56 protein-coding genes and 1 tRNA gene (2 of these 57 cut by a window edge) are annotated in these 56204 nt (G+C 72.1%); 22 read left to right on the top strand and 35 right to left on the bottom strand.

Annotation, left to right across the window (positions count from 1 at the left end):
• Nucleotides 1-761, bottom strand: the 5' portion of a protein-coding gene (locus tag QPJ90_RS08985) for a carbohydrate ABC transporter permease (protein ID WP_290134096.1). The gene continues 196 nt to the left of window position 1, outside the view; the window shows 761 of its 957 coding nt (coding positions 1-761); its start codon is at nt 759-761; its stop codon lies beyond the left edge, outside the window.
• A 39-nt stretch (nt 762-800) separates the two neighbouring features.
• The gene (locus QPJ90_RS08980) at nt 801-1775 is read right to left on the bottom strand and encodes a sugar ABC transporter permease (RefSeq protein ID WP_290134095.1); all 975 of its coding nucleotides are present in this window, start codon (nt 1773-1775) and stop codon (nt 801-803) included.
• Nucleotides 1776-1979: 204 nt separating this feature from the next.
• Here QPJ90_RS08980 and QPJ90_RS08975 point away from each other — a divergent pair, with 204 nt between their 5' ends.
• A complete protein-coding gene (locus QPJ90_RS08975) occupies nt 1980-3236 on the top strand; it encodes a Gfo/Idh/MocA family oxidoreductase (protein ID WP_290134094.1) in 1257 nt (418 codons plus the stop codon).
• A gap of 115 nt (nt 3237-3351) precedes the next feature.
• Nucleotides 3352-4362 carry a LacI family DNA-binding transcriptional regulator gene (locus tag QPJ90_RS08970; RefSeq protein ID WP_290134093.1) on the top strand — a complete coding sequence of 337 codons (1011 nt, stop codon included), beginning with the start codon at nt 3352-3354 and terminating at the stop codon, nt 4360-4362.
• A gap of 228 nt (nt 4363-4590) precedes the next feature.
• Here the strand turns inward: QPJ90_RS08970 and QPJ90_RS08965 are convergent, their stop codons facing one another.
• Nucleotides 4591-5151, bottom strand: a complete 561-nt coding sequence (locus tag QPJ90_RS08965; protein WP_290134092.1) for a GrpB family protein — start codon at nt 5149-5151, stop codon at nt 4591-4593.
• Nucleotides 5152-5265: 114 nt separating this feature from the next.
• Between QPJ90_RS08965 and QPJ90_RS08960 the strand changes: the two genes are divergently transcribed.
• Together QPJ90_RS08960 and mtnN are read left to right on the top strand one after the other, a co-directional pair.
• The gene (locus QPJ90_RS08960; RefSeq protein ID WP_290134091.1) at nt 5266-6684 is read left to right on the top strand and encodes a PepSY domain-containing protein; all 1419 of its coding nucleotides are present in this window, start codon (nt 5266-5268) and stop codon (nt 6682-6684) included.
• An 18-nt stretch (nt 6685-6702) separates the two neighbouring features.
• A complete protein-coding gene (mtnN, locus tag QPJ90_RS08955) occupies nt 6703-7410 on the top strand; it encodes a 5'-methylthioadenosine/S-adenosylhomocysteine nucleosidase (protein WP_290134090.1) in 708 nt (235 codons plus the stop codon).
• An 85-nt stretch (nt 7411-7495) separates the two neighbouring features.
• On the opposite strand, the gene hxlA is transcribed toward mtnN, so the two are convergent.
• Both hxlA and hxlB read right to left on the bottom strand, forming a co-directional pair.
• Nucleotides 7496-8134 (bottom strand): 3-hexulose-6-phosphate synthase, encoded by a 639-nt coding sequence (hxlA, locus tag QPJ90_RS08950; RefSeq protein WP_290134089.1) that lies wholly within the window; start codon nt 8132-8134, stop codon nt 7496-7498.
• A 23-nt stretch (nt 8135-8157) separates the two neighbouring features.
• Complete coding sequence (gene hxlB, locus QPJ90_RS08945) at nt 8158-8730, bottom strand: 6-phospho-3-hexuloisomerase (RefSeq protein WP_290134088.1); 573 nt, start codon at nt 8728-8730, stop codon at nt 8158-8160.
• A 121-nt stretch (nt 8731-8851) separates the two neighbouring features.
• Here hxlB and QPJ90_RS08940 point away from each other — a divergent pair, with 121 nt between their 5' ends.
• The gene (locus tag QPJ90_RS08940) at nt 8852-9667 is read left to right on the top strand and encodes a LuxR C-terminal-related transcriptional regulator (RefSeq protein WP_290134086.1); all 816 of its coding nucleotides are present in this window, start codon (nt 8852-8854) and stop codon (nt 9665-9667) included.
• A 177-nt stretch (nt 9668-9844) separates the two neighbouring features.
• The gene (locus QPJ90_RS08935; RefSeq protein ID WP_290134085.1) at nt 9845-10018 is read left to right on the top strand and encodes a hypothetical protein; all 174 of its coding nucleotides are present in this window, start codon (nt 9845-9847) and stop codon (nt 10016-10018) included.
• A 26-nt stretch (nt 10019-10044) separates the two neighbouring features.
• Here QPJ90_RS08935 and QPJ90_RS08930 read toward each other — a convergent pair.
• The 3 genes from QPJ90_RS08930 to serS all read right to left on the bottom strand — a co-directional run bounded on the left by QPJ90_RS08930 (nt 10045) and on the right by serS (nt 12373).
• Nucleotides 10045-10132: transfer RNA gene (locus QPJ90_RS08930), tRNA-Ser, on the bottom strand.
• Nucleotides 10133-10217: 85 nt separating this feature from the next.
• A complete protein-coding gene (locus tag QPJ90_RS08925; protein ID WP_290134084.1) occupies nt 10218-11111 on the bottom strand; it encodes an HAD-IIB family hydrolase in 894 nt (297 codons plus the stop codon).
• Nucleotides 11108-12373 carry a serine--tRNA ligase gene (gene serS, locus QPJ90_RS08920; RefSeq protein WP_290134082.1) on the bottom strand — a complete coding sequence of 422 codons (1266 nt, stop codon included), beginning with the start codon at nt 12371-12373 and terminating at the stop codon, nt 11108-11110. Before serS ends, QPJ90_RS08925 begins: the two co-directional genes overlap by 4 nt.
• A gap of 128 nt (nt 12374-12501) precedes the next feature.
• Between serS and QPJ90_RS08915 the strand changes: the two genes are divergently transcribed.
• Nucleotides 12502-13566, top strand: a complete 1065-nt coding sequence (locus tag QPJ90_RS08915) for a diacylglycerol kinase family protein (RefSeq protein ID WP_290134081.1) — start codon at nt 12502-12504, stop codon at nt 13564-13566.
• A gap of 144 nt (nt 13567-13710) precedes the next feature.
• Here QPJ90_RS08915 and pheA read toward each other — a convergent pair whose 3' ends face one another.
• From pheA to QPJ90_RS08895, 4 genes are read right to left on the bottom strand one after another with little or no spacing between them, the layout of a single operon-like run.
• Complete coding sequence (gene pheA, locus QPJ90_RS08910) at nt 13711-14667, bottom strand: prephenate dehydratase (protein ID WP_290134080.1); 957 nt, start codon at nt 14665-14667, stop codon at nt 13711-13713.
• A 31-nt stretch (nt 14668-14698) separates the two neighbouring features.
• Nucleotides 14699-15259 carry a MarR family transcriptional regulator gene (locus tag QPJ90_RS08905; RefSeq protein WP_290134079.1) on the bottom strand — a complete coding sequence of 187 codons (561 nt, stop codon included), beginning with the start codon at nt 15257-15259 and terminating at the stop codon, nt 14699-14701.
• Between the two features lie 9 nt (nt 15260-15268).
• Entirely contained in the window at nt 15269-15724 is a 456-nt protein-coding gene (locus tag QPJ90_RS08900; RefSeq protein WP_290134077.1) for a hypothetical protein, read from the bottom strand.
• Complete coding sequence (locus QPJ90_RS08895; protein WP_290134076.1) at nt 15721-17169, bottom strand: molybdopterin-dependent oxidoreductase; 1449 nt, start codon at nt 17167-17169, stop codon at nt 15721-15723. Before QPJ90_RS08895 ends, QPJ90_RS08900 begins: the two co-directional genes overlap by 4 nt.
• 54 nt (nt 17170-17223) lie before the next feature.
• Here QPJ90_RS08895 and QPJ90_RS08890 point away from each other — a divergent pair, with 54 nt between their 5' ends.
• From QPJ90_RS08890 to QPJ90_RS08880, 3 genes are read left to right on the top strand one after another with little or no spacing between them, the layout of a single operon-like run.
• Nucleotides 17224-18696, top strand: a complete 1473-nt coding sequence (locus QPJ90_RS08890; RefSeq protein ID WP_290134075.1) for a glycosyltransferase family 87 protein — start codon at nt 17224-17226, stop codon at nt 18694-18696.
• A gap of 4 nt (nt 18697-18700) precedes the next feature.
• The gene (gene moaA, locus QPJ90_RS08885) at nt 18701-19759 is read left to right on the top strand and encodes a GTP 3',8-cyclase MoaA (RefSeq protein WP_290134073.1); all 1059 of its coding nucleotides are present in this window, start codon (nt 18701-18703) and stop codon (nt 19757-19759) included.
• A gap of 2 nt (nt 19760-19761) precedes the next feature.
• A complete protein-coding gene (locus QPJ90_RS08880; RefSeq protein WP_290134072.1) occupies nt 19762-20016 on the top strand; it encodes a MoaD/ThiS family protein in 255 nt (84 codons plus the stop codon).
• Between the two features lie 177 nt (nt 20017-20193).
• Here the strand turns inward: QPJ90_RS08880 and QPJ90_RS08875 are convergent, their stop codons facing one another.
• The 6 genes from QPJ90_RS08875 to QPJ90_RS08850 form a co-directional block, all read right to left on the bottom strand.
• Nucleotides 20194-21294: an ionic transporter y4hA gene (locus QPJ90_RS08875; RefSeq protein WP_290134071.1), complete on the bottom strand. Its 1101-nt coding sequence runs from the start codon at nt 21292-21294 to the stop codon at nt 20194-20196.
• Nucleotides 21291-22331, bottom strand: coding sequence for an ABC transporter ATP-binding protein (locus QPJ90_RS08870; RefSeq protein WP_290134069.1), 1041 nt, complete (start codon nt 22329-22331; stop codon nt 21291-21293). Before QPJ90_RS08870 ends, QPJ90_RS08875 begins: the two co-directional genes overlap by 4 nt.
• Nucleotides 22328-23059: an ABC transporter permease gene (locus QPJ90_RS08865; RefSeq protein WP_290134196.1), complete on the bottom strand. Its 732-nt coding sequence runs from the start codon at nt 23057-23059 to the stop codon at nt 22328-22330. Before QPJ90_RS08865 ends, QPJ90_RS08870 begins: the two co-directional genes overlap by 4 nt.
• Nucleotides 23060-23165: 106 nt before the next feature.
• Nucleotides 23166-23966, bottom strand: coding sequence for a molybdate ABC transporter substrate-binding protein (gene modA / locus QPJ90_RS08860; RefSeq protein ID WP_290134068.1), 801 nt, complete (start codon nt 23964-23966; stop codon nt 23166-23168).
• Nucleotides 23963-25105 (bottom strand): HesA/MoeB/ThiF family protein, encoded by a 1143-nt coding sequence (locus QPJ90_RS08855; protein WP_290134067.1) that lies wholly within the window; start codon nt 25103-25105, stop codon nt 23963-23965. The genes modA and QPJ90_RS08855 overlap by 4 nt, the downstream gene beginning before the upstream one ends.
• Nucleotides 25102-25521: a TOBE domain-containing protein gene (locus QPJ90_RS08850; protein WP_290134066.1), complete on the bottom strand. Its 420-nt coding sequence runs from the start codon at nt 25519-25521 to the stop codon at nt 25102-25104. Before QPJ90_RS08850 ends, QPJ90_RS08855 begins: the two co-directional genes overlap by 4 nt.
• Nucleotides 25522-25630: 109 nt before the next feature.
• Between QPJ90_RS08850 and QPJ90_RS08845 the strand changes: the two genes are divergently transcribed.
• The gene (locus QPJ90_RS08845; protein WP_290134065.1) at nt 25631-27268 is read left to right on the top strand and encodes a glycosyltransferase family 39 protein; all 1638 of its coding nucleotides are present in this window, start codon (nt 25631-25633) and stop codon (nt 27266-27268) included.
• Nucleotides 27269-27335: 67 nt separating this feature from the next.
• Here QPJ90_RS08845 and QPJ90_RS08840 read toward each other — a convergent pair whose 3' ends face one another.
• The 5 genes from QPJ90_RS08840 to QPJ90_RS08820 all read right to left on the bottom strand — a co-directional run bounded on the left by QPJ90_RS08840 (nt 27336) and on the right by QPJ90_RS08820 (nt 32701).
• Nucleotides 27336-28268: a 4-(cytidine 5'-diphospho)-2-C-methyl-D-erythritol kinase gene (locus QPJ90_RS08840; protein ID WP_290134064.1), complete on the bottom strand. Its 933-nt coding sequence runs from the start codon at nt 28266-28268 to the stop codon at nt 27336-27338.
• Nucleotides 28269-28349: 81 nt separating this feature from the next.
• On the bottom strand, nt 28350-29654 hold the full coding sequence (locus QPJ90_RS08835; RefSeq protein ID WP_290134063.1) for a PLP-dependent transferase: 1305 nt from the start codon (nt 29652-29654) through the stop codon (nt 28350-28352).
• Complete coding sequence (locus tag QPJ90_RS08830) at nt 29654-30706, bottom strand: LLM class flavin-dependent oxidoreductase (RefSeq protein WP_290134062.1); 1053 nt, start codon at nt 30704-30706, stop codon at nt 29654-29656. The genes QPJ90_RS08835 and QPJ90_RS08830 overlap by 1 nt, the downstream gene beginning before the upstream one ends.
• Before the next feature lie 86 nt (nt 30707-30792).
• A complete protein-coding gene (locus QPJ90_RS08825) occupies nt 30793-31791 on the bottom strand; it encodes an alpha-L-glutamate ligase (protein WP_290134061.1) in 999 nt (332 codons plus the stop codon).
• A 52-nt stretch (nt 31792-31843) separates the two neighbouring features.
• The gene (locus tag QPJ90_RS08820) at nt 31844-32701 is read right to left on the bottom strand and encodes a helix-turn-helix transcriptional regulator (protein WP_290134060.1); all 858 of its coding nucleotides are present in this window, start codon (nt 32699-32701) and stop codon (nt 31844-31846) included.
• A 101-nt stretch (nt 32702-32802) separates the two neighbouring features.
• On the opposite strand from QPJ90_RS08820, the gene QPJ90_RS08815 reads away from it, so the two are divergent.
• Nucleotides 32803-33543 carry an SDR family NAD(P)-dependent oxidoreductase gene (locus tag QPJ90_RS08815; protein ID WP_290134058.1) on the top strand — a complete coding sequence of 247 codons (741 nt, stop codon included), beginning with the start codon at nt 32803-32805 and terminating at the stop codon, nt 33541-33543.
• A gap of 117 nt (nt 33544-33660) precedes the next feature.
• Here QPJ90_RS08815 and QPJ90_RS08810 read toward each other — a convergent pair whose 3' ends face one another.
• The 8 genes from QPJ90_RS08810 to rsmI all read right to left on the bottom strand — a co-directional run bounded on the left by QPJ90_RS08810 (nt 33661) and on the right by rsmI (nt 39873).
• On the bottom strand, nt 33661-34092 hold the full coding sequence (locus QPJ90_RS08810; protein ID WP_290134057.1) for a hypothetical protein: 432 nt from the start codon (nt 34090-34092) through the stop codon (nt 33661-33663).
• A 94-nt stretch (nt 34093-34186) separates the two neighbouring features.
• Entirely contained in the window at nt 34187-34726 is a 540-nt protein-coding gene (locus QPJ90_RS08805; protein WP_290134056.1) for a hypothetical protein, read from the bottom strand.
• Between the two features lie 46 nt (nt 34727-34772).
• Complete coding sequence (locus QPJ90_RS08800) at nt 34773-35198, bottom strand: hypothetical protein (RefSeq protein WP_290134055.1); 426 nt, start codon at nt 35196-35198, stop codon at nt 34773-34775.
• A gap of 80 nt (nt 35199-35278) precedes the next feature.
• Nucleotides 35279-35503, bottom strand: coding sequence for a hypothetical protein (locus tag QPJ90_RS08795; RefSeq protein WP_290134053.1), 225 nt, complete (start codon nt 35501-35503; stop codon nt 35279-35281).
• A gap of 82 nt (nt 35504-35585) precedes the next feature.
• The gene (rsmA, locus tag QPJ90_RS08790; protein ID WP_290134051.1) at nt 35586-36434 is read right to left on the bottom strand and encodes a 16S rRNA (adenine(1518)-N(6)/adenine(1519)-N(6))-dimethyltransferase RsmA; all 849 of its coding nucleotides are present in this window, start codon (nt 36432-36434) and stop codon (nt 35586-35588) included.
• 2 nt (nt 36435-36436) lie between these two features.
• Complete coding sequence (locus tag QPJ90_RS08785; RefSeq protein ID WP_290134049.1) at nt 36437-37366, bottom strand: TatD family hydrolase; 930 nt, start codon at nt 37364-37366, stop codon at nt 36437-36439.
• Entirely contained in the window at nt 37363-38943 is a 1581-nt protein-coding gene (gene metG, locus QPJ90_RS08780) for a methionine--tRNA ligase (protein WP_290134047.1), read from the bottom strand. The genes QPJ90_RS08785 and metG overlap by 4 nt, the downstream gene beginning before the upstream one ends.
• Nucleotides 38944-39051: 108 nt before the next feature.
• Nucleotides 39052-39873, bottom strand: a complete 822-nt coding sequence (gene rsmI, locus QPJ90_RS08775; RefSeq protein ID WP_290134046.1) for a 16S rRNA (cytidine(1402)-2'-O)-methyltransferase — start codon at nt 39871-39873, stop codon at nt 39052-39054.
• 85 nt (nt 39874-39958) lie between these two features.
• On the opposite strand from rsmI, the gene QPJ90_RS08770 reads away from it, so the two are divergent.
• A complete protein-coding gene (locus QPJ90_RS08770) occupies nt 39959-41590 on the top strand; it encodes a phospholipid carrier-dependent glycosyltransferase (RefSeq protein WP_290134045.1) in 1632 nt (543 codons plus the stop codon).
• Nucleotides 41591-41605: 15 nt separating this feature from the next.
• Here QPJ90_RS08770 and QPJ90_RS08765 read toward each other — a convergent pair whose 3' ends face one another.
• Nucleotides 41606-42253, bottom strand: a complete 648-nt coding sequence (locus tag QPJ90_RS08765) for a TetR/AcrR family transcriptional regulator (protein ID WP_290134044.1) — start codon at nt 42251-42253, stop codon at nt 41606-41608.
• A gap of 149 nt (nt 42254-42402) precedes the next feature.
• Here QPJ90_RS08765 and QPJ90_RS08760 point away from each other — a divergent pair, with 149 nt between their 5' ends.
• The 7 genes from QPJ90_RS08760 to QPJ90_RS08730 all read left to right on the top strand — a co-directional run bounded on the left by QPJ90_RS08760 (nt 42403) and on the right by QPJ90_RS08730 (nt 53230).
• Nucleotides 42403-43953 carry an MFS transporter gene (locus QPJ90_RS08760; protein WP_290134043.1) on the top strand — a complete coding sequence of 517 codons (1551 nt, stop codon included), beginning with the start codon at nt 42403-42405 and terminating at the stop codon, nt 43951-43953.
• Nucleotides 43954-44363: 410 nt separating this feature from the next.
• A complete protein-coding gene (locus tag QPJ90_RS08755) occupies nt 44364-45224 on the top strand; it encodes a rhodanese-like domain-containing protein (RefSeq protein ID WP_290134042.1) in 861 nt (286 codons plus the stop codon).
• Nucleotides 45225-45425: 201 nt separating this feature from the next.
• A complete protein-coding gene (locus tag QPJ90_RS08750; protein WP_290134041.1) occupies nt 45426-46481 on the top strand; it encodes an NAD-dependent epimerase/dehydratase family protein in 1056 nt (351 codons plus the stop codon).
• A 3-nt stretch (nt 46482-46484) separates the two neighbouring features.
• Nucleotides 46485-47030, top strand: a complete 546-nt coding sequence (locus QPJ90_RS08745) for an ATPase (RefSeq protein WP_290134040.1) — start codon at nt 46485-46487, stop codon at nt 47028-47030.
• A gap of 65 nt (nt 47031-47095) precedes the next feature.
• Nucleotides 47096-48940: a DUF255 domain-containing protein gene (locus QPJ90_RS08740; RefSeq protein ID WP_290134039.1), complete on the top strand. Its 1845-nt coding sequence runs from the start codon at nt 47096-47098 to the stop codon at nt 48938-48940.
• Nucleotides 48941-48987: 47 nt separating this feature from the next.
• Nucleotides 48988-52842, top strand: a complete 3855-nt coding sequence (hrpA, locus tag QPJ90_RS08735) for an ATP-dependent RNA helicase HrpA (RefSeq protein ID WP_290134038.1) — start codon at nt 48988-48990, stop codon at nt 52840-52842.
• 19 nt (nt 52843-52861) lie between these two features.
• Nucleotides 52862-53230 (top strand): VOC family protein, encoded by a 369-nt coding sequence (locus QPJ90_RS08730; RefSeq protein ID WP_290134037.1) that lies wholly within the window; start codon nt 52862-52864, stop codon nt 53228-53230.
• Nucleotides 53231-53260: 30 nt separating this feature from the next.
• On the opposite strand, the gene QPJ90_RS08725 is transcribed toward QPJ90_RS08730, so the two are convergent.
• The gene (locus tag QPJ90_RS08725; protein ID WP_290134036.1) at nt 53261-53806 is read right to left on the bottom strand and encodes a GNAT family protein; all 546 of its coding nucleotides are present in this window, start codon (nt 53804-53806) and stop codon (nt 53261-53263) included.
• Entirely contained in the window at nt 53803-54351 is a 549-nt protein-coding gene (locus QPJ90_RS08720) for a YbaK/EbsC family protein (protein ID WP_290134034.1), read from the bottom strand. The genes QPJ90_RS08725 and QPJ90_RS08720 overlap by 4 nt, the downstream gene beginning before the upstream one ends.
• Before the next feature lie 36 nt (nt 54352-54387).
• Here QPJ90_RS08720 and QPJ90_RS08715 point away from each other — a divergent pair, with 36 nt between their 5' ends.
• A complete protein-coding gene (locus tag QPJ90_RS08715) occupies nt 54388-55044 on the top strand; it encodes a CatA-like O-acetyltransferase (protein WP_290134032.1) in 657 nt (218 codons plus the stop codon).
• A 52-nt stretch (nt 55045-55096) separates the two neighbouring features.
• Here the strand turns inward: QPJ90_RS08715 and QPJ90_RS08710 are convergent, their stop codons facing one another.
• Entirely contained in the window at nt 55097-55768 is a 672-nt protein-coding gene (locus tag QPJ90_RS08710) for a DUF2461 domain-containing protein (RefSeq protein ID WP_290134031.1), read from the bottom strand.
• A gap of 96 nt (nt 55769-55864) precedes the next feature.
• Here QPJ90_RS08710 and QPJ90_RS08705 point away from each other — a divergent pair, with 96 nt between their 5' ends.
• Nucleotides 55865-56204 carry the 5' portion of a nucleoside deaminase gene (locus QPJ90_RS08705; RefSeq protein ID WP_290134030.1) on the top strand. Its footprint extends 152 nt past the window's final position, so the window shows 340 of its 492 coding nt (coding positions 1-340); it begins with the start codon at nt 55865-55867; its stop codon lies beyond the right edge, outside the window.

The following is a 56204-nucleotide window of genomic DNA, read 5'->3' as shown; positions in this document are numbered from 1 at the left end:
AGCGGCCAGAAGTAGTCGTTCCAGGCGGTGATGTACGTCAGCACGGCGAGCGTCGCGATCGGTGCGGAGGCCATCGGCAGGATGAGCCGGAAGAACACCCGGACCTTGCCGGCGCCGTCGATGAGCGCCGCTTCCTCGACCTCGCGCGAGATGCCGAGGAAGAACTGCCGCAGGAAGAACACCGCGAACGGGGTCATCAGCATGGACGGGAGCGCGATGCCGATCAGGGTGTCCACGAGTCCGAGCGACTTGATGAGGGCGAAGTTCGGCAGGAGGGTGAAGATCGTCGGCACCATGAGCCCGGCGAGGAACACCGCGAACACCTTGTCGCGTCCGGGCCACCGCAGGCGGGCGAAGGCGTAGGCGGCTCCGGCCGAGAAGAACACCTGGCCGACGGTGATGAGTGTCGCCGTGATCACCGAGTTGAGCAGGTACTGCCAGAAGTTGATCGCCGCACCCGAGCCGCCCTGGGCGAGCGCCTCCTTGGTGGACTGCAGGCCGAAGACCCGCTCGAACCCGCCGAGGCTGAACCCGGTCGGCAGCACCGAGGTGGGGTCGGCGGAGATCGCGCCGTTCGACGACAGGGCGGTGCGCAGGATCCAGTAGAACGGGAACAGGGTCACGACGATCACGGCGATCATCGCGATCCAGGCGATCACCCGTCCGACGGAGGGCTTGCGACGCGGCGGACGTGGGCCGCCGCGGGTGGTGATCGCGCGGGTGGCCTGGGGCTCGACCACGGGGGGCAGGGTGCTGGTCATCTCGGACTCGCTTTCCGGGAGGTCTGGTGGGCGGCCGCGTCAGTCCAGGTCGCTCTCGCCGGAGCGCGAGAGGCGGTACTGGATGAACGTGATGACGCTGAGGACGATGAGGAGGGCCACCGAGACGGCGGACGCGTAGCCGAACTGGAACCGGCCGAAGGCGAGGTTGTAGATGTAGTTCTGCACCACGTTCGTGGCGTTCGCCGGCCCGCCCTGGGTCGTGACCGCGACGGTGTCGAACACCTGGAACGAGCCGATGATCGTGATGATGAGGACGAGCGAGAGGATCGGCCGCAGGAGCGGGACGGTGATCCGCCAGAACATCTTCCACTCGCTCGCACCGTCGATGCGGCCCGCTTCGTAGACCTGCTCGGGCAGCGCCTGGAGCCCCGCGAAGATGAGCAGAGCGGTGTACCCGACGTTCCGCCAGACGTTGATGAACGCGATCGTCGGGATGCCCCAGAAGTCGCTCTGCAGGAACGGGATGCGTCCGACGCCGATCGCCGACAGGATCTCGTTGCCGATGCCGAGCTGCGTGTCGAGGATCCACAGCCAGATGAGCGCGGCGACGACGTTCGACACGAGGTACGGCGCGAGGACGATGCCGCGGAGGAACGTGGACTTCGTGAGCCGGTGCATCATCACGGCGATGAACAGCGCGAGGATCGTCTGGAAGCCGATGTTGAGGAGCACGTACTCGACGGTCACCGCCATCGAGTTCCAGAAGATCGAGTCCTGCACGAGACGGACGTAGTTCTGCAGGCCGGTGAACACCGGCGGGGTCAGCAGGTTGTAGGTCGTGAAGCTCAGGTAGATGCCCCGGACGGTCGGCCACGCCAGGAACAGCAGGAAGCCGACCGTGGCGGGCGCGATGAAGACCAGCGCGAGCCAGAGGTCGTTCCGTGGACGGCGGCGTGGGGAGGTGGTGCCGGCACGGGCACGGTCGGCGACGCGACCCTGCCGTCTCGTGCTGGCGGTCGTCAGGGTTGACGACACGGGGCTCTCGGTGACCATCGCGACTCCTTCGTCTGCGGTGGACTGGCTCGAAGCAGCAGTCCGTGGCCGGGAATCTACACGTGGAGACTGTCGTCGACAAGAGGCACTTTCAGCAGTCGTAACAGGGGGTTGTCACGAGTAGACGATCGTGGAATGCTGACGGGGATCGCACCGGCGCGACCTGCCCGGCGATGCATGCACACCACTTCGGAAAGGTCCCCGATGATCTCCATCGCCATGGTCGGAGCCGGCCAGTTCGCGCCCCAGTTCGCCAAGCTGTTCAAGCTCCACCCCGACGTCGACCGGGTGTTCGTGACGGACCTCGTCGAGGACCGCGCGTCCGACCTCGTCGCGGAGCAGCACCTCGACGGCACCTTCGCGGACTTCGACGCCGCGCTCGCGTCCGACGTCGACGCGGTCGCGATCTTCACGCAGCGCTGGACCCACGGACCGCTGGTCGTGCAGGCCCTCCGCGCCGGCAAGCACGTGTACTCCGCCGTCCCGATGGCGATCTCGGTCGACGAGATCCGCGCGATCATCGACACGGTCCGCGAGACCGGTCTCACCTACGTGATGGGCGAGACGAGCTACTACAACCCGGCGACGGTGTTCGCCCGGAAGAAGGTCGCCGAGGGGGCGTTCGGCCGGGTGTTCTACGCCGAGGGCGACTACGTCCACGACATGGACCTCGGGTTCTACGCCGCGTACCAGTTCAGCGGCGGCGAGGACTGGAAGCGCACGGCCAGCTACCCGCCCATGCTCTACCCGACGCACTCCGTCGGCGGCGTCCTCGGCGCGATCCCCGGCCATGCGGTCAGCGTGAGCTGCATCGGCGTCAAGGACGACCGCGGCGACGGCGTCTTCGACAAGGACGTCAGCCAGTTCGACAACGACTTCTCGAACGCGACCGCGCTGTTCGAGCTCGACAACGGCGGCGTCGTCCGCATCAACGAGATGCGCCGCGTCGGCTACCCGTCGCACATCCGGGAGTCCCGCTTCCGGTACTTCGGCACCGAGGGCAGCTTCGAGCAGCTCGCGAAGGTCAGCGTCTGGCAGGACAAGCAGGACTCGGTCGACATCAGCGACCAGATCGACACGCAGGCGACGATGTCCCTCGACGACCCCCGCCTCGCCGGCGTCGACCCGTCCCTCCGCGACGCGTTCGTCTCCGGGTACGCCCCGGTGCACGACACCTCGCGTCTGCCGTCCGAGTACGACGGGGTGCCGACCGGCCACGAGGGCAGCCACCAGTTCCTCGCCGACGACTTCGTCCGCGCCGTCGTCGACCGGACCCTGCCCCCGGTGAACGCCTGGACCGCCGCCCGGTTCACGCTGCCCGGCATCATCGCCCACCAGTCCGCGCTGCAGGGTGGCGTCCGCCTCGAGGTGCCCGACTTCGGTGACGCCCCGGAACCGGCCGAAGCAGCAGCGGGGTCGGACAACGCGGCCACGGCCGGCGGCCCGTCGACCGCCGTCTAGGATCGCAGCGACGACAGCGGTCCGGCTGCCGACCCCTCCGGGTCGGCGGCCGGACCCCACCGTTCGGGTGCCGGGCCGCACGGTCCGGCACCCGAACGCCATCCAGGAGGCCCCCGTGAGCACCCCGACCACCCCGCGGGCGGTCACGCGCGCGGACGTCGCCCGGTACGCCGGGGTGAGCACCTCCGTCGTGAGCTACGTCGTGCACGACGGCCCCCGCCCCGTCGCCGCGGAGACCGCCGCCCGGGTCCGCGAGGCCATCCGCGTCCTCGGCTACCGCCCGAACGCGAGCGCCCAGGCCCTCCGCACCGGCTCCTCGAAGATGCTCGGACTGATCGTCCCCGAGCTCGACAACCCGTTCTGGTCGGAGCTCGCCGTCGAGGTGACGCACGCCGCCGCCGCGCGCGGGTACGACGTCCTCCTCGCCAACAGCGACGGCGACAGCACCCAGGAGCGCGAACGCCTCCGCACCCTGTCCGCCCGCCAGGTCGACGGCATCATCGTGACGAGCATCCAGACGCACCCGGACCTCTCCACCGTGACCGACCCCGGCATCCCGATGGTGCTGCTCAACACCTTCTTCGAGGTCCCCCACTACGTCAGCATCGGGGTCGACGCCCTCCGCGGTGCCCTCGACGGCACCCGGCACCTCATCGAGCACGGCTACGGGTCGATCGGCCTCGTGATGGGCCACGCCGGCACGATGGAGCTCCGCGAGCAGGGCTGGATGCGGGCCCTCCGCGGCGCCGGGCACCCGGACGGTCCGATCGTCCGCTGCGACTTCACGCGCCGGGGCGGGTACGAAGCCGGACTCCGCATGTTCGGCGACGGCACCGGCCCCCGCGCCGTCTTCGTCAGCTCGGACATGCAGGCGATCGGCGTGATGCGTGCGCTGTTCGAGCTCGGGCTGCGCGTCCCCGAGGACGTCGCGATCGTCTCGTTCGACGGTGCCGCCGAGGCGGACTACACGAACCCCCAGCTCACCACCGTGCGGCAGCCGATCGAGGTGATGGCACGGGAGGCGGTCGACCGCGTCCTCGGCGACGGTGCCGACGAGGGGCACCGTCGACTCGTCCCGCCGCAGCTGGTCCTCGGTGCGAGTTGCGGGTGCGACGTGCGTCGCTGACGCACCCACCCACCGGCCGGGAGGCCCGTGGCGGGCCCACCACGGGCCTCCCGTCGGGCGCCGGGTCACCTCGGGCCACGCCCCTCTCGCACGGCGACTCCGACGATGCACCTGTCGATCACGCGGTGCTTCGTCGCTCGGTGCACGTGCATCGGATGCACGTGCATGTTCCGACGAAACACCCGTCGATCACGCGGTGTCTCGTCGCAGCCATGACGCAGGGTGAGGTCAGCCCGCGGCGCCCCGTCCGGTGATGCCCCGCGTGCTCGCGGCGATCAACGCCCGCTCCTGGTCGGTGAGACCGGCTGCGCGGAGGACCCGGTCGAGGACGTCGCTCTTCCGGGCGATGTACGCGTCGATGTCCACTGCCTCCTGCCCCGCTCGCCGCTTCACCGCCGCGTACTCGTCCCGGAGCGCGCCGTCGGCACGCAGGACGTCCCGCACGCCGAGGTGGTTGCGGAGCGCGAGCGATCCCTCGGCGACGACGTAGGTGTTGCTCGGTGCGAACCGGTCCGGGGTCCGGAAGGCTTCGCGGCCCGCGATGCCGAGGTCGCCGCGGGGCACGAAGCCGATCGTCGCGAGTGCGCCGACGGCGGCGGGCACGTCGTTCTCCGCAACCACGACGTCCACGTCGACGACGGGCTTCGCTGCGAGCCCCGGGACCGATGTGCTGCCGACGTGCTCAATGCGGTGCCGGACACCTGCGCGGTCGAGAGCAGCCGAGTAGGCAGCACGCAGCAGCCCGAACCGGTTGCGCCACTCGTCCCGGTACTCGACCACCTCGATCACCCGTGCCTCCTCGTCGGGGAGACGGTACGCGCACTGCGGCGATCCGGATTCTCTACATCTTGTAGAGTCACATGCCGTGCGGCACGAGGTCGCGCCCGACACCGGAGAGTCCCGATGCCGCACGCCCCCGCACCCACGTCCAGCGCGGGCTGGTTCCCCCAGCTCCTGCTCCGCCTGCACTTCCTCGCCGGGCTGTTCGTCGGCCCGTTCATCCTCGTCGCCGCACTGTCCGGGGCCGTGTACGCCGTGGCGCCCTCGATCGAGCGTGTCGTGTACGCCCACGAGCTCACCGCCCCGGCGAGCGCGACGACGATGCCCCTCGCCGACCAGGTGTCCGCTGCCGAGCGGTACGTCGACCGTCACCACCCGGGCGACAGCGTGACGGAGGTCCGCCCGGCCCCGAGCGCCGGCACGACCACGCGCGTGATGTTCACCGAGGAGGGTCTCGCTGCGTCCACCACCCGCGCGGTCTTCGTCGACCCGGGCACCGCCGAGGTCCGCGGCGACCTCCCCGTGTACGGCACGTCCGGCTCCCTCCCCTTCCGCACGTGGGTGAGCACCGTGCACCGCAGCCTGCTGCTCGGCGACGTCGGGCGGCTCTACAGCGAGACCGCCGCGTCGTGGCTCGGCATCGTGTCGCTCGCCGGCGTCGCCCTCTGGGTGGTGCGCATCCGACGGGCCCGACGCAAGCGCGAACTCGTCATCCCCGACAACCGGGCGCGCGGGTACCGGCGGACGTTCTCCTGGCATGCAGCGACGGGCGTGTGGGTCCTGCTCGGCGCGCTCTTCCTCTCGGCGACGGGGATCACGTGGTCGCACTTCGCGGGCGACAACGTCACGGCGATCCGGTCGGCGCTGAGCTGGCAGGCCCCCGCGGTCGACACGACCCTCGGCGCTCCGGCGACGACCGGAGCCGGCACGACCGACGGCCACGGAGAGCACGCCGGCCACCACGGCAGCGATGCCCCGACGGCTGCGGCCCCCGTGGTCACGCCGGACCAGTTCGACACCGTCCTGTCCGCAGCCCGCGCAGCCGACATCGACGCCGCGGAGGTCCGCATCCACGTGCCGACCGCGTCCGACCAGGCGTGGACGGTCGAGGAGAGCAAGCAGACCTGGCCCGTCGCGATGGACGCCGTCGCGGTCGACCCCGCCGACGCGCAGGTCGTGTCCGAGGTGCACTGGTCGGACTACCCGCTCATGGCGAAGGCCGCGAAGCTCGGCGTCAACACCCACATGGGCGTCCTGTTCGGGCTGCCGAACCAGATCGTGCTCGTCCTCGCCGCCCTCGGCATCGCCGCCATGGTCGTCTTCGGGTACGTGATGTGGTGGCAGCGCCGCCCCGCCGGCGCCCGCACCGGCCGGGCTCCCGCAGCCGGGGCCCTCGCCCGCGCGCCGGGCTGGGGCGTCGCGCTCGTCGCACTCGTCGCCGCGCTCCTCGGTGCGCTGCTCCCGACGGTCGGCGTCACGCTGCTCCTCTTCCTGCTCGTCGACGCCGTGGTCGTCACCGTGGGGGCTTCTCGCACCCGCTGAGCGTGCGAGACTCGATCAGTGCACCACCCACCGATCGCGGTCGTCATCGCCGCCATGAGCGAGGAGGTCGGCGCCTTCGCCGGTCTCCTCGGCGGCACCCCCATCCTCGACGGCCCCGTCGGCGGTCACGACGAGCACCACCTGCTCGACGTCGGCGGTGCGACCGTCGCGGTCCGCCGGAGCGGCATCGGGTTCACCAACGCCACGGCCGCGGCAGCACACGCCTTCCACGACTTCGGCCCCGGCATCCCCGTGATCAGCGTCGGTACCGCCGGCGGCCTCATGCACGGTGTCGCGATCGGCGACGTCGTCGTGGGCGACCACTACGTGAACCTCAACGCCGACGCGACCGCCTTCGGCTACGCCCTGGGCCAGGTGCCGGGCATGCCCGCCGGGTACGAGCCCGACCAGCGGCTGGTCGACCTCGCGCTCGCCTCGGACGCCGGGTACCCGATGCGCGCCGCGACCATCGGCTCGAGCGAGATCTTCGTGACCGAGGGGCGAGCACGCCTGCTCCGCGAGGCCTTCCCGACGGTCGCGGCGGTCGACATGGAGACGGCGGCGATCGCGCAGTTCGCGCACGTGCACGACATGCCGTTCGTGTCGGTCCGCTGCATCAGCGACCTCTGTGCTCCCGACGGGGACGAGTTCAAGGAGCACCTTGACGACGCGGCTGCGCGCGCCGCGCGCGTGGTGCACGACGTGGTGACCGGTCTCGTCGGCTGACGTCGGGCCCTGGTCTCGACCCCGGAACGGACGGGAGGCCCGACACCAGCTGGTGTCGGGCCTCCAGTCCGTGGGGTGGTGAGGATCAGGCCGCTACCGGCTCCGTGATCGCGTCGCGCAGGGCGGAGGCCGCCGCGGCGACGTCGTCGGCGCTGTAGATCGCGCTGCCGGCGACCGCCACGCGGGCGCCCGAGGCCTGCACTGCGGCGATCGTGTCCGTGGTGATGCCACCGGCGACCGAGAAGTCGACGCCGGAGGCCTCGCCGTCGCGCAGGAGCGTCTCGAAGGTGAAGCCCTCCTCGGCCTGCTCGTCGAGCCCGGCGTGCATCTCGACGAACTCGACGCCGAGCGCGGTGACCTCCTTCGCACGGGCCGCCTTGTCCGGCACGCCGATGAGGTCGACGACGATGCCCTTGCCGTGCTGCTTCGCGGCCTTGACGGCACCCGCGATCGTGCTGTCACCGGCGACGCCGAGGACGGTCACGAGGTCGGCACCGGCCTGGAAGGCGATGTCGGCCTCGAGCTCACCGGCGTCCATCGTCTTGAGGTCCGCGAAGACGATCTTGTCCGGGTGCGCCTCCTTCACCGCGGTGATCGCGGAGAGGCCGGCGCTCTTGATGAGCGGGGTGCCGAGCTCGATGACGTCGACGTACGGTGCCGCCTTGCCGGCGAGTTCGAGGGCGTGCTCGGTGGTCAGGGTGTCCATGGCGAACTGGAGCTGCATGGTGGTGTCCTTCCGGTGGTGGGTCATTCGAGGTTGGCGTGGCGGGGCCACAGGTCGTCGGCGGAGTGTCCGCTGCGCTGCCAGAGCGCGTGGAACAGGGCGTCCCCGAGGAGGGCGACGGCCTGCTCGAAGAGGCTTCCGGCGTACTGCGCCGAGGCGGTCCCGGAGCGGTCGGTCTTCGTCGCCGCCGGGACCACGAGCGTGGTGTCGGCGACCTCGGACAGCGGGGAGTCGTCCGTCGTGCTGACGGCGAGCACCCGGGCGCCGACGCCGGCTGCCGTGCGCGCCGCCTGGGCGATGCCGCTCGTGGCGCCGGAGCCGCTCGCGACGAGGAGCACGTCGTCCTCGCGGATCGCCGGGGACGTGACCTCGCCGACGACGTGCACGTCGAGTCCGAGGTGCATGAGGCGCATCGCGGTCATCCGGAGCGCGAGGCCCGAGCGGCCTGCGCCGTGGACGAAGACCCGGTCGGCCTCGGCGAGCAGCGTGAGGGCACGCTCGAACGGGGCGGGATCGGCCGAGCGGAGCGCGGCGAGGGTGTCCTGCAGCTCGCTCCCGATCGCACCGAGGGCGTCCGCGACGGTGGTGGTGGGCATGGGTCCGATGGTGGCCTGGTGGCACGGCGTACGGAGCCGCTCGGGCGCACGGTGCCCCCGTCCGATCGGGTGGGGCAGTCCGTTCGGGTGGGACGGGTAGGTTCAGATCGTGGGATCGGACGTGCACGCTCCAGCCAGCAGGACGGCCGCCGCCGAGCACGCCCGGACCGTCGCCGAGACGGCGGACCGGCACGCGCTGACGCTCGAGTCCGTGCTCGCCGCCCTCCGCTCGAACAGGCTCTCCGACGCTGCTGCCCGCGCCGAGGCCGTCGAGATCGCCTCGGCCGCGCTCGTCGAACTGCGGACCTCGAGCGACCGACAGCGCAGCAGCCTCCTCGAACCCGTGACCGGCGCGTTCTCACGCCTCCGCGCCGACCTCCGCCCGCTCGTTCGCTTCGGCGACCTCGACGTGCAGTTCGTCGAGCCACCCGCCACCGGCCGCGCCCTGCCCGGGGACGTCGCCCACAGCGCCCGCGCGATCGTCCGGACCGCGGTCCTCGCGCTCGTCGACGACGGGGCGGCTCGGCGGGTGCGCATCCAGTGGGACTGCGACGGCCGGAACCTCCTCATGCAGCTCCGCGACGACGGTGCCGGCACGCTCGACGCCCACGACGACGCCGTGCGCCCCATCGCCGAGCGGGTCGTCGCCCTCGACGGCACCCTCGCGGTGGACTCGACGCCTGGTTGGGGTTCGACGCTCGACATCGCGCTGCCCCTCGACCCCTCCCCCACCGCGCTCGACGTGCCGGACGACACCGACCTCACCGCACGGGAGCGCGACGTGCTGCGGCTCGTGGCGACCGGCGTCGGGAACCGTGAGATCGCCGAGGGGCTCGGCATCAGCGTGAACACGGTGAAGTACCACGTGGCGAACCTGCTCCGGAAGCACGGGGCCCGCACCCGCGCGGAACTCGCGGCGTTCAGCGTCCGGGGCTGACCGGGCGAGACGTCGACCCGACGGAGGGTCTTCCCTCGTGCACTTTCCGCATCGGCCCCGTCGTCGGCGACGTTCCGGCGGGCATCGTGGTTCGATCACTTCGGGCACGAGCTGCGTGCGTCCGACCGCGCACCACGACCGAGAGGCCACGACATGCCGTCGAGATCGAGCAGGTCGTTGCGGAGGCGACTCGGCGGGTGGACCTACGTCTTCGTGGGGTGCGCGGTGATCGTCCTGGCCGAGGTGCTCGGTCACGCACTGTCCCTGACCGAGCTCGTGGTCACCGAGGACGACCTGGACGCGTCACCCGCCCACGCCGACCACCCGTCGGCCCCGGTCCGGTCGCGCTGAGGAGCCGACCGGTCTCGGAGAGCTCGTGGCGGAGGGTGTGGGATTCGAACCCACGAGACATCACTGCCCACCTGTTTTCAAGACAGGCTCCATCGGCCGCTCGGACAACCCTCCAGTGACGCGACCACGTGGCGAGACGTGACCGCGTCCCGGGAAGTCTAGCGGGCCTCCAGCGTGGCCAGCGAGACGAGCGAGAGCGCTACCGCGGCAGCGTGTCGAGCGCCGCCGCGAGCCCGTCGTCCGTGACACCGCCGGTGAGCTCGTTGCCTGCGTCGACCACGTCGTCCGGAGCCTGACCCATCGCGACCCCGCGGCCGGAGGTGGACGCCCACCGCAGCATGTCGATGTCGTTCCGCCCGTCACCCGCGGCGAACACCCGGGAGCGCGGGATGTCGAGCCACTCGCGGACGCGTTCCATGGCCGTGGCCTTCGTCACACCCTCGGGAGCGATGTCGAGCCACGAGGTCCAGCCGACCGAGTACGAGACCTTGTGCAGCCCCATGCGCTCGACGACCTGCAGGAAGTCCTCGGTGTCGTGCCCGGGTGAGATCACGACGACACGGGTCGCCTCGACGCCGAGCAGCTTCTCGAACGGGACGTGCTCACCCTGGACGGTCATGGTGTCGTCGGGGAAGTTGCCGGACAGCAGGAAGTGGCCGTCTTCGTCCTCGACGCCGAACGCGGCGTCGGCGAGGGCACCGTGGATGGTCTGCAGCACCTCGGTCGGGTCGAAGCGCTCGACGTGGGCGTGCTCGTAGGAACCGTCCTCACGCCGACGGAGCGTGAGGGCGCCGTTCGCGACGACGAGGTACTTCGGACGGATGCCGAGGGTGTCGAGCAGCGGGACGGTCATGCTCTCGCTGCGACCCGTGGACAGCATGACCTCGTGCCCTGCGGCCTCGGCATCGCGGACGGCGGCGATCACGGTGTCGGTGATGACGCCGTCCTCGCGCATGGTCGTGCCGTCGATGTCCAGCGCGACGAGCCAGCGCTTCGTCCGCGCCGGGGCAGCGCCACCAGCGGCAGCGGCAGTACCGGCAGCCGCGGCTCCGCCGTCGCCGGACCCGTCGACGAACCGCTCGTGGGAGGTCATCGGGGCTCGATCACCTCGACGCCGCCGAGGTACGGCCGGAGCACCTCGGGGACGACGACCGACCCGTCGGCCTGCTGGTGCGTCTCGAGGATCGCGACGATCCACCGCGTGGTGGCGAGCGTGCCGTTCAGGGTCGCGACGGGAGCGGTCTTCCCGGACTCCGTGCGGTACCGGATGTCGAGACGACGGGCCTGGAACGTCGTGCAGTTCGAGGTCGACGTGAGTTCGCGGAACGTGCCCTGCGTCGGGACCCACGCCTCGATGTCGAACTTGCGCGCGGCACTCGTGCCGAGGTCTCCGCCGGCGACGTCGATCACGCGGTAGTGCAGGCCGAGGTCCTGGAGCATCGACTCCTGGTACCCGACGAGCTTCTCGTGTTCGGCCTCGGCCTGGTCCGGGTGGACGTACGAGAACATCTCGAGCTTGTTGAACTGGTGCACGCGGAGGATGCCGCGGTTGTCCTTGCCCGCGGACCCGGCCTCGCGGCGGTAGCAGGTCGACCAGCCGGCGTAGCGGTGTGCCTCGCCGTCGGCGAGCGGGAGGATCTCGTCGGCGTGGAACCCGGCGAGGGCGACCTCGCTCGTGCCGGTGAGGTAGAGGTCGTCGGCCTCGAGGCGGTACACCTCGGCCGCGTGCTCCCCGAGGAACCCGGTGCCGGCCATCGTCTCCGGGCGGACGAGCGTCGGGGTGATGAGCGGCTCGAACCCGGCGGCGACGGCACGGTCGAGGCCGAGCGACATGAGCGCGATCTCGAGCCGTGCGCCGAGGCCACGCAGGAAGTAGAACCGCGAGCCGGACACCTTCACGCCTCGCGGGATGTCGATGATGCCGAGGTGCTCGCCGAGGTCGGCGTGGTCCTTCGGCTCGAAGTCGAACTCGGGCTTCGTGCCGACGGTGCGGAGCGTGACGAAGTCGTCCTCCCCACCCTTGGGCACGTCCGGCAGCACGACGTTCGGGATCGCGCGGACGACGGTGTTGAAGGTCTCCTCGGCCTCGATGACGGTGGCCTGCGCCTCCTTCACCTGCGCGGCGAGCGCCTGGGCCTGCTGCACGAGGGCGGCCTTCTCGTCCCTCGGGGCCTTCGCGACGGTCTTGCCGAAGGCGTTCTGCTCGGCGCGGAGGGACTCGAACGAGGTGATCGCGCTCCGCCTCGCCGCGTCCGCGGCGACGGCGTCGTCGACGACGTCGACGGACGCGCCGCGCGCCTCCTGCGAGGCCTTGATGACGTCCGGGTTGTCGCGCAACAGCTGGGGGTCGATCACCGCACCATCCTAAGGGGGCCGCACCAGGAGCCGGCCTGGAGGCCCGTGGCGGGCCCGCCCCGCGCCTCCCGGCGGGTTCATGGCCGGTCCGGCATCCCCTCGCAGCATCCGGTCGGTAGCGTGGCAGCATGTCGACCCCTTCGGAGACCGCGCCTGCGGACGCCCTCCAGACCGAGCAGCAGACGGCCGCCGTCGTCTACAACCCGGTCAAGGTGCACCTGCCGACCCTCAAGCACACGATCGAGCAGCTCCAGCGGGACGCGGGCTGGGCCGAGACCCTGTGGTTCGAGACCACGGAGGAGGACCCGGGCGGCGGGATGACCCGCGCCGCGATCGAGGCGGGTGCCGACGTCGTCGCGGCCGCCGGGGGTGACGGCACCGTCCGCGCCGTCGCCGAGGTCGTGCACGGCTCCGACGCGGCCCTCGCCCTCCTGCCGAGCGGGACGGGCAACCTGCTCGCCCGCAACATGAAGCTGCCGCTCGACGACCTGCAGGCGAGCGCGCGGACGATCTTCCACGGGGACGACCGCCCCATCGACTTCGGCACCCTCACGGTGGAGCGTGAGGGCGGCGATCGCGAGAAGTTCGGCTTCCTCGTGATGGCCGGCCTCGGGCTCGACGCACGGATGCTCGCGAACACTCGGCCCGAGCTGAAGAAGCGCGTCGGGTGGCTCGCGTACGTCGACTCCCTCTTCCGCTCGGTGCGGGACGCCGACGCGTTCGAGTTCCGCTACCAGCTCGACGACGAGGGCAACCACTCGGCGCGGGCGCACTCGCTCATCGTCGGGAACTGCGGGCAGCTCCAGGCCGGGGCCATCCTGCTGCCGGACGCCGAGATCGACGACGGCGTGTTCGACATCGCGGTGATGCGACCGCGCGGGTTCTTCGGGTGGGTCCGGATCGGTGCCCGGGTGTTCTGGGAGAACGGGATCCTGCGGACGTTCCGACGGTCGTCGTTGGCGAACACGGTCGTCGGGCAGAAGCTCGTGACGGCCTCGCGCGAGGAACGCCCCCTGCGGTACCTCCGCGGGCAGGAGTTCACGGCACGGCTCGAGCGTCCGGACGAGTTCGAGGTGGACGGCGACCCGGTCGGGAAGATCGTGGCGTTCCGCTCACGCATCGACCCGCTGGGCCTCCGGGTCCGCGTGCCGGCGCCGGGCGACGACCGCCACGGCTCGCGCCAGGTCCCGTAGCCGCGCGCGGCCGGGCGGGCCGGGCGGCCCCAGCGCGCTGCTTCACACCTCGAAAGCGACGTCGAACCACCCGCAGGGCCCGGTTCGATGTCGCTTGCGTGGTTCGACGCGTGACAACGAGTCGGCTGCGGCCGGGGCCGGGCGCTACCGCGCGTCGGGCTCGCCGGAGACGATCGCCCGCAGCCAGTCGCGCGCCTCGACGAACGCCTCGTCCGAGTACCGCGCCGGCACCTCGGGTCGCTGTCCGTCGGCCCGCGGGTAGGACCCGAGGAACGTCACGCGCGGGCTGAACCGCCGGAGACCGAGCAGCGCGTCCGCCACCCGTTCGTCGCGCACGTGCCCGTCGAGGTCGATGACGAACCGGTAGCGGCCGAGCTCGTCGCCGATCGGCCGCGAGGACAGCAACCCCATGTTGATCCCCCGCGTCGCGAACTGCTCGAGCATGTCGACGAGGGCGCCGGGGTGCTCGCTCGGCAGCTCGACGATGACGCTCGTCTTGTCGGCTCCGGTCGGCTCGGGCAGGGCGAGCGTCCGCGACACGAGCACGAACCGTGTCACGGCCGAGGCGTTGTCACCGATCGAGGACGCCAGCACCGCGAGGTCGTGGTGGTCGGTGATCCCGGGAGGCGCGACGGCGGCGTCCGCGGTGGGGTGCTCGTCGAGCAGGGACACGGCGGCGGCGACGTTCGAGGACGCCGGGATGTGCCCGTGTCCGGGGAGGTGCTGCTCGAGCCACTGGTGCGTCTGGGCGTAGGCGACGGGGTGGGCGTTCACGGTGCGCACGTCGGCGAGGGTCGTGCCGTGCCGTGCGACGAGGACGAAGTCGACCGGGACGAGGTACTCCCCCACGATCCGCACGCCGGGGATCCGGGCGAGGGCGTCTTGCGTGGCGCTGACTCCGCCGTCGACGCTGTTCTCGATCGCGATCACGGCACCGACCGACCGGCCGCTCATGACGTCGTCGAGCGCTTCGCCGACGTTGTTCACGCTCCGCCAGGGCTTGCCGGCGGCGGCCTCGACGAGCTTGAGCGCCGCCTCGGTGAAGGTGCCGGCCGGTCCGAGGTAGGAGTACGTGTCGGAGGGCTCGGCGGGCGCGTTCATGCGGTGAGCCTATTGCAGCCCGAGCGCGCGCCTACTGCGGTGGCTGCCCCTGCCCGGTGAGCCGCTCCTCGCAGATCGTCGGGGCGTCGTCGTCGCGCGGGTAGGTCAGCGCGGCGAAGCGACCCTCGGGGTCGAGGCGCCCGAGCAGCGCCATCGTGATCGCGTCGAGTTGCCCCACCTGCTCGTCGGTCAGCGCGTCGATGACGAACGTCCGCGCGGTCCGCACGTGCTGCGGCGCCGCCTCGACGATGGCCGCGTAGCCGTCGTCGGTGAGCCGCACGTCGGTTGCCCGGCGGTCGTCGGTGGAGGGGCAGCGTGCGACGAGCCCGCGCTTCTCGAGCCGTGACACCACGTGGGACAGCCGGGGCAGGGACGCGTTCGTCGCCGAGGCCAGCGCGGACATCCTCAGCGTGCGCGACTCCGTCTCGGAGAGCATCGCGATGACCATGTAGTCGAAGTGCGTCAGGTCGGCGTCACGCTGGAGCTGTTGGTCGAGCGCCGCCGGCAGGAGCTCCATGACCGCGACGAGCTTCATCCACGCACGGAGCTGCGCGCGGTCGAGCCACGGGGTGTCGTCGGTCGGCTCGGGCATGGGCCGAGTCTACCGATTGGTTGTCGGTTCAACCAGTGCTCGTGGACGATTCCTCGACATCAGGCCGCCGACGACGAGCACCGCGATCACCACGACGAGCAGCACCCCCTCGACGATCGCCAACCGGACGCCGTAGTCGAACGGCAGGATCGTCGGGTTCTTCTGCCCGTGTGCCTTCGCCGCGATCTCGGGCAGCACCACGAGGGCCAGCACGCTCCCGAGCACCACGGCCGACTGGACGACCACGAGCACCCACGCCCGGATCGAGCGCCCGGTCCGGCGGAGCAGGAGGCCGGCACCCACGACGAAGGGTGAGAGCACGGCGTCGTGCAGGACGACAGCGCCGAGCAACCAGGTCGCGAGCCCCCAGATCCGGTTCGGTCGCACGGTCGTCACGAGGACGTACGCACCGAACGCCATCACCAGGACACCGAGCACGACGAGCACGATCCGCGCGGCCTTCATGCGATCACCTCGATCTTCTCGATCCACTTCGTCTGCAGCACCCCGGGCCGGCCCGGAGCGATGATGCGCGCCGGGAACCCGTGGTCGAGGTCGAGCGTCGCACCGTTCAGCTCGAGGGCCACGAGGGTCGTCGGGTCCTCCGCGTACTCGGGCCCCATGTCCATGATCCGGTAGCCGCCGTGCCGCTCGAGGCTCGTCACGCGGACCTTCGACCCCGGCTCCGCCTGGACGGCGAGCAGCAGGTCGCGCATCCGCACCCCGCGCCAGGTCGCCATCTGGCTCCAGCCCTCGACGCAGGAGATCGGCAGTTCCGCCTGCGCCGTCCCGAGCGCGACGAGCTCGGCGCGCGAGAACGTCCGGCTGACGGCCGGTCCGACGACGGTGAGCGCCCAGTCCGCGGCGGTCGCGGTCGCGAGGACCCCCGCCGCCCGCGCCGTCCGGTTGACGGGCAGGTCGTTCGGACCGCGGTGCCGCTGGCGCGCACCGAACACGTTGAACGGCTCGGCGAGCGTGCTCGACTGGCCGGCGGTCAGGGCGACGACGCCGACGGTCGCGGCGGTCACCCCGGCGAAGAACCCGCGTCGGGCGATCCGCTCACGTCGTCCGCTGGTCGCCGCGGTCGACGGCCTGGAGGCACGGCTCGGCTCCGCCCCGGGACTCGCGTCGGGGGCCCCGAGAGCCGCGTCGGGCGCCCGGAGACCCGCGCTCGGCGACGCTTCTCGCGACTCAGGCCCCGAGTCCGGTCGCTCAGCGCGAGGCTCGGCCCCGCCCGGGGTCGCGGCGGGAGCGCCGTCGACCCAGCGGAGCAGGCGGCCGGTGAGGCCGCGGGGGTAGGAGGCGGCCGCCTGCGGGGCCGGGGCGTCCGAGGCGGGGTCGACCCGCGCCTCCCGGTCGGCCGCCGGCGGCAGCAGCTCGCTGCCCACCGACGCGTCCGGCACGAACCGGCCGTGCTCGTCGTACGAGTCGCGCGACCGCCAGTACCGCGCGATGACCCGCAGCTTCACCGCGACGTGCACGATGAGCGAGCCGATGATGACGTACGCCAGCGCGTTGTGCACCTGCTTGAACGGGAACGGCCACGGGTACCACTGGTACGTGTTCAGCAGCCCGGTCCCCACCTGCACGATGGCCGCCGCCACGAGCACCGCGATGGAGAGCCGCTCGAGGAGGTGCAGGAACCCCCGCACCGGGGGGACCTGGACCAGGGCGGGCATCACGGTGTTGAGCTTCGCGAGGAGCAGCGGGATGATCGCGATCCCCGCGGTGATGTGCAGGCCCTGCGTGAACTGGTAGAGCTGCACGGGACGGGTGGGGAAGCGCATCCACGGGAACGGCTGCTGGAGGAGGTGGCTGTAGACGCCGGTGCCGAAGCAGACCAGGAACGCGATGCCGAGCAGACGCCCCAGGACCACGGCCGAGCGGGCGTTCCGGTTCGGCGACGCCATCGCGGATCGTGCATCCAGGAGCAGCCGCCGGACCGTCGCTAGCCTCGACGCACCATGAGTGAACGTCTCCGCCCCGGCCGACCCACGCCGACCGTCCTGGTGCCGACCGTCCTGGCCGTCGTCGGGGTGCTCGCCCTGGCGGGCGTCGTCGCCTACGGCGTCACGCATCTGGGGTTCCTCCGAGCTGGTCATCGTTCCCCATTCGTCGCGTGGACCCTGATCGCTTGGACGGTGTTCGCGGCGTCGGTGCTCGCGCTGCGGTTCGTCCCCTCGCGGTGGACGACCTGGCTCGTCGTCGGCGGCGGCCTGGTGGTCGGGCTCGCCGCGCTCGCAGGTCCGCCGAACACCAGCACCGACTCTGCCCGGTACGCCTGGGACGGCATCGTGCAGCACGCCGGGATCTCACCGTACGCGCACACCCCGCAATCCGAGGCGCTCGCCGGGCTCCGGCCCGACTGGCTGTTCCCCGACAAGGTCGACGGCACGTGCAAGCCGATCGAACCGCGGTTCCGCGGGCTCGGGGACGGCGCGGACGGGCACTGCGTGGCGATCAACCGTCCGGACGTCGTCACGATCTACCCGCCGATGGCCCAGCTGTGGTTCGCGCTCGTGCGGGCCTTCGTGCCCGCGACCGCGCAGTACATGCCGTTCCAGGTGGCGGGGCTGCTGCTGTCGCTCGGCGTGACCGTCGGGCTCGTCGCGGTGCTCCGGCGCACCGGTCGTCCGGTCTGGTGGGCGGCGCTCTGGGCGTGGTCGCCGCTCGTGGCGTCCGAGGCGGTCACGAACTCGCACGTCGACGCACTCGGCGCCGCCCTGGCGACCGCGGGCGCGGTGCTGGTCGCGTTCGGTCGGCCGATCTGGGGCGGGATCGCGCTCGGGGCGGCGACCGCGTCGAAGCTCATCCCCGCACTCGTCTACCCGCCGCTCCTCGGCAGACGACGGCACTGGTGGGCGATCCCCGTCGGCGTGGCCGTCTTCGCACTGCTGTACGTGCCGTACGTCGTCTCGACCGGGCCGAAGGTGCTCGGGTACCTGCCCGGCTACCTGTCGGAGGAGGGCTACGAGGACGGCTCCCGGTTCGCCCTCGTGTCGCTCGTGTTCCCCGGGGACGCGGGCACGGTCGTCGTCGGGCTGCTCGTGCTGCTCGCCGCGTACGTCGCCTGGCGCCTGGCCGACCCGGCGGCCCCCTGGTCCGGGGAGGTCCTGCTCATCGGCGTGACGTTCCTCGCCGTGACCCCCCGCTACCCCTGGTACGCACTGCTGCTCATCCCGTTCGTGGTGCTGTCCGGCCGGTGGGAGTGGCTGTCGATCGGGCTCGCGATCGCGCTGCGCGGGGTGTGGCCGTCGACCCCCGCCTACCGGTGGTGGCTCGCCGCGGCGGTCCTCGTCGTGGTGGTCGGCACGCTCGCCCGCACCAGCCGCTCCGACTGGGCCCGGTGGCGAGACCGACTGCTGTTCCGGGACGGCCGGGCAGCGCACGCACCCGCGATGTCGTCAGGTACGCGGTCGGCCGAGGACGTACGCTGACGCCATGGCTCCCGCGACGCTGCTCGGAACGACCGGCGCTCCCTCGGCGGACGCGCTGCTCGACCGCTTCGGCCGCCGCGCCGTCGACCTGCGGGTCTCGCTGACCGAGCGCTGCAACCTCCGCTGCACCTACTGCATGCCGGCGGCCGGGCTGCCGTTCGCCCCGGACGACGCACTGATGACCGCGGCGGAGATCGAGCGGCTCGTCCGGCTCGGCACCGCGCGGTTCGGCGTGCGCAAGGTCCGGTTCACGGGCGGCGAGCCGATGCTCCGCCACGACCTCGTGGACGTGATCGCGCGCTGCGCGGCCCTGCCGGACGCACCGGAGCTGTCGCTGACGACGAACGCGATCGGCCTGGCGCACCGTGCGTCGGCGCTGTACGCCGCAGGCCTCCGGCGGGTGAACGTGTCGCTCGACACCGTCGACCCCGACGTCTTCACCGAGGTCACCCGGCGGCCCTTCCTCGACAAGGTCATCGCCGGGCTGTCGGCCGCCCACGACGCCGGACTCGCGATCAAGGTCAACGCGGTGCTGCTCCGCGGCGTCAACGACCACCTCGCGCCGGACCTCATGCGTTGGTGCCTCGAGCGCGGGTACGAGCTCCGCTTCATCGAGCAGATGCCGCTCGACAGCGACCACGCCTGGGAGCGCTCGACCATGATCACCGCGGCCGAGACCCGTGCGACGCTCTCCGCCGCGTTCGGGCTGGTCCCCGACGAGGCCCCGCGCGACGGCGCACCGGCCGAGCGGTTCCGGGTGCTCGCACGCGGAGCGGACGGCGCCCTCGGCGCGGAGCTCGGCACGATCGGCATCATCGCGAGCATCACCGAGTCCTTCTGCGCCGACTGCACCCGCACCCGACTCACCGCCGACGGCCACGTCCGCAGCTGTCTGTTCTCCGACGACGAGACCGACGTGCTCGGTCCGATGCGCTCGGGCGCGACGGACGACGAGGTCGCCGAGCTCTGGCAGCGGGCGATGTGGGCGAAGCCCCGCGACCACGGCGACGACAGCGACGACCTCGTGCACCCGACGCGGGGCATGAGCGCGATCGGGGGCTGACGATGACGACGGTGCGGTTCTTCGCGGCGGCCCGGGCCGCGGTCGGTGCGGACGAGGTCGCGGTCGACGTCGCGTCGATGCCGGTCGCCTCGCTCGACGTGGCGCTGGCAGCGGTCACGGCGGCGGACCCGCAGCGGTGGTCGGCGCTGGTGGAGCGGTGCTCGTTCCTCGTCGACGGGGTGAGCACGCGGGACCGCTCGACCTCGCTCGTCGGGGTGGGGACCGTCGACGTGATGCCGCCGTTCGCCGGCGGCTGACACCCGCGCGACCCGGCGACCCGGCGACCCGGCGGCCCGCGCGACCCGGCGGCCCGTGCGACCGGGGGCGGCCGCCCGCTCGACTCGGCGGCCGACAACGCGACCCAGCGCCGGTCGCCCGTGGCCGCCCACACGACCCGGCGGCGGTCGCCCACACGACCCGGCGGCGGTCCCGCGCTACGGCGCGATCGACAACACGATGAACGCCGCGAAGATCACCAGGTGCACCCCGCCCTGCAGCCGCGTCGCACGCCCGGGCAGCACGGTGAGCACCGCGGCGACGATCGTCAGCGCGAGCAGCACGATCTGCGCCGACCCGAGCCCGAGCAGCAGCGTCCCGGGCATGAAGAGCGACGCCACCGCGATCGACGGGATCGTCAGACCGATCGACGCCATGGCCGACCCCATCGCGAGGTTCAGGCTCGTCTGGATCCGGTTGCGCGCCGCGGCCTTCGACGCCGCGATCCCCTCCGGCAGCAGGATGAGCAGGGCGATCACGACACCGACGAACGACGGCGGGAAGCCCACCGCCGCGACGCCCGCCTCGATCGCCGGGGACTCCACCTTCGCCAGGCCCACGACGGCGACGAGCGCGAGGAGCAGCAGCCCGAGCGACACCAGCGTCTGCCGACCGGTCGGGGTCGCTGCGTGCACGGTCTCGTCGTCGGCGGCAGCCCGCGGCCCGGGGCCGACCGGCAGGAAGAAGTCCCGGTGCGCGATCGTCTGCGTGAACACGAACAGCCCGTAGAGCGCGAGGGACGCGATCGCCACGAACACGAGCTGCACACCGGTGAACGAGGCGTTGTCCGTCCCGGTGGTGAACGTCGGCAGGACGAGCGTCAGCACCGCCAGCGCCGCGACCGTCATCGTCGCCGCGGAAGCGCCCTCCTGGTTGAACCGGACGGTGTGGTGCCGGGTCGTGCCGATGAGGATCGCCAACCCGACGAGTCCGTTCATGGTGATCATCACCGCGGAGAACACCGTGTCGCGCGCGAGCGTCTCGGCCTTCGCCCCGCCCGAGCTCGACAGCGCGATGATGAGCGCGACCTCGATGATCGTGACCGCGACAGCGAGCACGAGCGACCCGAACGGCTCCCCCACCCGGTGCGCGACCACCTCGGCGTGGTGCACGGCCGCGAGGACCGTCGCGGCGAGGACGACGGCGACGAGGACGACGACCACCGTGCCGAGGTCGTACCGGCCGTACGTCAGGGCCAGCACGACCGCCGCGACGACGGGTACCGCGACGGGCCAGGCCTTGCCGATCCAGGAGGTCATCCGTCGATCCTCCCACCGTCCGGCTCGTAGACCACCACCTCGTCGGCCGGGACGCTGATCCGACAGGTGTCGCCGACCGCGAGCCCGAGCGCCGCGAACCGTGTCAGGGTGACGTCCGCCACGAGCTCGCCCGCCACGACCCGGACGAGGCCGTCCCGTGGTTCGACGGCGTCCACGCGACGCCCCACCCCGTCGTCGTCCCGCGTCAGGAGCGCGGCCGTCGGGTGGTAGGCGGCCAGGGCCGACCGGCCGGGAGGCACGGTGTGCGGCGCCGACGCCAGCTCACCGCCGTCGGTGGTCACGACCCCGCCGCTGGTCGCCCTCCCGGGCACCGTCACCAGGCCCGAGAACCGGGCGGCGAAGGCGCTCCGCGGACGGCCGAGGACCGCACCCGGGGTGCCGCGGTCGACGACCCGCCCGGCCTCGACCACGACGACCCGGTCGGCGAGCGCCATCACCTCGACGGGGTCGTGCGTCACGAGCAGCGTCGGACGTCCGGCGGCCGCGGTGACGAGGGCGGCGCGGACCTCCTGCCGGGCAGTGACGTCGAGCGCCGAGGTCGGCTCGTCGAGGAGCAGCACCGCCGGGTCGGCGGCGAGGGCGCGGGCGATCGCGACGCGCTGGGCCTGGCCGCCCGAAAGCGTCCCCGGCGCTCGGTCGGCCAACGGGAGCGCCCCGACGGCGGCCAACGCGTCGCGGGCGCGGCCACGGGCCTCCCGGCTGGTGGCGCCGACCGCTCGCGGTCCGAAGGCGACGTTCGCGACGACGGAGCGGTGGGGGAAGAGGTCGGGGCGCTGCGCGACCAGGCCGATGCGTCGGCGGTGGGTGGGCACCGAGCGGACGTCGTCGGAGAGCGTGCGTCCGTCGAGGACGACCGCACCGCCGTCCGGACGGACGAGCCCGGCGAGGACGTCGACGACCGTCGACTTGCCGGCGCCGTTCGGGCCGACGAGGGCGACGCACTCGTCGGGACCGACCTCGAGCGCGACGTCCACGTCACGGGCGCGGACGACGACGTGCGCCTCCAGGCCGCTCACGCGAGCACGCTCCGGTTGCGCAGCGACGAGACGCCGATGACGACCACGGCGACGACGACCAGCACGAGCGAGAGCGCGACCGCGGTGTCGGGGTCGATCTCGCGCTGGAGGTAGATCTCGAGCGGGAGGGTCCGCGTCACGCCCTGCAGGCTGCCGGCGAAGGTCAGGGTGGCGCCGAACTCACCGAGGGCCCGGGCGAAGCAGAGGACGAGCCCTGCCGTGATGCCCGGGAGGATCCGCGGCGTGGTGACGGTCAGGAAGGTGCGGGTGGGGCTCGCGCCGAGGGTCGCCGCGACCCGTTCGTACCGGTCGCCGCCGACGCGGAGCGCACCCTCGATCGACGACACCAGGAACGGCATCGACACGAAGGTCTGTGCGATGACGACCGCGGCCGTGGTGAACGCGATCCGCACCCCGTGGTCGTCGAGGAACGCGCCGATCGGGCCGAGCCTGCCGAACGCCGCGAGGAGCGCCAGGCCGCCGACGACGGGCGGCAGGACGAGCGGCAGCAGCACGACGGCGCGGGCCACCCCGGTCCACCGCGACATCGACCGGGCGAACACCACGGCGAGCGGGTAGCCGAGGACGAAGGCGATGCCGGTGGTCGCGGCCGCGGTGCCGAGGCTCAGTCCGAGGGCGGTGCGGGACGCCGGCGAGGTGACGAGCGCGACGAACGACCCCCAGTCGACACGGCCGACCATCGCGAGGACGGGCACGACGACGAACAGACCGCCGAGTGCCGCCGGGACCGGGAGCCACCACGGGACGGACTGACCGCGCCGGCGGGACCGGCGCGGCGGGCTGGGCTGTCGGGTCTGCCGGGCGGGCACCGGGTCAGGGCTTCCCGAAGCCGGCGTCGGCGAGCACCTTCTGGCCCGCCTCGGACAGGACGTAGGCGGTGAACGCCTTCGCGAGCTCGGGGTCCGTCGATTCCTTGAGCACCCCGATCGGGTAGGTGTTGACCGCCTCCGAGGCCTCGTCGAACCGGACGCCGTCGACCTTGCCGTCCGAACCCTCGACGTCGGTGACGTAGACCAGACCCGCGTCCGCCTGCCCCGACTCCACCTTGCCGAGGACGTCCGTCACGGACTGCTCCTCGCTCACCGGGCGGAGCTCGATGCCGGTGGCCCGTTCGACCTTCGCCGAGGCCGCGCCGCACGGCACCGGCGCGGCGCACGTGACGACCTGCAGCCCGTCGCGGGTGAGGTCGTCGAGGCCGGTGACGTGCTCCGGGTTGCCGGGGGCGACGGCGATCTCGAGGGTGTTCGTCGCGAAGACCCGCGGTGACCCGGCCGCCACGTCGGTCTTCACGATCTTGTCCATGTTGGCCTCGTCCGCGGAGGCGAACACGTCCGCGGGTGCGCCGTTGCGGATCTGGGTGACGAGGTCGCTCGACCCGGCGAACGAGAACCGGATCGTCGTGCCGGGGTGCGCCTGCTCGAAGCGGTCGCCGAGCGTGGTGAACGTCTGCTGGAGCGACGCGGCGGCGAAGACCGTGATCGAACCGGAGAGCGCGCCGGACGACGAGGACGCGGAGTCCGTCGCCGTGGGTGCGCCCTGCGCGGAGCACCCCGCGAGCGCGAGCGCCGCGATGACGCCGGTGGTCAGGGCTGTCGTCCGCAGGAGCGTCTTCACTCCGTCAGGGTAGCCGCATCTGCGTCTGATTTTGCGTTCACGTCTGCGTCCGCGTCTGTGTCTGCGTCTGCGTCTGCGTCTGCGTCTGCGTGCACCGTCGGTCGTCCCTCGGCTCGCCAGGCGGCGATCCCGCCGTCGAGGACGACGACCGGGCGGTCGAGCGTGCGCGCGTAGGCGGTGGCCCGTCGCCCGCTCGCACAGACGGCGACCACGGTGCGGCCGTCGGGTCGCAGCACCTCGGGCGTGATGCTGCCGGAGATGATCCCGGTCGCGCGTTCCTCGGGCGTGCGGACGTCCACGAGGACGAGCGTCGCGGCCCCGGCACCGGTCCGGGGCGCCTCGGCGCCGAGGGCGTCGGCGAGCGCCGACGGTGCGATGGTCTCGGGCTCCGCGTCCACCACCGGCGTCGGCCGTCGCGAGCCGGGCCCGCGCCGCAGGGGGCTCTCGGTCCACCGCCACCGTCGGGCGTCGACCGTGAGCACCCGGCCGAGGAGCGGCTCGCCCAGGCCGGCGATGAGTGCGGTGACCTGGGCCGCCATCACCGAGCCGACCGCACCGCAGAGGGCGGGCAGGACGCCGTCGAGGGCGCACGAACCCTCGTCGGGCAGCACGTCGGGGTGCAGGTCGTGGAAGTCGACCGGGTCCGCTCCGGCGTCGTGGAACACCGAGACCTGGCCGTCGTAGCCGAGGACGGTGCCCCAGACGAACGGGATCCCGTGGGCCGCGCACGCGTCGGACACGGACCGGGTGACGACGACGCTGTCGGCGGCGTCCACCACGACGTCGTGCCCGGCGACCTGCTCCGGTGCGAACGTCGTCGTGAGCGCGACGACCTCGAGCGACGGGTCGACCGCACGCAGGCGCTCCGCAGCGACCTCGGCCTTCGGGCGTCGGACGTCCGCGAGGCCGAACAGGACCTGGCGGGCGAGGTTCGACGGGTCGACGACGTCGTGGTCCACCACGGTCAGTCGACGGAGACCCGCGCCAGCGAGGTACTGCAGCACGGGGGCTCCGAGGCCGCCCGCCCCGACGACGAGGACGCTGGCGTCGGCGAGTGCGGCGAGGGCGCGGTCCCCGGCGCCCTGCAGCGCGGCGGTGCGGGAGGTCAGCGCCCGGCGGACGTCCACGGGCGGGGTCACTCGCGGCCCGCCGTGGGGTCGGGCTCCGGGACCTCGACGGACACCATCGTGGCCTTCACCGACGCGACCGCGACCGAACCGACCTCGAGCCCGAGGTCGCGTGCTGCCTCGGCACTCATCAGCGACACGACCCGGTGCGGGCCGCTCTGCAGCTCGACCTGGGCCATCACCCCGTCGACCACCAGGTCGGTCACGATCCCCACGAAGCGGTTGCGCGCCGAGCTCCGGACACCCGACGGGTCGCCGAGTTGCGCGCCCCGACGTCGGGCGTGCTCGGCGAGCTCCCGCCCGTCGACCACCGCACGGCCCGCACCGTCGTCGTGGCGGGTGAAGGTCCCGCCGTCGACGAGTCGTCGGACGGTGTCGTCGCTCACCCCGAGGTACGTCGCCGCGTCGCGGATCCGGAGCATCGTCATGGTGCCTGACGATAGTCCGTGCTCCGGCACGGAACCGGCATGTGAACTCTCAGTGGACGGCACGGTGCACCCCGGCACTCGCCCAGGCCGCCCGGATACGGTGCAGGGCGTGAGTTCCCCCCGTACCGACACCATCAGGGTGCAGCCAGGCCTGTCCACGGCCTCGGTGCGGGAGCGTCTGCGGGCGGTCCCGAGCGGCGTGCGCGTCGCCGTCGTCCGGACGCCCGAGCTCACGGTCGGCGCCCTCGGGGTCCTCGTGGCCGCCGCCTTCGCCTGGGTCCCGTCGCTCTGGTACGACGAGGCCGCCACCGTCACGAGCGCCCAGCGCACGTGGCCGCAGCTCTGGGCGGAGCTGCACAACGTCGACGCCGTGCACGGGCTGTACTACGCGCTCATGCACGGGTGGTTCTGGCTCGTGGGGTACACGCCGTTCACGCTCCGCTTCCCGAGCGCCCTGGCGATCGGCGTCGCCGCCGGACTCGTGGTCGCACTCGGGCGTCGCCTCGGCGGGCGGCGGTTCGGCATCGCCGCGGGGCTCGTGTTCCTCGCACTCCCCCGTGTGCAGTGGGCCGGCAGCGAAGGACGCTCGTACGCGACCATCACGACGTTCGCGGTGTGCCTGACGCTCGTCGGGCTGACCGCCGTCCGTCGGTCCCGGTCCGGCCGGAGTCTCCACTGGTGGGTGGCGTACGCCCTCCTCGCCGTCGTCGCGATCACCTTCAACGTCTACCTCGCCCTCGCGGTCGTGGCGCACGGCGTGACCTTCCTGTGGACGATGCTCGCCGACCGCCGTGCCCGGAGCGCCGACCACGGAGTCCGCCCCCTCGCACCGGGCGGCTCCCTGTTGCGCTGGGCGATCGTCTCGGTCGTCGTCCTCGTCGCGGTCACACCGTTCGTGGCCGCCGTCGCCAGCCAGTCCAAGCAGGTCGCCTGGCTCGCCCCGATCAACGACCGCACGTTCGCGCAGGTGTTCGCGACGGCCTGGTTCGGTGGCGTCGACGTGTACGCCGCCGTCGCGTGGGCGCTCATGGTCCTCGGCGTCGTCACCGCCCTGGTCGCGGCGCACCGCTCGTCGGCCACGGTCCGGTCGCTGTTCCGCGCCCAGGCCGTCCGCGTCGCGCTGCCGCTCGTCGTGGTTCCGACGCTCGCACTCCTCGTCGCCACCGCGATGGGCCGACACCTCTACACGCCGAAGTACGCCACGTTGAGCCTGCCGTTCGTGGCGCTGCTCATCGCGCTCGGCATCACGGTCATCCGGAAGCGTGCACTGCTCGCCGGGGCGCTCGTCGCCGTGCTCGTCCTGTCGGTCCCGACGTCCGTGCTGGTCAAGCTCCCCCGGTCGAAGCAGGACTCCACGTGGTCCGTGGCCGCCTCGATCATCGCCTCCGAGCGGTCGCAGCAGCGCGACAGCGACGAGGGAGTCGTCTTCGGCAGCGTCTACGGCCACCCCGGAACGACCGCCGACATCATCCGGCAGTCCTACCCGAACGCGTTCGCCGGCATGACCGACCTCGCCGTGCGGAAGGACGGACCCGCCGCCGGCGTCCTCTGGGACCAGAACGGCGACCTCTCCTCGACCATCCCGAGCCGACTCGGCGACATCGACACCGTGTGGTTCGTGGGCGGGACCGTCAAGGCGCGGAACATCGAGCCCGAGACCACGCAGGTCCTCGCGGAGCACGGCTTCACCGCCGTGCAGCACTGGAAGACCGGCACCGTGGTGCTCACGGAGTACAAGCGCTCCTGAGCAGCAGGGCCGGCCGGCCGCCGTACGGCGCGTCCGCTGTCAGTGCACGAGCGTCAGTGCACGACTGTCAGTGCACGACGCGGGCGCCGTGCACCGGGCCCGCGGCACGGACCGCCACCAGCCCGGCGGCGCTGAGCTCCACCTGCACCTCGAGCGCGGCGTCCCGGTCCGCCACGAGGAACGCCACCGTCGGTCCGCTCCCGGACACGAGTCCTGCGAGCGCCCCGGCCTTCTCGCCGATCTCGAGCGTCTCCGCGAGCGAGGGCTGGAGCCGCATCGCCGGGGCCTGCAGGTCGTTGTGCAGGCAGTCGGCGAGCAGGTCCGGGTCACCCGCGCGGAGCGCCTGGAGCACGTTCGCCTCGACCACCGGGGTCGTGGGCGCCGGGGCGATGTCGGCCCGGTACCGCTCCCGGTGCTCGTCGAGCGCACGGTAGACGGCGGGTGTCGAGAGTCCGGAGTCGCTGAGCGCCAGCACCCACCGGAACTCCCCCTTGGCCAGAGCCGGGCTGAGCTCGTCGCCCCGTCCGGTGCCGACCGCGGTGCCGCCGGCGAACGCGAACGGGACGTCGGCGCCGAGCTGTGCGGCGAGCCGCAGGAGTTCATCGCGGCCGAGGGCGGTCCCCCAGAGCGTGTCGACCGCCAGCAGGGTGGCCGCGGCGTCCGCTGATCCCCCGCCCATCCCGCCGGCGACGGGGACGTGCTTCTCGATCGTCAGACGGACCCCACCGCGGTGTCCCGACGCGTCCGCGACGAGCCGGGCTGCCCGGATCGCGAGGTTCGACTCGTCCGTGGGCACCGCCGTGGTGTCGATCGGCCCCGTGAAGGAGACCGAGAAGTCATCGGCCGGCTCGGCGATCACGTCCTCGTAGAGCGACACCGCCTGGTACGCCGTCGCGACGTCGTGGTAGCCGTCGTCCTGCAGCGCACCGACGGACAGGAACACGTTGATCTTGCCGGGGGCGCGCGTCCGCACGCGGGTCGGTGCGGCCAACGAGGTCATGGCTCCAACCTATCCCGCGGCCGGAGCACGTTCCTGCGCGTGACGGCCGAGCCGCCGGCACCCGCTCCAGCGGGCAGCCGGCTACGGCCGTGCGGCCGCGAACCCCCGCCCGAGGTCCGCGAGGACGTCGTCGATGTGCTCGAGCCCGATCGACAGACGGATGAGGCCCTCGCCGACTCCCGCTGCCGCACGCTCGGACGGCGTCATCTGCACGTGCGTGGTCGACGCCGGGTGCACGACGAGCGATCGGACGTCACCGATGTTCGAGACGTGGTCGAACAGCTCGAGGGCCCCGACGAACCGACGACCGGCCTCGAGCCCGCCGTCGAGGTCGAACGCCAGCACGGCGGACGGCCCGGCCGGCACGTAGCGCTGCGCCAACGCGTGCCACGGCGACGAGGGCAGCCCGGCGTAGTGCACGCCGAGGACCTGGTCGTGCGCATCGAGCCAGGACGCCACGGCGGCGGCGTTCGACACGTGCCGCTCCATCCGCAGCGACAGCGTCTGGATGCCCTGCAGCACGAGGAACGCCGTGAACGGGGCGATCGCCGGGCCGAGGTCGGCGGAGAGCTTCGAGCGGGTGCGCTGTATGAACGCTCGCGGACCGAACTTCGCCGCGAAGTCCGTCCCGGCGAACCCGGAGTGCTCGACGCTGGTCAGCTGCGGGTACTTGTCCGGGTGCGCCGCCCAGTCGAACTTCCCCGAGTCGACGATCAGCCCGGCGATCGCGCTGCCGTGGCCGGCGAGGTACTTCGTCGCCGAGTGCACGACGATGTCCGCACCGTGCTCGATCGGACGCACGAGCCAGGGCGTCGCGATGGTGTTGTCGACGATGAGCGGCACGCCGGCCTCGTGCGCGACACCGGCGACGCCCGCGAAGTCGAGCACGTCGCCGCGCGGGTTCGGGATGGACTCACCGAAGAACGCCCGGGTCTCCGGACGGACGGCAGCCGCCCACTCGGCGAGGTCGGTGGGGTCCTGCACGAAGGTGAACGTGATGCCGAGGTCTCGGAGGGTCGACGCGAAGAGCGTGTACGTCGCGCCGTACAGGGAAGCGCTCGACACCACGTGGTCCCCGGCACGAGCGACACCGAGCACCGCGAGGGACGTGGCGGCCTGTCCCGAGGCCAGCGCGAGCGCACTCACCCCGCCCTCGAGGTCCGCGATGCGCCGTTCCAGCGCGGCGGCCGACGGGTTGTTCACGCGCGAGTACGTGTGGCCCGGTGCGTCGAGCAGGAACCGCGCTGCGGCGTCCTCCCCCGAGGGGTACACGAACGCGGCGCTCTGCGCGATCGGCGGCACGTTCGCGCCCCAACCCGGGTCAGCCTTGAACCCTGCTCGGATCTGCCGGGTCTCGAAGGCCCAGTCGTCCTCGACCGCAGCCATCAGATGCCCGCCCCGGACGGCACTGGCACCGACGGGCGGACGAGCGGGATGACCTGCTCGCCGAAGCGCTCCATCTCCTCGAGCTGCGGCGAGAACTGCAGCAGCAGGGTGTCGACCCCGGCGTCCTCGAACTCCTTGATCCGGTCGGCCACCTGCGAGGGGGTCCCGACGAAACCGGGGCGCAGCCCGCGGTTCGACACGGAGTAGTCCTCGAGCGACGGCACGTGCTCGAGCTGCGACTTCGAGATGAAGTCCTGGTAGGACTCGTAGGCCTTGCCGTGCTGCACGTCGGTGATGCGCGCGAGCTCGGCCTGTGCCTCCGCCTCGGTCTCGCGGACGATGACGTACGCCGCCATCCCGAACGCCTCGAACGGCTCGAGCCCCGCGTCCTCACGCCGGCGGCGCATCTCGGCGATCTTCGTCCGGAGCTCCTCGACGGTGCCGCCGTGGGTCACGTACGCGTCGGCGTAGCCCGTGATCGCGGCCTTGCCCGCCTCGCTCTCACCGCCGGCGTAGATGCGCGGCGTCACGCGCGGCTTCGGTTCGAGGTGGGCGTTCTCGACGTCGTAGTACTCGCCGTGGAACGAGTACGGCGTCTCGCGCCAGAGGCCCTTCATCACCTCGACGAACTCCGCGGTGCGCTTGTAGCGGTCGTCGTGCTCCGAGAAGATCCCGCCGTACTGCTTGGCCTCCTCGGCCCACCAGGCGCTCACCACGTTGAAGGTGAAGCGGCCGCACGAGATGTCGTCGATCGTCGCCGCCTGCTTCGCGGTGACGGCCGGCAGGTGGTAGCCGGGCCGCATCGCCGCCATGATCTCGAGCCGTTCGGTCGTCGCCGCGATGGCGGCCGCGAGCGACCACGCCTCGAGCGACGGCGCGGCCGTCCCCTTGATGTCGTTGAGGTTCAGCTCCGGCACGAGCGTGAGGTCGAAGCCGATGCGCTCGGCTCGCTGCGCGAGCCGCTTGACGTAGTCGAAGGTGACGGGCATGTCCTCGTCCTCGACGTTGCGCAGCCAGCCGCCGAAGAGCGGGGTCCAGTATCCGAATCGCACGGGGTGGGTTCCTTGGGTGGTGAGTACCGGCCTGGAGGCACGGGGCGGGCCCGCACCGTGCCTCCAGGCCGTGGGTGGCTTGGTCCTCAGACCGCGGCGGTCTGGTACTGCGCGGCCAGCAGGCCGCCGGTGAAGCGCGCGATCGCGCGCGGTCCCGAGACCGGTGCGACGGCCTCGACCGCGGGGTTGTAGTTCGTGTTCGTGTTGATGTCGTAGACGACGTGACGGCCGTCGGTGGTCTCCATGAACTCGACCCCCGCGATCGGGATGCGCTGCTCGGCCAGGAACGTGCGGAGCTGCTGCACGAGCGGGTGCGACGCGGTGACGTCCTCGCGGACGCTGAACGCGGCCGGCGCGTCGGCCGGGGCCTCGGTGCCCGGCACGTCGCACACGGCACCGGCGATGGCCTGCGGGACCTCGCACGCGTCGGCGGGGCAGAGCTCGAAGCTCCCGGCGCTCGTGTCGACACGGACGGCGTAGACGAACTCGCCGCCGACGAACTCGAGGCGCGTGATGAACGGCTCGCGGGCCGTGAGGTACTCCTGCAGGAGGGTGATGCCGTCGACCGGGGCCTCGAACTCTGGGCTGTCGACGTACGCGTCGAACTCGGCGAGCGAGTCGAACCGGCGCACCCCGAGGCCCTTGCCGCCCTGGTTGTGCTTCGTGATGAAGGGGACGTCCTGCCCGCCCGTGAAGGTCCGGGCGGCGTCCTTGAGCCCCGCTGCCCCGAACACCGCGGTGGTGCGCGGCACGTCGAACCCGGCGTCGCGCAGCAGGCCGTGCTGGGCGACCTTGGACACCTCGAGCTCGAGGACGTGGCTGCCGTTCACGACCGTCCGGCCGGAGCGCTCGAGCCAGCCGAGGAGCGCCCGGGTGTACTCCTTGCTGTGCTCGTGGCCGCGGGTGTGGCTCGACGCCGACATCCGGCTCCAGTAGACGCCTGGCGCCGGCTCCGCGGCGAGGTCGATCTGCCCGTCGGTGAGGAGGATCTCCTCGACCGGGACGCCCTCGGCTGCGAAGGCGGCGGCGAGCGGCGGGAACCACTCGGGGTTCTCGTGGATGACGTACACGCGCGGAGAGCTCACGTGCCCACCCTAGGCACGGCGTGTGACAGCGAGCCAGGTGTGTGACGCGGTGCTACCTCGCCGCACCGGATGCGTCGAACTGCTGCGAGCCGACGACGCCGAGGAGCTCGAGCTTCTGCGCGTCCTCGGTGCCGGGCGGCGCCGTGAAGAGCAGGAGGGCCTGCGCCCGGTTGTCGGTGTGCAGCACCTGGCAGTCGACGGTGATGCGGCCCAGCTCCGGGTGGACGAAGGTCTTGTGGTCCTCCCAGCGCGTGCGGACCTCGTGGAGTGCCCAGAGCTCCCGGAACGCGGGACTCTCCCGCTCCAGGTCGGCGATCAGCTGCTGTGCCCGACGGTCCCCGGGGCCGGCAGCGCCCACCGCCGCGCGGAGGCTCGCGACCTGTGCCCGCGCGAGGCGGTCGTGCTGCTCCGGCGCGTACTTCGCCCGCTCGGCCTCGGTCGTGAACCACCGCCACGGCTGGTAGCGCTCGTTGCCCGGCAGGTCCACCGTCGAGCCGAGGAGTGCCGCCGCGAGCCGGTTCTCGACGAGGGTCTCACCGAGGTCGTTCACCACGATCGCCGGGGTGTCCTCGAGCCGGTCGAGCACCCGGAGCACCGCCGGGTCGACGTGGTCCGAACGGTGCACCCGGACCGGCGCGTTGTGGCCGGCCAGGTGGAACAGGTGGTCGCGCTCGTCGAGGGAGCAGCGGAGCGCGCGAGCGACGGCGGCGACCATCTGCTCGGACGGCTGCGGCCCGCGCTGCTGCTCCAGTCGGGTGTAGTAGTCGGCGGACATCCCCGCGAGGGCCGCGACCTCCTCGCGCCGCAGACCCGGCGTCCGCCGGCGGGCGCCCGACCCGAGGCCGACGTCCTCGGGTCGCAGGGACTCGCGGCGGCGGCGGAGGAAGTCGGCGAGGGCAGCACGGTCCATGCAGACATCGTGCACCGCTTACCCGGTCCGAGCCAGGGATCGGCGGTCCCCCGATGAGCGCGCTCTGGTTCCACGGGCGACCGGCGAGGATCGTCGAGGACATGGACATCACGAACGCCACCGTCTTCATCCCCGGCGCGACCTCCGGCATCGGCCTCGGACTCGCGCTCCGCCTGCAGGCCGCCGGCAGCACCGTCGTCATCGGCGGGCGTCGGGCGGCCCTGCTCGACACCCTCCACGATGAGCACGGCTTCGACACCGTGGTCGTGGACGTCGCCGACCCGGCGTCGGTCGCCGCGGCCGCCGACACCGTGCTCGCTGCCCACCCGACGCTCGACTCCGTCGTCACGATGTCCGGGATCATGCGGACCGAGGACCTCCGGGAACCCGGCCACGTCGAGACCGCGGTCGCCACGATCGAGACGAACCTGCTCGGCACCATCCGGCTCGTCGACGCGTTCCTGCCGCACCTGCTCACCCGTCCGGCCGCGACCCTCGTCACGGTGTCATCGGGCCTCGCGTTCACCCCGCTCGCTGCGACGCCGACCTACAGCGCGACGAAGGCCGCCGTGCACTCGTACACGCAGTCCCTCCGACAGCAGCTCGTCGGCTCGTCGGTCACCGTCCTCGAACTCGTCCCGCCGGCGGTCGCCACGGACCTGCTCGGTGGTGCGGACTTCGGGGGCATGCCGCTCGACGACTTCCTCGACGAGGTCGTGGGGCTGCTCACGTCCGGGGCCGCGCCGGAGATCCTCGTCGAGAACGTGCTGCCGCTCCGGTGGTCCGAGCGGGACGGGACGCAGCAGCAGCTCATCGAGGTGCTCGCCGGTCGCGGGCACTGACGGCGAGGCGCTCGTCCCGCCGTTCGTTCGCACAACCGAAGTCGAACGGAACCGCGCGGATCCCCGGCGCCGACGGACGTTGGTTGTGCGACCGCGATCAGCACCGGCGCGCGACGCTCAGTCGGTCGCCGGCCCCGGATCGCCGTTGCGCGCCTCGCGACGCCGGACGATCCGGTCGACCGTGAGCTGCACGAGTCGGAGCGCCAGCACTCCTCCGACGCCGACCAGCGCCGAGTCGAGCGGTCGGTGGAGCATCCGCATCACCACGTAGACCCCGAGGAGCGCGATCGCCTCGCTCGCCCGTGTGAGCGGTCCGGTGCTCGGCGCCGTGTTCTCGGTCTGGTCGTCGTCGGGGCTGTCGTCAGCGCTCATCCGAGCGAACGCGACACCCCAGACGACGAGCAGGACGCCGAGCAGGATCGCGACCCACGCGGGGTCGCTCGTCGGGTCCTGCACGACCGCGACGAACGCGAGGGCGGCGACCACGACGCCGCCGACCACGAACGACGCGGTGACGGCACGGGCGAGCTTCGAGGGTCGTTGCGGCACCCGGTGAGCGTAGCGGTGCTCCGGGGCGTCCGAGGACTCCCCCGTTCGGCCGTGACGCCCGTTCGGGCGCCGCGCCCGTCCGGCCGTCCGGTGGTCAGAGGCCGGCGAGCAGCTGCTGCAGCTCGGCCTTCGCGTCGGGCATCCGCGCCGGACCGGTCAGCCGCTCGCGTTGCACGCTGACCCGGACCGTCCCGGGCTTGGGGCCGTCCTCGGTGTTGAGGAGGACCGACTCACGATCCGGGAAGGTCCAGCGGGCCGACGGCCGCTTGCCGCCGCGGCTCTGCGACGTCGGGTCGAACCCGAACGCGGCGGTGACGACGGGGAGGATGCGGTCGAGCACGGCCTCCCGCTCGCCGAGGAGCTGCCGTGACGCAGAGACCGCGAAGGTCCCGTCGGAGCGCTGCCCCGGGATCCGCAGCCCGCGCGCCTGCTCGTAGCCGATCGCGACCCCCTGCGCCCACCATCCGTCGACGCCGTGCTCCACGAGCCAGGCGGCGATCGCGGTGTGACCGAGGTGCTGGCCACCGGCCGCGTCGAGCTCGGCGTGCCAGTCGTCGGGGTACTTCCCCGTGGCCGCGAAGATGCGCTCCGACCCCGCGCCCTGCGTGTGCGATCGCACCGTCCCGTCGCTCATGCGGTCAGCGTAGGGCCGGCGCGATCGCATCGCACCGTTCGGCGCGTCAGCTGCGGAGAGCTCGCGCTGCATCGAGCGTGTCATTGCTCACGCACAACGAGAACCCGTCGACGCATGCGAAGGCGGCGCGGGTGGTGACGATCGCCGGCACGTCGGAAGCCCACGCGGTCACGACCTGCACCGCCACGGAGGCAGGCGCGCCGAGCTCGGCGACGAGGTCCGTTGCACCGGGTAGGACTCCGTCGAGCGGCACCGTGTGCACGCTCGACGACCGCAAGTGCTCCAGCCATGCGTCCACCAGCTCGGGTCTCGCCAGGCCCTCGGCGACCTCGAGCAGCTCGACTTCGAACAGCGACGACACGATCATGGCGGTCTGCTGGAGATCCAGGTGCGCCAGGAACGCGGCGGCGTTCTCGTGCCCCGGTTCCGACGCAACGAGTGCGCGGAACAGGAAGGGCGGGTCGAGCAGCACCAGGTCGAGTGATCCGACGCATTCCTCGAAGGCGAGGACGCGGTCCCACCCGAAGTCGACTGGCTCCCCGGACGCGGCGCTCACGTGTCGTACCGGGAGCCGAGGTACTCGCTGATGGGTCTGTCGAGCCACACGCTGTTCAATGCGCGGTGCAACTGCTCCTGTCGCTCCTCCGCAGTGCCTTCCAGCGCCGGCCGTCGCGCGAGGAACGCGGCCATCTCGTCTGCGGTGTACTTCCGGACGCGGCCCCGGATCGCGGCGACGCGCGCCGGCTGCGTGACGCGATCGCGGTTCGGTGCGAACATCGTTCCTCCTCGGTAGGTGAGGAAGAACGTACGGACATCGGAAGCCGGTCACGAAACATCCCGGATGTGCGGTGGGCGACGGTCAGCCTGCTGCAAGCACCGTCCGCCCGAGCCGCACGAAGTCGTCCACGCCGATGACCTCGCCGCGCGCCGTGGGGTCGATCCCGGCGGCGGTCAACACCTCGGCGGCCCGTGCGCTGCCACCGAGCACCCCGGACAGACTCTGCCGGAGCATCTTCCGCCGCTGCTGGAACGCGGCATCCACGAGCACGAACACCCGCGACCGCAGGGCATCGTCGCCGGGCTGCTCACCGCGGTCGAATCCCACGAGGACGCTGTCGACGTTCGGCACCGGCCAGAACACCTGACGGCTGACCTGACCGGCGATCGACCACGAGCCGTACCAGGCAGCCTTGACGCTCGGGGATCCGTAGACCTTGCTGCCCGGGTCGGCTGCGAGCCGGTACCCGACCTCGGCCTGCACCATGACGAGCGCGCGCTCGATGCTCGGGAAGGTCGCGAGGAGGTGCAGGAGCACCGGGACGGAGACGTTGTACGGCAGGTTCGCCACGACGTGCGTCGGTGCTTCCGGGAGGTCCGACGCCGCCACGGTCAGGGCGTCCTGGTGCACGACCCGGAGCCGCGCGTCCGGCTGCATGGCCGACACCGTGGCCGGGAGCTGAGCAGCGAGGCGTCCGTCGATCTCGACCGCGGTGACGGATGCGCCGGTCTCGGTCAGACCGAGGGTGAGCGAGCCGAGGCCCGGGCCGATCTCGAGGACGCGGGACTCCGGCGTCACCCGCCCCGAGGCCACGATGCGACGCACGGTGTTCGCGTCGTGCACGAAGTTCTGCCCGAGCTTCTTGGTCGGCGTGACGTCGAGCTTCGCGGCGAGGTCACGGATCTCCGCCGGTCCGAGGAGCGCGCCCACGACTACTCCGCCACCGTGACGGGTTCGGCGTCCCACGCGCCGTACACCGTCTCGGTGTTCGACGCGATCTGCGCGGCGAGCATCGACACGTCGGTGCGCAGGGTCTCCGCCATCGAACGCAGCGTGAGCGGGATGAGGTACGGCGCGTTCGGCCGTCCGCGGTAGGGCGTCGGGGTGAGGAACGGCGCGTCCGTCTCGACCATGATGAGGTGACGCGGTGCGACCTCGAGCGCATCACGGAGGTCCTGCGCGTTCTTGAACGTCACGGTGCCGGCGAAGGACATGTACCAGCCCCGCTCGGCGCAGAGACGGGCGAGGTCGGGCCCACCCGAGAAGCAGTGGAACACCGTGCGCTCCGGTGCGCCGACGCGGTCGAGGACCTCGACCACGGCGTCGTGCGCGTCGCGGTCGTGGATCGTCAGCGCGAGGTCGTGCTCCTTCGCGATGCGGATGTGCTCCTCGAACGAGCGGACCTGGGCGGCGCGGCCGTCCTCACCCGTTCGGAAGAAGTCGAGGCCGGTCTCCCCGATCGCGCGGACACGGGGCAGGGCGGCGAGCTCGGCGATCCCCTCGAGGTGCTCGTCGAGGCTGCCGGCCGCATCGAGCACGGGTGCTTCGTTCGGGTGCAGCGCGACGGCCGCGAGCACGCGCGGCTCGCGGGCGGCGATGGAGGCGGACCACTGCGAGGTCACGAGGTCGGTACCGACCTGTACGACGCCCCGGACACCGACGCTCGACGCACGGTCGAGGTGCTCGCGGTACTCGAGCGGCCCGTCGCCACCTTCCCCGACGCCGTCGGCGATCTCCATGTGGGTGTGGTTGTCGTACACGGGGACGACGAGCGCCTGCGGCAGGGGCGGGTACGTCAGGTCGCGCTTCGACCCGCCGCCCGATCCCTCGCCGCGGGCACGGACGTGCGCCGCGTCGGTCACGCTGCGCCCTGCTCCGGCTGCTGCTCGATGCGCGGGAAGAGCCCGGACTCGAGCGGCACGACCTGCGCCGCCGCCTGCCACTCCCATGCCCGGTCGATGCGCTGCTCGGCGATGGACCCGCCGGCTCCGATCGACGCCCAGAGCTTCTCGGTCGCCTTCGGCATCACGGGCGAGACCAGGACCGCGACGGTACCGAGGCCGCGCAGCGCGGTGACGAGCACGGTCGCGAGCCGTTCGCGCCTCGTGTCGTCCTTCGCGAGGGCCCACGGCTCCTGCTCGGTGATGTACCCGTTCAGGGCGTCGACGAGCTCCCAGACGGTGGCGATCGCGTCGTGCGGCGCGAAGGAGCCCACCGCGGCGTCGGCGCGCTCGGTCACCGAGCGGGCGAGGTCCTCGACGGCACGATCCGCGTCGGTCGACGCACCGGCCGTCGGGACGACGCCGTCGAAGTACTTGCCGAGCATCGCGACGATGCGCGACGCCAGGTTGCCGAACCCGTTGGCGAGCTCGGCCTGGTACCGGGCGGAGATGTCCTCCCAGCTGAAGTTGCCGTCCTGCCCGAAGGTGATCGCGCGGAGGAAGTAGTAGCGGAAGGCGTCCGACCCGAAGGTGTCGGTGATCTCCGACGGCGCGATGCCGGTCAGCTTCGACTTGGACATCTTCTCGCCGCCGACGAGGAGCCAGCCGTGCCCGTAGACGCGCTCCGGCACCGGGAGTCCGGCGGCCATGAGCATCGCCGGCCAGATGACGGCGTGGAACCGGGCGATGTCCTTGCCGACGATGTGCACGCTCGGCCAGAGGCGCTGGAAGGCTTCGTCGTCCTCGGAGCCGTAGCCGAGCGCGGTGACGTAGTTCAGCAGTGCGTCGAACCACACGTAGAGGACGTGGTCGTGGTCCCAGGGGATCTGGATGCCCCAGTCGAAGCTGGACCGCGAGATCGACAGGTCACGCAGCCCCTGCTTCACGAACGAGATGATCTCGTTCCGGACGCTCTCGGGCTGGATGAACTCGGGGTTCGACTCGTAGAGGTCGAGCAGCCGCTGCTCGAAGTCGGACATGCGGAAGAAGTAGTTGCGCTCGGACAGCACCTCGACCGGGATCGAGTGGATGGCGCAGACCTGCTGCCCCTCGTACGCTCCGGTGCCGGCCACGAGGTCGCTCGGCTGCTTGTACTCCTCACACCCGACGCAGTAGAACCCCTCGAACTCGCCGGCGTAGATGAAGCCGTCGTCGTACAGCTTCTGCAGGAAGGCCGTGACGCCACGCTCGTGACGCTCGTCCGTGGTGCGGATGAAGTCGTCGTTGGCGACGTCGACCGTCTCGAGCAGGGGCTTCCACGCATCGGTGACGAGCCGGTCCGCCCACTCCTTCGGGGTGACGTCGTTCGCCGAGGCGGTGCGCAGGATCTTCTGCCCGTGCTCGTCCGTCCCGGTGAGCAGCCAGGTGTCCTCGCCGCGCTGACGGTGCCAGCGCGCGAGCATGTCCGCGGCGACCTCGGTGTACGCGTGCCCGATGTGGGGCACGTCGTTCACGTAGAAGATCGGCGTGGTGATGCTGAAGGAGGACCCGTCGGACATGCGGACCATCCTACGGGCGCGCGGAGCGCGCATGACGCGGCTGTGGACAACTCGGACTGGAGGCGCGGGGCGGCGCCGCCCCGCGCCTCCAGGCCGCCGATTGGCCTGTCACCTCGCTGCCAGCGCGCCCTCGTAGAGGTCCCGCTTCGACAGCCCGGTCGCGTCCGCGACCGCCGCCGCGGCCTCCTTCATGCGCGTGCCTGCGGCGACGCGCTCGAGCACGAGTCGGACGCCGTCCTCCAGGGAGGTGACGTCGTCGCTCCCGGACGACCCCTCGACCACGACGCAGATCTCTCCGCGCGATCCGTCGGCGGCCCACGCGGCGAGCTCGCCGAGCGTGTCGCGTCGGACCTCTTCATGCAGCTTCGTGAGCTCGCGGCACACCACGGCGCGTCGGTCGGCGCCGAAGGCGGCAGCCATGTCGGCGAGGGTGCCGCCGAGCCGGTGCGGCGACTCGAAGAAGACCATCGTGCGACGCTCCCCCGCCAGCGCCTCGAACGACCTGCTCCGCTCGCCCTGCTTGCGCGTGGGGAAGCCCTCGAAGGTGAACCGGTCGGTCGGCAGGCCGGACACGGCGAGCGCCGTGAGGACCGCCGACGGACCGGGGATCGCCGTGACCGTGACACCGGCCTCGGCGGCTGCTGCCACCAGGGGGAACCCGGGGTCGCTGATCGCGGGCATGCCGGCGTCGGTGAGGACCACGACGTCGTCGTCCTGGGCGAGTGCGACGACGTCGGCGGCACGCTCCCGCTCGTTGTGCTCGTGCAGCGCGATGAGCCGCGGCCGGTTCTCGATCCCGAGCGCGCGCATGAGGTGCACCGCGGTGCGGGTGTCCTCGGCGGCGACGACGCTCGCGTTCGAGAGGGTCTCGACGAGCCGGCGGGAGGCGTCCCCGAGGTTGCCGATGGGGGTTGCTGCGAGCACGATCACCCGTCCATTGTCGCCGCACGACGGCTGTCCACAGCACCCCGGAGGTCGCAGCCTGGTCATGGAGAGCCTCCGTAGGATGTCCGCGATGACCAGCGAGCTGACCGACGACCGCCGGGACGTGGCGGACCGCCCGACCGGCTCGCGACTCGACGACTGGTGGGCGCACGTCCTCCGGACCGGCACCCGGGTCGCGGTGTGGCGGTGGACCGGGCCGCTCGCGGTGACGCTGCTCGCTGCCGTGCTGCGGCTCGTCGGCCTCGGCCACCCGCACTCGCTCGTGTTCGACGAGACGTACTACGTCAAGGACGGCTGGTCGATCGTGCACCTCGGGTACGAGGGCACGTGGCCTGCGAACCCGTCGGAGAAGGGCGCACCGACGACGGACCAACGGTTCGCCGACGGACAGACCGACCTGTTCTCACAGGCGGCGGAGTTCATCGCGCACCCGTCGCTCGGCAAGTACCTCATCGGCCTCGGCATGCTGGTGTTCGGAGCGGACAGCTCGTTCGGCTGGCGCATCACGGTCGCGGTGCTCGGCATCGCCACGGTCTTCCTCACCGCCGTCATCGCCCGGTCACTCTTCCGTTCGACCGCGATCGGCACCCTCGCCGGTTTCCTGCTCGCGGTCGACGGCCAGGCGATCGTGCTGTCGCGGGTGACGCTGCTCGACGGAATCCTGACGTTCTTCGTGGTCCTCGGTGCCGGTGCCCTGCTGCTCGATCGCCGGTGGACGGAGCGTCGACTCGACCGGTGGGTGGCGCGACGGACCGCGGCCGGGCGGGACACCCTGTGGGGACCGTTCCTCTGGTGGCGGCCGTGGTTGATCGCGATGGGGCTCACGCTCGGGCTCGCGACGGCGACGAAGTGGTCGGGAATGTTCTTCCTGGCGTTCTTCGCGGTGTACTCGGTGCTCAGCGACATGATGATGCGGCGGCGGGCGGGCATCGAGTTCTGGTCGTCGAGCGCGTTCCTGCAGCAGGCTCCGGTGTCGTTCCTGCTCACCGTGCCGATCGCCGCTGCGACGTACCTGGCGGCCTGGACGGGCTGGTTCACGTCACGGGACGGCTGGGACCGCGACTGGATCGCGAACGGCGGCGAGCGTTGGACCGGTCTGCTCGCGTGGGTGCCGGACAGCCTGCAGAACTGGTGGCACTACCAGTCCGAGATCTACGGGTTCAACATCGGGCTGCACACACCGCACTCCTACCAGGCGAACCCGCTGCTGTGGCTCGTCATGCAGCGGCCGACGTCGATGTACTACGTCGGGACCGACGCCGGTCAGGACGGCTGCACGGCGTCCCGCTGCGGCGAGGCGATCACCGGGATCGCGAACCCGTTCATCTGGTACGCCTCGGTCATCGCGGTGGTCGCGTTGCTCGTGTTGTGGGTGCTGCGTCGGCGCTGGGAGTACGGCTTCGTGCTGATCGGTGTCGCGGCGGGCTACCTGCCGTGGCTGATGTACGTGAACCGGACGGTGTTCCAGTTCTACACGATCGCCTTCGAGCCCTTCATGGTGATGGCCCTCGCCGCGGCGATCGGGTTGGTGCTCGGTCGCCGGACGGACGAACGGTCGCGCCGGACCCGGGCGATCGTCTGGGTCGGCGTGTACCTCGGGGTCGTCGTGCTGGCGTCCGTGTACTGGTACCCGATGTGGACCGCGATCCAGATGCCGTGGGACTTCATCCGGTCGCACTACTGGATGCCCAGCTGGCTGTAGCAGCCTCGGCCGGGTTCAGCTGCCCGGCTGCAGCGCCCGTTCGAGGGCTTCCCGGTCGAGCGGCGTGCCGGACATCGGGTCGGCGTGCTCCGGGGGCATCACGCCGTCGATGAGCACCTGGGCGTAGCGCCGCCAGGCGTCGGGGTCGGTCGCGCGGGTGGTGTCCGCGACCGCGCCGAGCATCTGCGTGAGCATCGGCAGGTCGCGGTAGTCGAAGCCGTCGCGCACGACGCCGGCGGCCTTCGCGCGACGGATGATCTCGGACACCTGGGTCTCGAGCCGGTTGCGCTCCTCGACGATCGACGGGCGGGCCTTGCCGGCACGCACGATGGCGTCGGCGAGCGCCCGGTCGCGCGCGCGGAACTCGAACACGCCCATCAGGTACACGCGGAGCGACTCGCGGGGGTCGAGCTCCTCGGCAGCGCGGGCGGCGGCACCGTTCATCGCCTCGAACTTCGTCGCGAGCAGTGCCTCGATCAGGGCGTCCTTGTCGGCGAAGCGGCGGTAGACCGTGCCGACGCCGACCCCGGCCTCGTGCGCGATGTCGTTGAGCGTGACCGAGAGACCGCGTTCGGCGAAGCACTTCCGCGCCGTCTGCAGGATCAGCTCGCGGTTGCGTGCTGCGTCCGCGCGCAGGGGGCGGTCGAGGTCGGTGGTGCTCACGTGGCCAAACCTAGTTGACGATTCTGGGAACAAACGGATGCGGTGACTCCGTTTCGGTCTACACTGGACACAAGCGGATGCCGAGCATCCGTTTCTCTCCGGTCGATCCGACCACCCTTCCCCCTCCACCTTCCAGAAGGAGGCTGCCCGTGACGGCAGAACAGACCGCGCCGACCCCGACCGGGTCCGCGCCCACCACCCAGGACTCCCCGCCCGCCGCTCCCGAGCGCGCCAGCCGCCGCTGGATCGCCCTCGCGGTCATCGCCCTCGCCCAGCTCATGGTGGTGCTCGATGCCACGATCGTGAACATCGCGCTGCCGTCCGCCCAGGCCGACCTCGGCTTCGGGACCGACCAGCGCCAGTGGATCGTCACCGCCTACTCGCTGGCGTTCGGGTCCCTCCTGCTCCTCGGCGGACGACTCGGCGACCTCTTCGGCCGCAAGAACACCTTCATCATCGGGCTCGTGGGCTTCGCGCTCGCCTCCGTCCTCGGCGGCCTCGCGGACTCGTTCGGGCTCCTCGTCGCGGCACGCGCACTGCAGGGCGTCTTCGGCGCGCTGCTCGCCCCGTCCGCGCTCGGCATGCTGACAACGACATTCCGTGACCCGAAGGAGCGCGGGCGGGCCTTCGGCATCTTCGGGTCCATCGCGGGCTCGGGTGCCGCACTCGGCCTGCTGCTCGGCGGGGTCCTCACCGAGTACGCGACCTGGCGTTGGTGCCTCTACGTCAACGTGGTCTTCGCGGTCCTCGGCGTGATCGGGGCGCTGGTGTTCATGGCGAAGCCGCCGAAGGCCGACCGCCCGCGGATCGACGTCGCGGGCGTGCTCACCATCACCGCCGGTCTGGTCGGGATCGTGTACGGCTTCTCGAACGCCGAGACGAACGGCTGGGACGACCCGCTGACCATCGTGATGCTCGCGGCCGGTGTCGTGCTCGTCGCCGCGTTCGTGGTCATCGAGACCCGGGTCGCGCACCCGCTGCTGCCGCTCCGCGTGGTGCTCGACCGCGACCGAGGCGGTTCGTACATCGCGATCGGCCTCGTCGCGATCGGCATGTTCGGCATCTTCCTGTTCCTGACCTACTACCTCGAGCAGACGCTCGGGTTCACGTCGCTGCAGACCGGTCTGGCGTTCCTGCCGATGCCGCTCTCGATCATCGTGTCGTCGACGCAGATCGGCGGACGGCTGCTGCCGCGGGTCGGCCCGAAGGTGCTCGTCTTCGCCGGCGGCCTCGTCGCCGCGACGGGACTGCTCCTGCTGCTCCGGACCGACCTCGACAGCACCTACGCCGGCACCGTCCTGCCCGCGCTCGTCGTCATCGGGCTCGGGATGGGCACGATCTTCTCGTCCGCCATCAACACCGCGACGACCGGGGTCGCCCGGGCCGACGCCGGAGTGGCGTCCGCGACGGTCAACACCATGCAGCAGATCGGCGGTTCGATCGGCACGGCGCTGCTGTCGACGATCTTCGCGGACGTCGTGAAGGACCGACTGGCAGACCTCTCCGGGGCACCGACGAAGCTCCAGCAGGCCCAGGCGGTGCTCGACGGCTACCACGTGGCGTTCGGCATCTCGGCCGGCGTCCTGGTGCTGGTCGCGCTCGCGGGCGGGCTGCTCATCAACCGGCAGTCGGTGCGGCTCGCGAAGCTCGAGCACGCCGCGGCGACCGCGACGGGGAGCACCGCGACCGCCGCGCACTGACGGTCCCAGGCACGTCACGACGACCCGCTCGGCTCGGTGCCGGGCGGGTCGTCCGCGCGTCGCGTGGGGGGGGGGGGGTCGGTGCCGCTGCGGAACGACCGGACCGCTGTCGGACGACGACGGTCCGGTCGTTCATTGCACGCGACGGAAGTTGCGCACGCGGGACTGCGACACCGCCGCTGTCGGACGACCGCGGCGGTGTCGTTCGACAGCGGCCGACCACGGCCGCACCCACGCCAGCGCGCCACGCCCGCCCACGCCCGCGCGCCGCGCCCGGCCCCGCCAGCGCGCCGCGCCGCGCGCCGCCCGCACCGCCCGAGAGCCGAATCGCGCGGTACGGAACGGCCCGCAGTTGCGCAGTGTTGCGGTTCCCCTCGCAGGCGTCAGGGGTCCTCGTTACGGTGGGCGGCATGGCCCCCGTCCTGACCTCGCCGCTCGTGTCGACGCAGTGGCTCGCAGACCACCTCGGTGCTGACGAGCTCGTGGTGCTCGATGCCTCCGTGCAGACGTCGGGGACCGGACTCGAGACCACCTGGCGATCCGCGGAGGACGCCTACGCCGACCGTGGGCACGTGCCCGGCGCCCGCTACGCCGACCTGCTCGACGACTTCTCCGCGCCGGACGGCGACGTCCCGTTCACGCGGCCGAGCGCCGAACGGTTCGAGTCCGCCGCGGGCCGCCTCGGCGTCACGAACACGTCGACGGTCGTGGTCTACGACGACGGGGTCGGGCAGTGGTCGGCTCGCCTCTGGTGGATCTTCCGGTCGTTCGGGTTCGACTCCGTGGCCGTGCTCGACGGTGGCTTCACGAAGTGGCGCGACGAGGGGCGTCCGGTCCGGATCGGTTCCCTCGCCCGCTCGGCGCAGACTCCCGGGTCGCACGCGTTCCTCGCGGGTGAAGAGCGGCCGCTCTGGGTCGACCACGACCGGGTGCGGCGTGCGACGACGGGTGTCGAGCCCGCGGCACTCGTCCTCGCGGCGGACGACACCGCGCTCGGCGACGACCACGCTCCGGTGATCCCCGGCAGCACGGCGATCCCGGTCGGCACCCTCGTCGACCCCGACACGAACGCCTACCTGAAGGGGCGCGCGCTCGAAGCGGCCTTCGCGGAGGTCATCGGGTCGGACGAGATCGTCACGTACTGCGGTGTGGGCACGGCGGCGTGCGTGGACGCCCTCGCGCTCACCGTCCTCGGGCACGACCGGGTGCAGGTGTACGACGGGTCGCTCATCGACTGGTGGCGCCGCGAGCCGGAGTCCGTCGCGTCCTGATCGCGCAGCGCGCGAGCGCACGCGCACACACCGGCCGCGCAGCACGCGAGCGCACGCGCACGCGCACACACCGGCCGCGCAGCGCGGGAGCGCACGCGCACACCGTCGGCGCCACCCGCGCCAGCGCAAGCCGAGCCCCCTCGCGACGTCAGCCGCGCGACCGACGCGCCCCGCGCCTCCCGGCCGCACTACCGTTGCAGCATGAGCACGAGACGCGCGGTCATCCTCGGCGGCACCGGCGGCATCGGCTCCGCGGTCGCCCGGCACCTCCTCGACGCCGCCGACGACTGGCAGGTCGAGGTCGTCTCGCGCCGGGGCGGACCCGTGGCGGACGCCCTCGTCGCCGACGGCGCGACCTCGACCACCGGCGACGCCCGTGACACCGCGCTGCTCCGGTCGCTGCTGCGACCCGGCGCCGACCTCGTCGTCGACACCGTCGGGCGGACGCGCGACGACGCCCTACGGCTCCGGCCGTTCCTCGACGACGCGGGGTCCACCGTGTTCGTGTCCTCGAAGGCGGTGTACGTCGACGAGCAGGGACGGCACGGCAACTCCGTCGAGCGCCCAGTGTTCGGCGGCCCGGTGAGCGAGCTGCAGCCCACGGTCGTGCCGAACGACGCCGACCCGACGAGCCGCGACGGCTACGGCGCTGCGAAGGTCGCTGCCGAACAGGTCCTGCTCGACCACGGTGCCCCGGTCACGGTGCTGCGTCCGTCGAAGGTGTACGGCCCGCACATCGGGCGTCCGCGGGAGTGGTTCGTCGTCCGACGGGTGCTCGACGGTCGGGAGCGCGTCCTGCTCGCGGACCACGGTCGCGGCGTCGACCACACCACCGCCGCATCCGGCATCGCCGACCTCGTGGGGCTGGTCGCGGACCGGCCGGACCGCCGCATCCTCAACGTCGCCGACGAGACCGCACCGTCCGTCCTCGAGATCGTGCGGAGCGTCGCGGGCCACCTCGACCACGAGTTCGACGAGGTGCTGCTCGACGAGGACGCCCCGGCGTTCGTGGGCGTCACGCCGTGGTCGTCGCCGAGCCCGTTCGTGCTCGACACGACTGCCGCGCGGGCGCTCGGCTGGCAGCCGCCGCGCTTCGACCAGGCCGTCGTCCCCGAGCTGGACTGGCTCGTCGACACCGCGCACCGGGTCCCGGCGGACGGCGACGTGCCGTGGGCCGACGACCCGTTCTGGGAGCGGATGTTCGACTACGGCCCGGAGGACGCCGCGCTCGCCCTCCTCATGCTCGGTCGGGGCTGACCCGTGGTGCGCTCGGAGGTGCTGTTCATCGGCGGCAGGTCCGGCGTCGGCAAGTCCGCTGCCGCCGAGGCGCTGCACGACCTCCTCGTCGCCGCCGACGTCCGGCACGTCGTCATCGAGGGTGACGCGCTCGACCTGGCGCACCCCGCGCCGCACGTCGAGCACCCCGAAGCACACCTCGCGGAGCGGAACCTCGCGACGATGTGGGAGCGGTACCGCGAGCTCGGGCACCGCCGCTTGATCTACACGAACACGAGCTCGGTGCTGCACCTGGACGTGCTGACCGCCGCGATGGGCGACGAACCCCTGGCCACCGCGGTGCTGCTGCGCGCGGGCGACGCAGCCGTCGCGGACCGCCTGCGTCGGCGGTCCGGTGGTCGCCTCCCCGAGGCGCAGCTCGCGCACAGCACCAGGACGGCCGGGAGGCTCGACACGGCTGTCGGGGACGAGGTCACGCGGGTGGACACGGACGACCTGACGCCGGCGGACGTGGCCCGTCGGCTCGCGTCGATCACGGGGTGGCTCTCCCCGCGACCGGCTGTGGACTGAGCGGTTCCGTCCACAGTCTGCCTCGCACGATGCCCCGCCCAGGGCGGTCCGGGCAGGCTGGACGCATGAACGACAACCGCCTCGGCTCGGCCGTCAGCCCCTACCTCCGCCAGCACGCGGAGAACCCGGTGGACTGGCGCGAGTGGGGCCCGGAGGCCTTCGCCGAGGCTCGCGATCGAGATGTCCCCGTCCTCGTGTCGATCGGGTACGCGACCTGCCACTGGTGCCACGTCATGGCGCGCGAGAGCTTCTCGGACCCAGGGGTGGCCGACCTCCTGCGGCAGGACTTCGTGGCCGTCAAGGTCGACCGCGAGGAACGCCCGGACGTCGACGCGAGCATGATGGCCGCGGCGAGCGCCTTCACCGGACAGCTCGGCTGGCCCCTCACCGTCTTCACGACGCCCGACGCGCACGTGTTCTTCGCGGGGACGTACTTCCCGCCGGAGCCGGTGCAGCAGGTGCCGTCGTTCCGGCAGGTCCTCGGCGCCGTGCTGGACGCCTGGCGTGAGCGTCGGGGCGAGGTGGACGCGAACGCGGCGGCGATCGCGGCGGCGATCCGGCAGGGCGCCGAGGCGGACGCGACCGTCGTGTCCAGCGACGGACGCGACGGGGACGAGCCGCGCCTCCCGTCGGTGGACACGACCCATGCGGTCCTCGACCAGCTGCGGCAGGCGGAGGACACCACGTACGGAGGTTTCGGGGGCGCGCCGAAGTTCCCCGGTGCGCCACTCCTCGAACTGCTCGGCGACCTCGCGGCGGACGACCCGGCCGACGGTGCGGATGCCCGCGGGCTGCTCGGCCGCACGCTGGGGGCGATCGCCGGCTCCGAGCTCACCGATGCCGACGGCGGGGTCTTCCGGTACGCGACGCAGCGTGACTGGAGCGTCCCGCACTACGAGCGGATGCTCTACGACAACGCGGGACTGCTGGCGGTGGCCGAGTCCGCGCAGGCACGGGGCATCGCCGCGTTCCTCCGCGACACCCTGCGGCGACCGGACGGTGCGTTCGTCGCGGCGCAGGACAGCGAGTCGACGATCGACGGGCGCCGGGTCGAGGGCGAGTGGTACCGCCGTCCGCTGGCCGAGCGCGCGACGCTCGATCCGCCGCCCCTCGACGACCAGGTGCTGACGGGCTGGAACGGCCTCGCGATCCGAGGGCTCGCCATCGCCGGAGCGCGGTACAGCGACGACGAGATGACCTCGCTCGCCAGGGGCGCGGCGGACGCGGTGCTCGCAGCGCACGTGCGTGACGGGCACGTGGCGGTCCGGTCGAGTTCGCCGCGTGGCACGTCGAGCGCTCCGGCGACGATCGAGGACGTCGGCCTGCTCGCCGAGGGGCTGCTCGAACTCGCGCTCGTCACGGGCGAGGTGTCCTACGCCTCCGCCGCACGGGTCCTCGTCGACGACGGCCTCGCCGGTCGCTTCGGTGTCGACCCGGTCCTCGACTCGGCGGGGACGGCGACCGGCGAACAGCCGCAGACGGCGCTGCGGTCGGGGACGGTCGGCCTCGCCTCGGCGGCGGCGACGCTCGCAGCGCTGACAGGTGAGCGCTCGTACCGCGACGCGGCCGAGCGGCTCGTCGCCGATCGTGCCCGGTCCGGAACGGAACGACCGCTCGGGTACGCCGATGCGCTCGGGCTCGCGCTGGCGCTCGGGCGACCGTCGCGCGAGGTCGTCGTCGTGACCGCCGACCTGGCCGACCCGATGCGGTCAGCGGCGTTCGGCGCGCGACGTCCCGGGACGACGATCGCGGCCGTGACCCCGGCACAGGCCGACGAGTGGGCGGCCGCGGGCTTCGGGCTGTTCGAGTCGCGCGCCGCGCTCGCCCCGGCGGCGTACGTGTGCCACGACCGGGTGTGCGCACTGCCGGCACGGGCACTCGACGAGCTCGTGGCGCAGCTCGCTGGATGACGCGCGAACACCACGGCGGGACGCCGCACAGGTATCCTGGAATGCTCATGTCTGCCACGCCCGTCATCACGTACCCGCCCGAGCTGCCCGTCTCGCAGCGGCGGGACGACATCGCTGCCGCGATCCGCGACCACCAGGTCGTGATCGTCGCCGGTGCGACGGGCTCCGGCAAGACCACCCAGCTGCCGAAGATCTGCCTCGAACTCGGCCGCGAGTCGATCGGGCACACCCAGCCCCGCCGGATCGCAGCCCGCACGATCGCCGAGCGGGTGTCCGAGGAGCTGGGCGGCGAGCTCGGCGACCTCGTCGGGTACCAGGTCCGCTTCACCGACAAGGTGTCCGCGAACACGAAGATCAAGCTGATGACGGACGGGATCCTCCTCAACGAGATCCACTTCGACCGTGACCTGAAGCGCTACGACACGATCATCATCGACGAGGCGCACGAGCGGTCCCTGACGATCGACTTCCTGCTCGGCTACCTCAAGCGGCTCCTCCCCCGCCGGCCGGACCTCAAGGTCATCATCACGAGTGCGACGATCGACCCCGAGTCGTTCTCGCAGCACTTCGGTGGCGCCCCGATCATCGAGGTTTCCGGCCGGACGTACCCGGTCGAGGTCCGCTACCGCCCGCTCGTCGCGGACGACGGCGACGGCGCCGACAGCGACGACGACGAGGACGACCCGCGGACCGACGACCACGGGAACGGCAACGGCCGCACCCCGGACGACCGTGACGTCCTCCAGGGCATCACCGACGCGCTCGACGAACTCGCCCGCGAAGACCCGGGCGACGTCCTCGTGTTCCTCTCCGGCGAGAACGAGATCGGCGACGCGCAAGAGGCCATCGAGGGCAAGCGGTACCCGGGCACCGAGGTCCTCCCCCTCTACGGGCGCCTGTCCGCCGCCGACCAGCACCGGGTCTTCGAGCGACGCAGCACGCCGGGCGTCCGCCGCCGGGTCGTCCTCGCGACGAACGTGGCGGAGACGAGCCTCACGGTGCCCGGCATCAAGTACGTCGTCGACACCGGGACGGCCCGCATCTCCCGGTACTCGCCGCGCGCCAAGGTCCAGCGCCTCCCGATCGAGGCGATCAGCCAGGCGAGCGCGAACCAGCGCTCGGGTCGTGCCGGTCGCACGAGCGCGGGCATCGCCGTCCGGCTGTACTCGGAGCAGGACTTCGAGCGTCGGGCCGAGTTCACCGATCCGGAGATCCTCCGCACGAACCTCGCGGCGGTCATCCTGCAGATGATCTCCCTCGGCTTCGGCGACATCGAGTCGTTCCCCTTCCTGCAGCCGCCGGACTCCCGAGGGGTGAAGGACGGTCTCGACCTGCTGCGCGAGCTGCGGGCCGTGGACGGTGACGGGCGGATCACGAAGGCCGGTCGACAGCTGACGCGGCTGCCGATCGACCCGAGGCTCGGCCGGATGGTGCTCGAAGCCGGGCGACAGGGCGTCGGCCGCGAGGTCATCGCGATCGTCAGCGCCCTGAGCATCCAGGACCCACGCGAACGCCCGCTCGAGAAGCGCGCCCACGCCGACCAGCTGCACGCCCGGTTCGCCGACCCGACGAGTGACTTCCTCACCCTCCTCAACCTCTGGAACCATATCGAGGACAAGCAGGACGAGCTGTCGTCGAGCGCGTTCCGGCGACTGTGCAAGGCCGAGTTCCTGAACTACCTGCGCATCCGCGAGTGGCGGGACCTGTACCGGCAGCTCTCGCGCGCGGCGAAGCAGGTCGACGTCCGCGTCGGGCAGTCCCGCAGCGAGGACGGCGACGCCGTGCACCGGTCGCTGCTCGCCGGGCTCCTCAGCCAGATCGGTCTCCGCGACCGGGAGAAGCGCGACTACCTCGGGTCACGGAACACCCGGTTCGTGGTGTTCCCGGGCAGCGTCCTCGCGAAGAAGCAGCCCGACGCGGTGATGGCCGCCGAGCTCGTCGAGACCAGCCGGCTCTTCGCCCGCACGGTCGGCAAGATCGACCCCGCGTGGGTGGAACCGCTCGCCGGTGACCTCCTCAAGCGCACCTACGGTGAGCCGCACTGGGAGAAGAAGCAGGGCGCCGTCGTCGCCTACGAGCGCGTGACCCTGTTCGGCGTCCCCGTCGTCCAGCGGCGGCGCGTGCAGTACAAGCGCGTCGACCCCGAGCACTCCCGTGAGCTGTTCATCCGGCACGCCCTCGTCGAGGGCGAGTGGGACTCGCAGCAGGCCTTCGACCGCGAGAACCGCCGTCTCCGCAAGGAGCTCGAGCAGCTCGAGGAGCGCACGCGCCGACGGGACATCCTCTTCGACGACGAGAAGATCGTCGACTTCTACGACGCCCGCATCCCCGCAGACGTCGCGACCACCCGCGATTTCGAGGGATGGTGGCGGAAGGCGAGGCGCGACCAACCGGACCTGCTCACGATGCGCAGGTCGGACCTCCTGGCCGAGGACGCGGCGGAAGCCGCGCAGGACCAACAGGAGTACCCGACCCAGTGGCGGTCGGGCGACCAGCGTCTCGCGATCAAGTACCGCTTCGAGCCGGGCGCGCAGGACGACGGTGTGAGCGTCCAGGTGCCCCTCGCGCTGCTCCCCCGGATGCGCGAGGAGGGGTTCGACTGGCAGGTGCGGGGCCTGCGCAAGGAGCTCGTCACGGCGCTGATCAAGTCCCTGCCGAAGCAGATCCGCAAGAACATCGTGCCCGCGGCGGACTGGGCGGAGAAGATCGTCGCCGAGCTCCCCGACGACGCACCGACGGAGCCGACCGAGTCGTTCCGGTCGACGCTGGCCAGGACCATCCAGCGCATGACCTACGTGCCCGTGTCGGAGTCGGACTTCGACCTGACCCGCGTGCCGCCGCACCTGCTCCCCACCTGGGCCGTGGTCGACGAGCGTGGCCGGAAGGTCGAGGCCGGTAAGGACCTCGCGGCCCTGCAGACGAAGCTGAAGGACCGGACCCAGCAGAGCGTCGCCTCCGCCACGGCGAAGGCGAACCGGCCTGGAGGCGCTGCTCGCGTCGCGCAGGCCGGTACCGACCTCGAGCGGTCGGGTCTCACCGCGTGGCCCGCCGGTGACCTCCCTCGCGTCCTCGACACGAAGCAGTCCGGCGGGGTGATCCGCGCCTACCCGGCGCTGGTCGAGGAGGGCTCCGGTCCGAAGGCGACGGTCGCGGTGCGGCTGCTCGCCACCGAGCGCGACCGCGCGGTCGCGATGCCGGCGGGTGTCCGTCGACTCGTCATGCTCGCGGTGCCCTCGCCGGTGTCGTACATCCAGCAGCACCTCACCGCGCAGGAGAAGCTCGCCCTCGCCGCCTCGCCGTACTCCTCGACGCAGGCACTCTTCGACGACGTCCTCGCCGCGGTCGTCGACGCCGGCATCCGCGCTGCACACCCGGACGGTCTCGTGTTCGAGCAGGCCGCGTTCGAGCGGGTCTGCGACGCCGTGTCCTCCACCGTCGTCGACACGATGTTCACTGCTGTGTCCGAGGTCGCGGCCGTCCTCACCGCGCACCGCAACGCCGAGCGGGCGATCAAGCAGGCGAACTCCATGTCGCTGCTCGGGGCGCTGACGGACATGCGGCAGCAGCTCGAACGGCTCGTGTTCCCCGGGTTCGTGGCAGTCGCCGGGCTCGACCGGCTCCGACGGATCCGCGTCTACCTGCAGGGGGTCGAAGCGCGCGTGCAGAAGCTCCTGCAGAACCCCGGGCGCGACGCGGCCTGGATGCGCGAGGTCACCGTCGCCACCGACCGCTACACCGACGCCGGTGGGACCTTCCCGCCGGAGGTCGGCGCGCACCCCGAGCTCGTCCACGCACGCTGGATGCTCGAGGAGTTCCGGTTGAGCCTGTTCGCGCAGGAACTCGGGACCGCCGAGACGGTGTCGTTGCAGCGGATCACGAAGGCTCTGGCTGCCGCGCGCTGACGGGGCTAGCGTGTCGGCCATGATCGGCACACTCGACGTCGTCGTCCTGGACTGCCCGGACCCCCGCGCACTCGCGCGCTTCTACGTGGACCTCCTCGGCGGCGAGATCGTCGCCTTCGACGAGGACTGGGCGGAGATCGCGCTCCCCTTCACCGACCTCCGGCCCATCCTCGCGTTCCAGCAGGTCGCCGACTACCGCGCGCCGGAGTGGCCTGGGCAGGACGTCCCGCAGCAGAGCCACCTCGACGTGAAGGTCGACGACCTCGACGCCGGGGAGACCGCGGTGCTGGCGATCGGCGCGACGGCGACGGGATCCGGGACCGAGACGTTCCGCGTGTACCTCGACCCGGCCAGGCACCCGTTCTGCCTCATCCGACCGAACGACTGAGCGGGCGCACCGACCCGGCCGCGGTGCGCTTCACCGGACCGGGTCGGTCGCGAGCCGGGCGTACACGCACAGGTCATGCCGCACGCCCTCGATCGGGTACGCCTGCCGCAGCGTGCCCTCGAGGGTGAACCCGAGCCGCTCCGCGACCGCGCGGCTCGGCAGGTTGTCGGCGGCGGTCCGGAGTTCGACGCGGAACACCCCGTCGGCGAACAGCGCGTCGAGGAAGGCCTCGACCGCGCGGGTCATCACGCCCCGCCCACCGGCGCTCGACGCCAGCCAGTAGCCGATCTCGGCCTTCGCCGTCGCCGGGGTGATGCGTGCGGCGAGTGCGCCGACGACCTGCCCGTCGAGCACGATCGCCGTGGGGACCCCGGTGCCCTCGGCCCAGCCGGTGAGTCCTGGGGTGAGGTAGGCGAGGACGTCCTCGGTGGCGAGGTCCGGCCGGGCCAGTTCCTCCCACGGCCGGAGGTGGTCGAGGTCCGCCACCACGAGGTCGCGGTACGCCTCGGCCACGGAGTCGTCGGCGAGGACGAGCGACACGTGGTCGTCGACGACGATCGGCAACCGGACCGTCATGCGTCGGGCGTTGGAGTCGCGAGTCCCTCGACGACCTGCACGTGCGGCAACCCCGCGAGCACCGCGCCCGGCAGGAACAGCTTCGCGCCACGGAGCCCGGCGCCGATGACGACCTCGGGAGCGTCCTGCACCCGTGCGTCCGCGTACACCGGCCACGACGACGGGAGGCCGATCGGGGTGATGCCGCCGTACTCCATGCCGGTCAGCGCGACGGCCTCGTCCATCGGGGCGAAGCTCGCCTTGCGGACGTCGAGGAGCTTCTTGACGACGCGGTTCACGTCCAGGCGGGTGTGGGCGAGCACGATGCACGCGGCGTACCGGACGTCCTCGCCGCGCCTGCCCGCGACGACGATGCAGTTCGCGCCGCCCTCCACCGGGAAGCCGTACGCCTCGGAGAACGCCGCCGTGTCCGCCAGGTCGGGGTCGATCGGCGCCGCCTCGATCCGACCGACGACGTCGCCGGGCAGTGCGACGAGCGCCTCGGCGACCGGGATCGCCAACTGACCGGAGGCGACGAGGGCGGGGACGCGCTGCAGTGTCGGCATGGCTCCACCCTAGGGATCGGGGCCACACTGGCTCTCATGACCGCGCTCCGCCCCGTCGACCTCGCCACCTGGCCCCGCCGCGAACACTTCGAGCACTACCGAGACCGGGTGCCGTGCACGTGGGAGATGACCGTCGAGCTCGACGTCACCGACTTCGCCGAGGCGGTCAGGCGTACCGACCGTCGCACCTACGCCTCACAGCTGTGGGCGGTCGCGTCCGTGGTGAACCGCCACGAGGAGTTCCGGATGCAGCTCCAGGAGGACGGCTCGCCGGCGGTATGGGACGTGGTGCACCCGATGTTCACGGTGTTCCACCCCGACACGGAGACGTTCTCGGTGCTGTTCGTCCCGTTCGACGAGGACCCGGCACGGTTCCACGCGGCGGCCGTGTCGACGATGGAGCGCTACCGGGACGACCACCGGATGTTCCCGCAGCCCGACCGCCCCCGGAACGTGTTCGACGTGTCGACGCTGCCCGGGACGTCCTTCACCGGGTTCGCGCTGCACGTGAAGGAGGGCTTCGACCACCTGCTCCCGGTGTTCACGATCGGGCGCTACCGGCACGTCGAGGGCCGGACCATGATGCCGATCGCAGTGCAGGTGCACCACGCGGCGGTCGACGGGTTCCACGGGTCACGGCTGTTCGCCGAGTTGCAGACGACCTTCGCGGAGGCCGGCGGGCTCCGCGGCTGACGCAGCGCACACCGGGCGAGACCGCACGACCAGCGCCGGAGCCCGCAGCCGCTCAGGCCCGCTCGTCGATCGACCGCGCTCCCGGCACGGGCGGCGCCGGGTCGTCGGCGGCGTCGGGGTCCACGGCCCGTGCCCACTTCACGGTCCACCGAACGAGGGGCTGCACCCGCTCCCATGCATCGACGACGTCGGACAGCGGGCTGGTCAACGGTAGGTGCCGGAGCGCGGCGTAGTGCTGCATCCGGAGGAGCTCGATGCGCGGGTGGTCGGCGTCGTACCCTCGCGGTGCGGTCTTGAGTGGCGGCCCGGCGAGCTCGAACCCGGCGTCGGTGAGGTCGTCCAGCACCCGCTGCAGCGCCGCAGCGGCCTGGGGGTGCTCGTCGATCGCGGTGCGGGCGGCGTCGAGCTGCGCGCGCGACGGGGTGTACAGCCCGCCACCCGCCTGGATGCCGTCGGCACCGGCGCTGAGGTAGACCCCGCCCGCGGTGAGCCCGGTGTCCTCCCGGTAGGGCCGCTTGTCCGGCGTGAACCGGAGGTCCCGGTGCTGCCGGAGCACCCGACCGGGCCCGTAGCGTCGCTCGGCCTCGTCGAGCAGGGCCTCCATCGGTGCCTCGACGTGCCGCTCCCAGTCCTCCCGGTGGTCCTCGAACCAGGACTTGTCGTTGTGCTCGGCGAGCCCGCGGAAGAACGTGGCGAGCGCAGGGGTGAATGGCCGGTCGGTCATGCCGGCCAGTGAACCGCCGCCGACTGCGACCCGCCCGACGCCCCGGGGTACGACGCCGCCCACCGCCCGGGCAGCCGCAGAGAGGACGGTGGGCCGATGCACCACGACGAACCGACCCCGCCGACCGACTTCACGGCACTGGCGGTCTCCCGCGCGCTCGACAACGTCGCCGACGGCGGCAAGCCATTCGCCTGCCTGATCGTCCGCGACGGCGAGGTCGTCGTCGAGGCCGTCAACCACGTCGCCCAGACCGGCGACCCGACGGCGCACGCCGAGATCCGCGCGATCCGTGCTGCCGCCGAACAGGGCATCACGGACCTCGGCGGGTACGACGTCTTCGTGACGGCGTACCCGTGCCCGATGTGCCTCGGTGCGCTCTACTACGCGCAGCCCGACCGGGTCGTGTACGCCGCGACACGGGAACAGGAGGGCGAGC

It is taken from the genome of Curtobacterium sp. 458, from assembly GCF_030406605.1.
In the GTDB taxonomy this organism is placed as follows: Bacteria; Actinomycetota; Actinomycetes; order Actinomycetales; family Microbacteriaceae; genus Curtobacterium.
This window is presented reverse-complemented; position numbering and strand designations above follow the sequence as displayed.

Bases quoted from the DNA above. Each gene is read 5' to 3' on its own strand.
- QPJ90_RS08980 (WP_290134095.1), bottom strand. From the start codon at position 1,775: ATGGTCACCGAGAGCCCCGTGTCGTCAACCCTGACGACCGCCAGCACG.
- QPJ90_RS08975 (WP_290134094.1), top strand. From the start codon at position 1,980: ATGATCTCCATCGCCATGGTCGGAGCCGGCCAGTTCGCGCCCCAGTTC.
- QPJ90_RS08960 (WP_290134091.1), top strand. From the start codon at position 5,266: ATGCCGCACGCCCCCGCACCCACGTCCAGCGCGGGCTGGTTCCCCCAG.
- hxlA (WP_290134089.1), bottom strand. From the start codon at position 8,134: ATGCAGCTCCAGTTCGCCATGGACACCCTGACCACCGAGCACGCCCTC.
- hxlB (WP_290134088.1), bottom strand. From the start codon at position 8,730: ATGCCCACCACCACCGTCGCGGACGCCCTCGGTGCGATCGGGAGCGAG.
- QPJ90_RS08925 (WP_290134084.1), bottom strand. From the start codon at position 11,111: ATGACCTCCCACGAGCGGTTCGTCGACGGGTCCGGCGACGGCGGAGCC.
- QPJ90_RS08915 (WP_290134081.1), top strand. From the start codon at position 12,502: ATGTCGACCCCTTCGGAGACCGCGCCTGCGGACGCCCTCCAGACCGAG.
- pheA (WP_290134080.1), bottom strand. From the start codon at position 14,667: ATGAACGCGCCCGCCGAGCCCTCCGACACGTACTCCTACCTCGGACCG.
- QPJ90_RS08905 (WP_290134079.1), bottom strand. From the start codon at position 15,259: ATGCCCGAGCCGACCGACGACACCCCGTGGCTCGACCGCGCGCAGCTC.
- QPJ90_RS08900 (WP_290134077.1), bottom strand. From the start codon at position 15,724: ATGAAGGCCGCGCGGATCGTGCTCGTCGTGCTCGGTGTCCTGGTGATG.
- QPJ90_RS08895 (WP_290134076.1), bottom strand. From the start codon at position 17,169: ATGGCGTCGCCGAACCGGAACGCCCGCTCGGCCGTGGTCCTGGGGCGT.
- QPJ90_RS08890 (WP_290134075.1), top strand. From the start codon at position 17,224: ATGAGTGAACGTCTCCGCCCCGGCCGACCCACGCCGACCGTCCTGGTG.
- moaA (WP_290134073.1), top strand. From the start codon at position 18,701: ATGGCTCCCGCGACGCTGCTCGGAACGACCGGCGCTCCCTCGGCGGAC.
- QPJ90_RS08880 (WP_290134072.1), top strand. From the start codon at position 19,762: ATGACGACGGTGCGGTTCTTCGCGGCGGCCCGGGCCGCGGTCGGTGCG.
- QPJ90_RS08875 (WP_290134071.1), bottom strand. From the start codon at position 21,294: ATGACCTCCTGGATCGGCAAGGCCTGGCCCGTCGCGGTACCCGTCGTC.
- QPJ90_RS08850 (WP_290134066.1), bottom strand. From the start codon at position 25,521: ATGACGATGCTCCGGATCCGCGACGCGGCGACGTACCTCGGGGTGAGC.
- QPJ90_RS08840 (WP_290134064.1), bottom strand. From the start codon at position 28,268: ATGACCTCGTTGGCCGCACCGACCCGCGTGCGGACGCGCGCCCCCGGC.
- QPJ90_RS08835 (WP_290134063.1), bottom strand. From the start codon at position 29,654: ATGGCTGCGGTCGAGGACGACTGGGCCTTCGAGACCCGGCAGATCCGA.
- QPJ90_RS08820 (WP_290134060.1), bottom strand. From the start codon at position 32,701: ATGGACCGTGCTGCCCTCGCCGACTTCCTCCGCCGCCGCCGCGAGTCC.
- QPJ90_RS08815 (WP_290134058.1), top strand. From the start codon at position 32,803: ATGGACATCACGAACGCCACCGTCTTCATCCCCGGCGCGACCTCCGGC.
- QPJ90_RS08805 (WP_290134056.1), bottom strand. From the start codon at position 34,726: ATGAGCGACGGGACGGTGCGATCGCACACGCAGGGCGCGGGGTCGGAG.
- QPJ90_RS08795 (WP_290134053.1), bottom strand. From the start codon at position 35,503: ATGTTCGCACCGAACCGCGATCGCGTCACGCAGCCGGCGCGCGTCGCC.
- metG (WP_290134047.1), bottom strand. From the start codon at position 38,943: ATGTCCGACGGGTCCTCCTTCAGCATCACCACGCCGATCTTCTACGTG.
- QPJ90_RS08770 (WP_290134045.1), top strand. From the start codon at position 39,959: ATGACCAGCGAGCTGACCGACGACCGCCGGGACGTGGCGGACCGCCCG.
- QPJ90_RS08755 (WP_290134042.1), top strand. From the start codon at position 44,364: ATGGCCCCCGTCCTGACCTCGCCGCTCGTGTCGACGCAGTGGCTCGCA.
- QPJ90_RS08750 (WP_290134041.1), top strand. From the start codon at position 45,426: ATGAGCACGAGACGCGCGGTCATCCTCGGCGGCACCGGCGGCATCGGC.
- QPJ90_RS08740 (WP_290134039.1), top strand. From the start codon at position 47,096: ATGAACGACAACCGCCTCGGCTCGGCCGTCAGCCCCTACCTCCGCCAG.
- hrpA (WP_290134038.1), top strand. From the start codon at position 48,988: ATGTCTGCCACGCCCGTCATCACGTACCCGCCCGAGCTGCCCGTCTCG.
- QPJ90_RS08730 (WP_290134037.1), top strand. From the start codon at position 52,862: ATGATCGGCACACTCGACGTCGTCGTCCTGGACTGCCCGGACCCCCGC.
- QPJ90_RS08725 (WP_290134036.1), bottom strand. From the start codon at position 53,806: ATGACGGTCCGGTTGCCGATCGTCGTCGACGACCACGTGTCGCTCGTC.
- QPJ90_RS08720 (WP_290134034.1), bottom strand. From the start codon at position 54,351: ATGCCGACACTGCAGCGCGTCCCCGCCCTCGTCGCCTCCGGTCAGTTG.
- QPJ90_RS08715 (WP_290134032.1), top strand. From the start codon at position 54,388: ATGACCGCGCTCCGCCCCGTCGACCTCGCCACCTGGCCCCGCCGCGAA.
- QPJ90_RS08710 (WP_290134031.1), bottom strand. From the start codon at position 55,768: ATGACCGACCGGCCATTCACCCCTGCGCTCGCCACGTTCTTCCGCGGG.